48 protein-coding genes and 2 pseudogenes (1 of these 50 only partly in view) are annotated in these 56790 nt (G+C 72.6%); 28 read left to right on the forward strand and 22 right to left on the reverse strand.

Annotated features, from left to right (window positions below; translation table 11 throughout):
- Positions 1 to 55, forward strand: the 3' end of a protein-coding gene (locus tag OHS81_RS18565; RefSeq protein WP_328385861.1) for a hypothetical protein. The gene continues 314 nt to the left of window position 1, outside the view; 55 of the gene's 369 nt are visible here — the last part of the coding sequence; its start codon lies off the left edge, out of view; its stop codon occupies positions 53 to 55.
- Positions 56 to 328: 273 nt separating this feature from the next.
- On the opposite strand, the gene OHS81_RS18570 is transcribed toward OHS81_RS18565, so the two are convergent.
- Together OHS81_RS18570 and OHS81_RS18575 are read right to left on the reverse strand one after the other, a co-directional pair.
- The gene (locus OHS81_RS18570) at positions 329 to 727 is read right to left on the reverse strand and encodes a hypothetical protein (protein WP_328391241.1); all 399 of its coding nucleotides are present in this window, start codon (positions 725 to 727) and stop codon (positions 329 to 331) included.
- Between the two features lie 208 nt (positions 728 to 935).
- Positions 936 to 1223, reverse strand: a complete 288-nt coding sequence (locus OHS81_RS18575) for a hypothetical protein (protein WP_328385862.1) — start codon at positions 1221 to 1223, stop codon at positions 936 to 938.
- 198 nt (positions 1224 to 1421) lie between these two features.
- Between OHS81_RS18575 and OHS81_RS18580 the strand changes: the two genes are divergently transcribed.
- From OHS81_RS18580 to mptB, 4 genes are all read left to right on the forward strand, one after another.
- Entirely contained in the window at positions 1422 to 2576 is a 1155-nt protein-coding gene (locus tag OHS81_RS18580) for a site-2 protease family protein (RefSeq protein WP_328385863.1), read from the forward strand.
- 211 nt (positions 2577 to 2787) lie between these two features.
- On the forward strand, positions 2788 to 3528 hold the full coding sequence (locus OHS81_RS18585) for a PP2C family protein-serine/threonine phosphatase (RefSeq protein WP_328385864.1): 741 nt from the start codon (positions 2788 to 2790) through the stop codon (positions 3526 to 3528).
- 180 nt (positions 3529 to 3708) lie between these two features.
- On the forward strand, positions 3709 to 5259 hold the full coding sequence (locus tag OHS81_RS18590) for an alpha/beta hydrolase (RefSeq protein WP_328385865.1): 1551 nt from the start codon (positions 3709 to 3711) through the stop codon (positions 5257 to 5259).
- 154 nt (positions 5260 to 5413) lie between these two features.
- Positions 5414 to 6871 carry a polyprenol phosphomannose-dependent alpha 1,6 mannosyltransferase MptB gene (gene mptB, locus OHS81_RS18595; RefSeq protein ID WP_328385866.1) on the forward strand — a complete coding sequence of 486 codons (1458 nt, stop codon included), beginning with the start codon at positions 5414 to 5416 and terminating at the stop codon, positions 6869 to 6871.
- On the opposite strand, the gene OHS81_RS18600 is transcribed toward mptB, so the two are convergent.
- On the reverse strand, positions 6804 to 7838 hold the full coding sequence (locus OHS81_RS18600) for a lysylphosphatidylglycerol synthase domain-containing protein (protein WP_328385867.1): 1035 nt from the start codon (positions 7836 to 7838) through the stop codon (positions 6804 to 6806). The two genes, mptB and OHS81_RS18600, sit on opposite strands and share 68 nt — an antisense overlap.
- Positions 7835 to 8659, reverse strand: a complete 825-nt coding sequence (locus OHS81_RS18605) for a PIG-L deacetylase family protein (RefSeq protein ID WP_328385868.1) — start codon at positions 8657 to 8659, stop codon at positions 7835 to 7837. The genes OHS81_RS18600 and OHS81_RS18605 overlap by 4 nt, the downstream gene beginning before the upstream one ends.
- Positions 8660 to 8733: 74 nt before the next feature.
- On the opposite strand from OHS81_RS18605, the gene OHS81_RS18610 reads away from it, so the two are divergent.
- The 3 genes from OHS81_RS18610 (at position 8734) to OHS81_RS18620 (ending at position 12003) form a co-directional block, all read left to right on the forward strand.
- On the forward strand, positions 8734 to 9852 hold the full coding sequence (locus tag OHS81_RS18610) for a glycosyltransferase family 4 protein (RefSeq protein ID WP_328385869.1): 1119 nt from the start codon (positions 8734 to 8736) through the stop codon (positions 9850 to 9852).
- A 70-nt stretch (positions 9853 to 9922) separates the two neighbouring features.
- The gene (locus OHS81_RS18615) at positions 9923 to 10645 is read left to right on the forward strand and encodes a class I SAM-dependent methyltransferase (RefSeq protein WP_328385870.1); all 723 of its coding nucleotides are present in this window, start codon (positions 9923 to 9925) and stop codon (positions 10643 to 10645) included.
- Entirely contained in the window at positions 10642 to 12003 is a 1362-nt protein-coding gene (locus OHS81_RS18620) for a glycosyltransferase 87 family protein (RefSeq protein WP_328385871.1), read from the forward strand. Before OHS81_RS18615 ends, OHS81_RS18620 begins: the two co-directional genes overlap by 4 nt.
- Before the next feature lie 18 nt (positions 12004 to 12021).
- Here OHS81_RS18620 and OHS81_RS18625 read toward each other — a convergent pair whose 3' ends face one another.
- The gene (locus OHS81_RS18625) at positions 12022 to 13617 is read right to left on the reverse strand and encodes a serine/threonine-protein kinase (RefSeq protein WP_328385872.1); all 1596 of its coding nucleotides are present in this window, start codon (positions 13615 to 13617) and stop codon (positions 12022 to 12024) included.
- A 398-nt stretch (positions 13618 to 14015) separates the two neighbouring features.
- On the opposite strand from OHS81_RS18625, the gene OHS81_RS18630 reads away from it, so the two are divergent.
- The 6 genes from OHS81_RS18630 (at position 14016) to OHS81_RS18655 (ending at position 20783) form a co-directional block, all read left to right on the forward strand.
- Entirely contained in the window at positions 14016 to 14558 is a 543-nt protein-coding gene (locus OHS81_RS18630) for a hypothetical protein (RefSeq protein ID WP_328385873.1), read from the forward strand.
- Positions 14559 to 14736: 178 nt separating this feature from the next.
- On the forward strand, positions 14737 to 15573 hold the full coding sequence (locus OHS81_RS18635; protein WP_328385874.1) for a DUF4097 family beta strand repeat-containing protein: 837 nt from the start codon (positions 14737 to 14739) through the stop codon (positions 15571 to 15573).
- A 123-nt stretch (positions 15574 to 15696) separates the two neighbouring features.
- On the forward strand, positions 15697 to 16710 hold the full coding sequence (locus OHS81_RS18640; RefSeq protein WP_443058723.1) for an ATP-binding cassette domain-containing protein: 1014 nt from the start codon (positions 15697 to 15699) through the stop codon (positions 16708 to 16710).
- Positions 16707 to 17504 (forward strand): ABC transporter permease, encoded by a 798-nt coding sequence (locus OHS81_RS18645; protein ID WP_328385876.1) that lies wholly within the window; start codon positions 16707 to 16709, stop codon positions 17502 to 17504. Before OHS81_RS18640 ends, OHS81_RS18645 begins: the two co-directional genes overlap by 4 nt.
- Positions 17505 to 17692: 188 nt before the next feature.
- Positions 17693 to 18979: a cytochrome P450 gene (locus OHS81_RS18650; RefSeq protein WP_328385877.1), complete on the forward strand. Its 1287-nt coding sequence runs from the start codon at positions 17693 to 17695 to the stop codon at positions 18977 to 18979.
- Between the two features lie 139 nt (positions 18980 to 19118).
- Positions 19119 to 20783, forward strand: coding sequence for a protein kinase domain-containing protein (locus OHS81_RS18655; RefSeq protein WP_328385878.1), 1665 nt, complete (start codon positions 19119 to 19121; stop codon positions 20781 to 20783).
- 82 nt (positions 20784 to 20865) lie between these two features.
- Here OHS81_RS18655 and OHS81_RS18660 read toward each other — a convergent pair whose 3' ends face one another.
- Together OHS81_RS18660 and OHS81_RS18665 are read right to left on the reverse strand one after the other, a co-directional pair.
- The gene (locus OHS81_RS18660) at positions 20866 to 21432 is read right to left on the reverse strand and encodes a TetR/AcrR family transcriptional regulator (RefSeq protein WP_328385879.1); all 567 of its coding nucleotides are present in this window, start codon (positions 21430 to 21432) and stop codon (positions 20866 to 20868) included.
- Between the two features lie 99 nt (positions 21433 to 21531).
- Positions 21532 to 22575, reverse strand: a complete 1044-nt coding sequence (locus tag OHS81_RS18665; RefSeq protein ID WP_328385880.1) for an SCO2400 family protein — start codon at positions 22573 to 22575, stop codon at positions 21532 to 21534.
- A 465-nt stretch (positions 22576 to 23040) separates the two neighbouring features.
- Here OHS81_RS18665 and OHS81_RS18670 point away from each other — a divergent pair, with 465 nt between their 5' ends.
- The 6 genes from OHS81_RS18670 (at position 23041) to OHS81_RS18695 (ending at position 30551) form a co-directional block, all read left to right on the forward strand.
- Positions 23041 to 23787, forward strand: coding sequence for an ABC transporter ATP-binding protein (locus tag OHS81_RS18670; RefSeq protein ID WP_328385881.1), 747 nt, complete (start codon positions 23041 to 23043; stop codon positions 23785 to 23787).
- Between the two features lie 3 nt (positions 23788 to 23790).
- A complete protein-coding gene (locus OHS81_RS18675) occupies positions 23791 to 26466 on the forward strand; it encodes an ABC transporter permease (protein ID WP_328385882.1) in 2676 nt (891 codons plus the stop codon).
- A gap of 196 nt (positions 26467 to 26662) precedes the next feature.
- Entirely contained in the window at positions 26663 to 27940 is a 1278-nt protein-coding gene (locus tag OHS81_RS18680; protein WP_328385883.1) for a sensor histidine kinase, read from the forward strand.
- Positions 27910 to 28590: a response regulator transcription factor gene (locus OHS81_RS18685; RefSeq protein ID WP_328385884.1), complete on the forward strand. Its 681-nt coding sequence runs from the start codon at positions 27910 to 27912 to the stop codon at positions 28588 to 28590. The genes OHS81_RS18680 and OHS81_RS18685 overlap by 31 nt, the downstream gene beginning before the upstream one ends.
- 132 nt (positions 28591 to 28722) lie before the next feature.
- A complete protein-coding gene (locus OHS81_RS18690; RefSeq protein WP_328385885.1) occupies positions 28723 to 29664 on the forward strand; it encodes an NAD-dependent epimerase/dehydratase family protein in 942 nt (313 codons plus the stop codon).
- A 5-nt stretch (positions 29665 to 29669) separates the two neighbouring features.
- The gene (locus tag OHS81_RS18695) at positions 29670 to 30551 is read left to right on the forward strand and encodes a hypothetical protein (RefSeq protein ID WP_328385886.1); all 882 of its coding nucleotides are present in this window, start codon (positions 29670 to 29672) and stop codon (positions 30549 to 30551) included.
- A 188-nt stretch (positions 30552 to 30739) separates the two neighbouring features.
- Here the strand turns inward: OHS81_RS18695 and OHS81_RS18700 are convergent, their stop codons facing one another.
- Both OHS81_RS18700 and OHS81_RS18705 read right to left on the reverse strand, forming a co-directional pair.
- Positions 30740 to 31942 (reverse strand): hypothetical protein, encoded by a 1203-nt coding sequence (locus OHS81_RS18700; protein WP_328385887.1) that lies wholly within the window; start codon positions 31940 to 31942, stop codon positions 30740 to 30742.
- Positions 31943 to 32499: 557 nt separating this feature from the next.
- On the reverse strand, positions 32500 to 33183 hold the full coding sequence (locus OHS81_RS18705; RefSeq protein ID WP_328385888.1) for a LysR substrate-binding domain-containing protein: 684 nt from the start codon (positions 33181 to 33183) through the stop codon (positions 32500 to 32502).
- A gap of 12 nt (positions 33184 to 33195) precedes the next feature.
- Here OHS81_RS18705 and OHS81_RS18710 point away from each other — a divergent pair.
- Positions 33196 to 33441 (forward strand): annotated as a pseudogene (locus OHS81_RS18710) (EamA family transporter); the annotation flags it as partial.
- A gap of 148 nt (positions 33442 to 33589) precedes the next feature.
- Positions 33590 to 34045 (forward strand): GNAT family N-acetyltransferase, encoded by a 456-nt coding sequence (locus tag OHS81_RS18715; protein WP_328385889.1) that lies wholly within the window; start codon positions 33590 to 33592, stop codon positions 34043 to 34045.
- Positions 34046 to 34172: 127 nt separating this feature from the next.
- Here OHS81_RS18715 and OHS81_RS18720 read toward each other — a convergent pair whose 3' ends face one another.
- Entirely contained in the window at positions 34173 to 34553 is a 381-nt protein-coding gene (locus tag OHS81_RS18720) for a winged helix-turn-helix transcriptional regulator (RefSeq protein ID WP_328385890.1), read from the reverse strand.
- Between the two features lie 215 nt (positions 34554 to 34768).
- Between OHS81_RS18720 and OHS81_RS18725 the strand changes: the two genes are divergently transcribed.
- The 5 genes from OHS81_RS18725 to OHS81_RS18745 all read left to right on the forward strand — a co-directional run bounded on the left by OHS81_RS18725 (position 34769) and on the right by OHS81_RS18745 (position 38552).
- Positions 34769 to 35266 carry a luciferase domain-containing protein gene (locus OHS81_RS18725; RefSeq protein ID WP_328385891.1) on the forward strand — a complete coding sequence of 166 codons (498 nt, stop codon included), beginning with the start codon at positions 34769 to 34771 and terminating at the stop codon, positions 35264 to 35266.
- 202 nt (positions 35267 to 35468) lie between these two features.
- Positions 35469 to 36017: a DUF6640 family protein gene (locus OHS81_RS18730; protein WP_328385892.1), complete on the forward strand. Its 549-nt coding sequence runs from the start codon at positions 35469 to 35471 to the stop codon at positions 36015 to 36017.
- A gap of 120 nt (positions 36018 to 36137) precedes the next feature.
- Entirely contained in the window at positions 36138 to 36719 is a 582-nt protein-coding gene (locus OHS81_RS18735; RefSeq protein WP_328385893.1) for a hypothetical protein, read from the forward strand.
- A 257-nt stretch (positions 36720 to 36976) separates the two neighbouring features.
- Positions 36977 to 37756 (forward strand): LamG domain-containing protein, encoded by a 780-nt coding sequence (locus OHS81_RS18740; protein ID WP_328385894.1) that lies wholly within the window; start codon positions 36977 to 36979, stop codon positions 37754 to 37756.
- Positions 37757 to 37904: 148 nt separating this feature from the next.
- Positions 37905 to 38552, forward strand: a complete 648-nt coding sequence (locus tag OHS81_RS18745) for a sigma-70 family RNA polymerase sigma factor (RefSeq protein WP_328385895.1) — start codon at positions 37905 to 37907, stop codon at positions 38550 to 38552.
- A 3-nt stretch (positions 38553 to 38555) separates the two neighbouring features.
- Here the strand turns inward: OHS81_RS18745 and OHS81_RS18750 are convergent, their stop codons facing one another.
- Positions 38556 to 39497, reverse strand: coding sequence for a hypothetical protein (locus OHS81_RS18750; RefSeq protein WP_328385896.1), 942 nt, complete (start codon positions 39495 to 39497; stop codon positions 38556 to 38558).
- Positions 39498 to 39756: 259 nt separating this feature from the next.
- Here OHS81_RS18750 and OHS81_RS18755 point away from each other — a divergent pair, with 259 nt between their 5' ends.
- A complete protein-coding gene (locus OHS81_RS18755) occupies positions 39757 to 44157 on the forward strand; it encodes an FtsK/SpoIIIE domain-containing protein (protein WP_328391243.1) in 4401 nt (1466 codons plus the stop codon).
- 108 nt (positions 44158 to 44265) lie between these two features.
- Here OHS81_RS18755 and OHS81_RS18760 read toward each other — a convergent pair whose 3' ends face one another.
- The 11 genes and pseudogenes from OHS81_RS18760 to OHS81_RS18810 form a co-directional block, all read right to left on the reverse strand.
- Positions 44266 to 48762, reverse strand: a complete 4497-nt coding sequence (locus OHS81_RS18760) for a DUF6531 domain-containing protein (RefSeq protein WP_328385897.1) — start codon at positions 48760 to 48762, stop codon at positions 44266 to 44268.
- A 10-nt stretch (positions 48763 to 48772) separates the two neighbouring features.
- Positions 48773 to 49501, reverse strand: coding sequence for a hypothetical protein (locus OHS81_RS18765; RefSeq protein WP_328385898.1), 729 nt, complete (start codon positions 49499 to 49501; stop codon positions 48773 to 48775).
- A gap of 32 nt (positions 49502 to 49533) precedes the next feature.
- Positions 49534 to 49848 (reverse strand): hypothetical protein, encoded by a 315-nt coding sequence (locus OHS81_RS18770; RefSeq protein WP_328385899.1) that lies wholly within the window; start codon positions 49846 to 49848, stop codon positions 49534 to 49536.
- A gap of 75 nt (positions 49849 to 49923) precedes the next feature.
- Positions 49924 to 50223, reverse strand: a complete 300-nt coding sequence (locus OHS81_RS18775) for a WXG100 family type VII secretion target (protein ID WP_328385900.1) — start codon at positions 50221 to 50223, stop codon at positions 49924 to 49926.
- Between the two features lie 318 nt (positions 50224 to 50541).
- Positions 50542 to 51168, reverse strand: a complete 627-nt coding sequence (locus tag OHS81_RS18780) for a hypothetical protein (RefSeq protein WP_328385901.1) — start codon at positions 51166 to 51168, stop codon at positions 50542 to 50544.
- A gap of 585 nt (positions 51169 to 51753) precedes the next feature.
- Positions 51754 to 52329 carry a hypothetical protein gene (locus OHS81_RS18785; protein ID WP_328385902.1) on the reverse strand — a complete coding sequence of 192 codons (576 nt, stop codon included), beginning with the start codon at positions 52327 to 52329 and terminating at the stop codon, positions 51754 to 51756.
- A gap of 514 nt (positions 52330 to 52843) precedes the next feature.
- Positions 52844 to 53497, reverse strand: a complete 654-nt coding sequence (locus OHS81_RS18790) for a hypothetical protein (RefSeq protein ID WP_328385903.1) — start codon at positions 53495 to 53497, stop codon at positions 52844 to 52846.
- The gene (locus OHS81_RS18795) at positions 53497 to 54948 is read right to left on the reverse strand and encodes a putative T7SS-secreted protein (protein ID WP_328385904.1); all 1452 of its coding nucleotides are present in this window, start codon (positions 54946 to 54948) and stop codon (positions 53497 to 53499) included. The genes OHS81_RS18790 and OHS81_RS18795 overlap by 1 nt, the downstream gene beginning before the upstream one ends.
- Before the next feature lie 61 nt (positions 54949 to 55009).
- Positions 55010 to 55306 carry a hypothetical protein gene (locus OHS81_RS18800; RefSeq protein WP_328385905.1) on the reverse strand — a complete coding sequence of 99 codons (297 nt, stop codon included), beginning with the start codon at positions 55304 to 55306 and terminating at the stop codon, positions 55010 to 55012.
- 111 nt (positions 55307 to 55417) lie between these two features.
- Positions 55418 to 55699 (reverse strand): annotated as a pseudogene (locus tag OHS81_RS18805) (transposase); the annotation flags it as partial.
- A gap of 477 nt (positions 55700 to 56176) precedes the next feature.
- A complete protein-coding gene (locus tag OHS81_RS18810) occupies positions 56177 to 56755 on the reverse strand; it encodes a MarR family winged helix-turn-helix transcriptional regulator (RefSeq protein WP_443058724.1) in 579 nt (192 codons plus the stop codon).
- Between the last annotated feature and the right edge of the window lie 35 nt (positions 56756 to 56790).

The following is a 56790-nucleotide window of genomic DNA, read 5'->3' on the forward strand; positions in this document are numbered from 1 at the left end:
CAAGACCAGCAACGACATCCAGCACGTCGGCCGCGGCGGCAGGCAGCACCTGTGACCCGACCCTGATCCGGCCGTGATCCGGCCCTGGACCGCCCTCCGGCCCCGGCCCGTCCGGGGCCGGAGGTGTGTGCGGGACCGGAGGTGTGCGCGGGGGGTTCTGCGGTGGTGGGTACGGAGGCGGGTGCGGCGGTGTTCCCTTCCCGGGCCGCCGCGCCCGGACATGACGATCGCCCGGACATGACGATCGCCCGGCGGACCATCCGCCGGGCGATCGGTGGACGGCGCGCGGGCCGTGGCCGCAGTCGTCCTCAGGAGGTCATGGGCCCGCTCAGTGCAGGAAGCCTCCGAGGATGCGCTGGATGTTGTTGTTGCTGCCCGCCGACGCACCGGTGGCGGAGTTCGCGCTGTTGGTGGACCCGTTGGTGTTGTGGACATTGCCGCTGTTGTTCGGGTTGCCGTGGTTGAGGAAGTTGCCGCTGTTGAGGCTGTTGCCGCTGTGCACCGGCCCGTTGATGCAGGGGTGCGGGGACTTGGCCACCGGGGACTTGTAGTTGAAGTCCGCGAGGCGGTTGTTGCAGACCACCCCGGAGACCATGCCGGTCACGGTGCCGACATCGGCGCCTGCCACGGCCGAGAGCAGGGACTCGCCCGGAACGGTCTGCGCACGGGCCATCCCGCTGCCGAACAGCACCAGCCCGCACGCCCCGACGATACTTCCCGCCTGCACAATTCTTCTCACGTCGCTCCTCGCCGATTCGTCCTTCTGATGCCAGACGTATCGTGCTGCCGTTGCCGTCCCGCCGCCTCGTTCAACCCGCGGGGAGCAAAACGCTCGTCGGCCACAATCAGCCGGGTGGCCCAACAATTCGCGAGCGTTTCCGGGCAGGCGAAGACGTGTGCGCGGGCACGCCGGCGGCGGGTGTGCCCACGGCCGCCTACAGCACCAGCCGCTCCGGCATGGGCTGCTCCACACCGTCCAGCTCCAGCGTGCAGCGGGGCATGGAGGGGACCAGGTGCGGCTGGCGCAGCAGGACCCGGAAGGGGTGGGCGGGCTCTTCGGGGAGTTCGCCGGTCAGCACGTTCATACCGGCGCGGTGTTCCTTCCGGTAGGCGACCACCTTGCCGTCGACCAGCAGCTCGACCTCCCCGGTCCGGCCGGGCCCGACATTCACGGTGATCGAGTGATCACCCTGGTCCAGGTGGAAGTGGTGGCGGTGTCCCATGACGCACCTCCGGCGAATCGGTCCGTACCACCAGCGTGCCACCCCCGCGACCGGCAGTCCTTTCGTACCTCGCGCGCACCTCCCCGTGCCGGGGGTGCGAGCGACAATGGGGGTGGGCGCCGGACCGGCCGGTTCACGGAGTGCGGGCCGTCATGGCCTGTTCCCGGGGACCGGGCGCGGGCCCGGCAGGAGACGACGATGAACGGTTCGGTCCGTGTCGGACAGGTGGTCGGGGTGCCGCTGCGCATGCACTGGAGCGTGCCGCTGCTGGTGGGCCTGTTCGCGTACGGACTCGGCCATCAGGGGCTTCCCGTCTGGACGCCGGGCCGCTCGGATGCCGTCTACGCCCTGGCCGGTGTCATCGGGGCCGTGCTGCTCATGGGCAGCCTGCTGCTGCACGAGACGGCCCATGCGGCGACCGCGCTGCGGAAGAAGATCTCCGTCCAGGACGTGACGCTGTGGGCGTTGGGCGGTACGACCCGGATGGGGCGGCCGCAGTCCGCCCGCGCGGCCTTCGCGGTGGCCGTCAGCGGGCCGCTCACCAGCCTGGTCATCGGCGGCATCGCGCTCGGGGCCGGGTTTGGGCTGCACGGGCTGTCCGGCTGGGCGGTGCCCTCCGTCGTCCTGGCGTGGCTGGGCTGGGCGAACCTCTTCCTGGGCGTGTTCAATCTGCTGCCCGCGGTACCGCTGGACGGCGGGCGGGTGGTGCAGGCGGTGCTGTGGTGGCGCACCGGGGACCGGGACCGGGCGGATCTGGCGGCGTCCCGGGGCGGCCAGATCATGGGGCTGCTGCTGGTGGCCGCCGGCTGGATCTCCGTGCTGCGCGGCGCACCGGGCGGGCTGTGGATCGTCTTCATCGGCCTCTTCGTCATGGTCGTCGCCGGGGCGGAGCGGCGCCGCGCCGCCCTGCACACCGCGCTGCGGGGGGTACGGGTCGCCGAGGCCATGACCAGCCCGGTGGCGACGGGCGCCGACTGGCTGACCGTCCAGCGCTTCATCGACGAGGTCGTCGTGCACTCCCGCCACTCCGCGCTGCCGCTGCTCGACTTCGACGGCCGCCCCAGCGGCATCGTGCAGATCCGCCGGCTCGCGGCGGTGCCAGGGCCGAGCCGGGAGACGGTGCGGGTACGCGAGGCGGCGACCCCGCTGTCCCAGTGCGCGGTCGCCGCTCCGGACGATCTGCTCAGTGACGCGCTCGACAAGATCAGCCTGCGTACCGGGGCGCGCCTGCTCGTCGTGGACGCCGGGCACCTGGTGGGGATCGTCACCGGGAAGGACATCGTCCGGATGATGCAGCGCACCACGCTGAGCGGCAGGCGGACGGATGGACAGACCGGCGGGCAGACCGACTGACAGGGGGCGGGCAACGGGGCGGGCAGACGGGCTGACAGACCCGGCGGCCGTCGGCGGGGTACGGCTGACGGACCGGCGGCCGGACGGCCCCGCCCGCCGTCGGTGTCCTCGACGGGCGCCCGAGGGGACCGGGTGGCCACAATGGACGTACGGCAGGCCACGGGGGAGGACGGCCCGCCGTGGCGGAGTACCGCAGCACCGGAGCCGGCCCATGCCCTACCTCACCGTGACCGCCCTGAGCCACACCGGGCTGATCCGCGAGCACAACGAGGACAGCCTGGTGGCCGGCCCCTGGACGCTCTGCGGCACGGTGACCGAGAACCCGCAGACGCTGGTGTTCCCGCTCGGCAGCCCGCTGGTCGTCGCGGTCGCCGACGGGATCGGCGGACAGCCGGGCGGGGAGGTGGCCAGCGCACTGGTCGTCCGGCAGCTGGCCGCGCTGGGCCCTTCGCTGGAGGGCGAGGAGGCGGTGCGGGAGGCCCTGGACCTGTGCAACCGTGCGGTGTACGCGGCAGCCGGGCGGGACCCGGAGCTGACGACCATGGGCACCACGGTCGCCGGCGCGGTCGTCGGGGAGAAGTCCGTACGGGTCTTCAACGTCGGTGACAGCCGGGTCTTCGAGGCGGCCGGTGACGGCCTGCGCCAGGTGAGCGTGGACGACAGCCCACCGCTGTGGCCGGGGCGGCGCACCACCTCGCTCCTCACCCAGGCGCTCGGCGGCGCCCGGGAGTTCAGCGCCGTCGTCCCGCACCTCACGACCGCGCCGCTGTCCGTGGGCGACCGCTATCTGGTGTGCAGCGACGGGCTGACCGACCCCGTCCCGGAGGAGGACGTCGGCGGTCTGCTGCGGCTCCACTCCGGCGGCCGGGCCGTCTTCGAGCTGTGGAAGGCGGCCATCGAGGCGGGCGGGCCCGACAACATCACGCTGGCGCTGATCACCGTCGGGGAGTGAGGCGGGCCGGTGCGGGGCGGCGCCGGCCCGGGGCGGCACCGGCCCGGGGCAGGCCGGTCCGAGCCGGCACCGGCGGGACCCGGCCGAGGGGCGTACGGCGGCCCGCCCTCGGGATAACCCCAGCACGGCGCTCCCGGCAGCCGGATGGGCGGCGGACCGCCGCTCAACAACAGTTCCTCCATGACGACTTACCGGAAGTCTCACCTGACGGCCCACGCCCGCCGCACCCTTGTGCTCACGCTCTCCGCCGCAGCCGTCGCCGGCACCCTGGCCGCTCTCTCCCCGGCGGCCCGCGCCCAGGCCCCCGGTGCCGCGGCCCGCGCCCCCGGCACCTCGGGGCCCGCCCTCGCCTGGGGGCCGTGCGCCGGGCCCGGCCTTCCCGGGCAGGAGTGCGCCGAGCTGCCCGTACCGGTCGACTACCGCGACCCGGACGGGCCGCAGCTCCCCCTCGCCGTGTCCCGGGTGCGCAGCGACCGGCCCGCGGCCCGCCGGGGCACGCTGCTGGTGATCCCCGGCGGGCCGGGCGGATCCGGGGTGGCACGGATGGTGGCGAAGGGGAAGGCGCTGGGGAAGGAGATGGCCGGGGCCTACGACCTCGTCAGCTTCGATCCGCGGGGAACGGGCGGCAGTGCGAAGGCGGGCTGCGGACTCGGCGCCGACGACCGGCATCTGGTCGCCCTGCTGTCCTGGCCGGAGCCGGGCGGCGGCATCACGGAGAACATCGCCCGGTCCCGGCGGATCGCCGAGGCGTGCGGCCGGCACGGCGGCGCCGTGCTGCGCAGCATGTCCACCGCGAACGAGGTGCGCGATATCGACCGCCTCCGCCGGGCCCTGGGCGAGGAGAAACTGTCGGCCTGGGCCGCCTCGTACGGGGCCTACGTCGGGGCGGTGTACGCGCAGAAGTACCCGCAGCACACCGACCGCTGGGTGCTGGACAGCAGCGGTGACCCCGACCCGTCCCGGGTGGGGCGGGGATGGCGGGCGAACATGGCGGTGGGCGCGGACGACCGGTTCCCCGACTTCGCGGCCTGGGCGGCGGACCCGGCCCGGGAGGACGAGGGACTGCGGCTGGCCGAACGCCCCCAGGACGTACGGCCGTTGTTCCTCGCGCTGGCGGCGAAGCTGGACCGGGTGCCGAAGGAGTCCGCCACGAAGGGCGTCCCGCTGACCGGCAACCGGCTGCGCCAGGCCCTGCTGAGCGCCCTGGGCGGCGACCGCCTCTTCCCCCAGCTGGCCCGGCTCGTCCGGCAGGCCCAGGACCCGGCCGTGCGGCCGGTGCTGCCCGATGCCCTCGCCGGGCCGCTGCCGGACGAGCAGGCCGCGGCGGTGACGGCCACCGTCTGCAACGACGTGCGCTGGCCGGCGTCGGACGCCGTATACCGGCGCGCGGTGGCCCTCGACCGCGCCCGGCACCCGCTCACGGCCGGGCTGCCGGTGAACGTCACGTCCTGCGCCTTCTGGAAGAACGCACCGGCGCAGCAGCCCACGCGGATCACCGCCGACGGTCCGTCCAACATCCTGATGCTCCAGAACCGCCGGGATCCCGCCACGCCGTACTCCGGCGCCCTGAAGATGCGTCAGGCCCTGGGCGGCCGGGCCCGCCTGGTCACCCTGGAGCACGGCGGCCACGAGGCCTACCTGGGCAACGGCACCGCCTGCGGGGACCGGGCGGTCACCGCCTTCCTGACGACGGGGCGGCGCCCGGAGCGGGACGCGTACTGCGCCGACTGAGCCGGGCGAGGGCCGGGGCGGTGCCGGGGCCGGGGGCCGGCGGGTCCTCGGGCCGACCTCCCCAGGGGTCCCTGGGGAGACACCCCTGGCGCGGACGGGCGACATGGCTGCCGGCGTGCGCCGTGCGGGGCGGTGCCGCGTCTAGGTTGGCCGGATGAGCGCGGCAGGGAGCACCGTCCGGGCAGAAGTGCTCCTGGGCACGCTGGGGTCCGTGCTGCTGGGTGCCGGCGGATGGGGGTCCGGTGCGCTGCCGCGGGGCGTTCCTGACGGGGTGTGGGGGCGGCCCGGCGAGCCGCTGCAGTGCGTGGGCGTCGCCGTGTCGTACGCCGGGCTGGTGCTGCTGATCGCCGCGTGGTGGCGGCTGGGGAGGCGGGTCGCGGACGGGACGGCCGGCGGGTGGCGGCCGCTGCGCAGGGCGCTGTGGTGCTGGGTGCTGCCGCTGGTGCCGGGCCCGTTGCTGGGCAGCAGCGACGCCTACAGCTACCTCGCCCAGGGCGCGCTGGCGGGCCGCGGACGCGATGTGTACGCGCTGGGCCCGGCGGCGCTGGGCGGGCCGCTCGCGGCGAACGTCCCCGGGATGTGGCACGACACCCCGGCCCCGTACGGGCCGCTGTCCGTCGCCGCGGCGCGGGCCGTGGTGGCGGTCATCGGGGAACATCATGTGGTGGCCGCTGCCCTGGGGCTGCGGCTGGTGGCGGTGGCCGGGCTGGCCCTCCTGGTGTGGGCCCTGCGGCGGCTGGCGGAGGCATCGGGCTCCGGTGCGGCCGGGGCGCTGTGGGCCGGCGCGCTCAACCCGCTGGTGCTGCTGCACCTGGTCGGCGGGGCGCACAACGAAGCGCTGATGCTGGGGCTGATGGCGGCCGGGCTGCTGGCGTTTCGCCGGGGGCGCTGGGGCGTGGGGACCGTCGTCCTGACCGCGGCGGTGCTCGTGAAGGCTCCCGCCGTGGTGGCCCTGCTGTGCGCGGCGGCGGTGACCGTGGCGGGGCAAGGCGGCGGGTGGCCAAGGGTGCGGCAGGCGGCGGGGATCGCCGGGGTGGCCGCGGTCGCCCTGATGGCGGGGGTGGCGGGGTGCGGCCAGGGATGGGGGTGGCTGTGGACCCTCCGTACGCCCGCCGAGGTCCACACCCTGCTGTCCCTGAGCACGGATGCGGGCCATCTGCTGGGCTGGGCGGCGCAGGGGCTGGGGTGGGGCACCGCGGCCGGTGCGATGACGGCCGCGCGGCTGGCCGGGCTGCTGGTGGGCCTGGGGGCGGTGGGGTACTGGGTGCGGTGCGCCCCGCGGGCCGGCGCCGAGCGGGCGACGGGGGCGGCGCTGCTGGTGCTGGTGGCTGCCGCTCCGGTGGCGCAGCCGTGGTACGCGCTGTGGGCGGTGGTGCCGCTGGCGGCGGTGTCCTGGCGACGGCTGGCGGGGCGCGGCGCCCGGGCGGCGGTGGTGGGGCTGACGCTGGTGGTGATGCCCTCGGGGCAGGGGCCCACCTGGGCGAGCGGCCCGGCTGCCGTCATCGGGGGAGCGGTGGCACTGGCGGCGGTGCTGCGGTGGGCGTCTAAGGCGCGGCCGGTGCCGGCGCCGGACGCCGTCGTCCCCCGCGCAGCAGCCACCACGCGCCGGTGAGCGCGCCGAGCGGAATCTCCAGCAGATGAGTGAAGGTGGCGAACAGCAGCATGGCCGAGGCCACGGCCGCGGGGGCGCCGCCGAGGGCGACCAGCGCGACGGCGGCGGCGCACTCGGTGACGCCGATGCCGCCGGGGGTGAGGGCGATCTGGGTCAGCAGCCGGCTGGCCGCGAACACCGCCAGCGCCTCGCCCGCTCCCGTACGGGAGCCCGCCGCCTGCAGACAGGCCAGGAACAGTGCGCCCTGGGCCGCGAGGGTGGCGGCCATGCCGCACACCAGCCGCGCCCAGGAACGGCGGACGATGTCCCGGCTCTCGTCGCGCAGCCGCACCGTGAGCTGCCGGGCGCGCCGGGCGCGGTGCCGCAGCGCTCCGGCCGGCGTGGCCTGCAGACGGGCGGCGGGTGCCCGGCGGCAGCGGCGCAGCACCGGCCACCCGGCCGCGAGCGCCACCGGCAGGGCGAGGACCACCCCGCCCGCGGCCGCCGCCCAGCCGATGCCGGGTACGGGGGTCCCCACCAGCAGCAGTGCGCCCACCGCCGACAGGACCAGCCGCGCGGCCACGTTGCACACCCCGGTGAGCGCGACACACACGGCCACGGCGTGCGGCGGATGCCCCCAGCGGCGCGTCATGGCGTAGGTGACCGCGACGCCCGCACCGCCGCCGAGCGGCAGCAGATTGCTGACGGCGCTGCCGGTGCAGTGCACCAGCAGTGCCTGGCGCGGCGTCAGCCCGGGGAGTGCGGCGCCGAGTACGTAGGTGTAGCTCCACAGCGTGGCACCCGCCAGGGCGCACAACAGCGCCACCTGCGGGCCGCTGATGTGCCCGAGGTGGGCCCGGACGGCGGCCCAGTCCGTGCCCGCCGCCCTCGGCACGGCCAGGGCCAGCAGGACGAGGCCGGCGGCGGAGGAGAGCAGGCCCAGCAGCCGCAGGGCGGACTTCGGCAGGCGTGCGGTGAGCGGTGTCATCGGCCGCGTGCCGCCGCCGCGGCGCCCGGCAGGGTGGCCAGCGGATCGCGCAGGACGGGGCCCGCGGGCAGCCCGCGCTGGATGAACCACTCGGTCCCCAGCACCTGGCGGAAGGCCGGTCCGGGCAGGCGGCCCAGGGCGGCCAGGGTGCGTTCGGAGTCGCCGCCCCGGGCCTGGCTGAGGTGCGCGGACATGCTGGCGCGCTTGGCCCGCCAGTGCCGTTTGACCGGTACCCGGTGGGTGATCTCGGAGCGTGCGCCGTAGGCCTGCCGGAAGGAGTCCCGGTCGAACTCCGGCGGGAAGCGGTGGACCCAGGAGGCGGCGCGCAGTCCGCGCAGCAGGAGGGTGCGGTCGACGGTGGCCTCCAGCACCACCGGGGTGCCCGCCAGGCGGGCGGCGCGGTAGCCGACCCGGTGGACCTGGACGTGATCCGGATGCCCGTAGCCGCCGGCCGGGTCGTAGACCGTCAGCAGGTCGGCACGCTCCTCGGTGAGCAGCGCGGCCAGCCGGCCGGCCGCCTCCTCGACCTCCGCCGAGGCGAACGGCTGGGCGCCGTCGCGGACCGGGGCCGGGCCGGGGGCGTGCCCGGAGTCGGCGTAGCCGAGGAAGGCGACCCGGGAGCAGCCCAGGATCCGGGCGGAGGCGTGCGCCTCCTCGCGGCGGACCCCGCCCAGGCCGCGGTCCTGCAAGGACTTCGGTGCCAGGCCGCGCTCGCCCGCCGTGGCCAGCACCAGCACCACGCGGTGTCCTTCACCGGCCAGGCGCGCCATGGTGCCGGCGGTCAGCAGCGCCTCGTCGTCCGGATGCGCATGAAAGAACAAGCACGTATGTCTCACGAACCATGCTTTACCACCCCATACTGGGGGACTTCACGCCCCATTTCGGAAGTGCAGCCATGATCCTTCACATTTCAGACTGCTTTGCGCCGCGGACCGGAGGTATCGAAATCCAGGTCGCCGCGCTGGCCGCTGCGCAGCACCGGGCGGGCCAGGCCGCCGAGGTCGTCACCGCGACGCCCGCCGGGCCGGGGGCGGAGACGGCCCCGTGGCCGTACCCCGTGCACAGGATCAGCGCGCGGCTGCCCGGCCAGCTGCCCGTTCACCCCAGAGCGGGACACGCCATCGACCGGCTGTTGACGGCACGTCACCCACGAGTGGTGCATGTGCACCTGGGCGCGGCCTCCCCGTTCGCCTGGGCCGCGCTGGCCTGCGCCCGCCGCCGGGGCATCCCCGCCGTGGCCACCGTTCACAGCATGTGGGACCCGGTGGTGCGCGCGCTGTACCGGCTGCTGAGCCGGACCGGGCACGGCCCCACCGCTCCGGTGGCCGTGACGACCGTGAGCAGGTCGGCCGCCCGGCTGATCCGGCAGGCCCTTCCTGACGTCACCCCCCGGGTCATCCCCAACGGCATCGATGCCGCGTGGTGGCGCAGCCCGGGAGCCGCGGTCGAGCGCCAGGACGGCCGGGTGCACGTCGTCGCCGTCGGCCGGCTCGTGCCGCGCAAGGAGCCGATGGAGCTGCTGGCGGCGCTGCACTCCGCCCATGCGCGGCTGTCCCGGCGGGGCACCGCCCTGCGCGCCACGTTCGCCGGCGCCGGGCCCAGCGCGGGGCCGATACAGCGCTATCTGCGCCGCAACGGGATGGACAGCTGGATCCGCCTCGCGGGCCGGCTGCAGCCCGGGGAGGTACGGGAGCTGCTGACCGGGGCCGATCTGTTCGTCAACCCCTCCCGCCGGGAGTCCTTCGGGATCGCGGCCCTGGAGGCACGCACCAGCGGACTGCCGGTCCTGGCCCGGGCGCACACCGGCGTCGCCGACTTCGTACGGCACAACCGTGAGGGCGCCCTGTGCGGCCACTCGGCCTTCGCCCTGGCCGACGAGGTGCTGTGGCTGGCCCGTACCCCGGGGGCGCGGCGCACCCTGGCCGCCCACAACTGGGAGACCGAGCCGGTGCACTGCACCTGGCCCGTGGTCACCGAAGCGTTCGCCCACGCCTACGACGACGTCAGCCGCTGACGCACCGTCATACCGCATACGCCCGGCGGCCTCCCGGAAGCGTGGCCACCGCAACGGCCGGAAGGTTCTCATGCACCGCCTCCTCGACCGCGCCCACCGCGCCCTCTTCGCCGGGCTCTCCCTCCTCGGCCTCCGCGGCCAGGGACGGGTCCTGCACTGGTACTTCGACTGGTGGCACCGGCGGCCGGACCCGTGGGGCCTGGCCGTGGACGACTACGAGCAGTTCAAGTACGCGACGACCCTGCGGCAGCTCCCCCCTCGCCCCTACCGGCGGATCCTGGACGTCGGGTGCAGCGAGGGAGCCTTCACCCACCGCCTGGCGGCGGCGTTTCCGCAGGCGGAGATCACCGGTGTGGACATCTCGGAGCGGGCGCTCGCCCGGGCCCGCGCCTGCGCGGCAGGCCGCGCCACCCCCGCGTCCGGGGTCGGGCGGTCTCCCCGGTTCGTGCGGCTGAACATCCTCACCGCGCCACCGGAGGACCGCTTCGACCTCGTCTTCTGCGCCGAGCTGCTGTACTACCTGGGCCGGCACCGGCATCTGCGGCGGGCCTGCGCCCATCTGACACGGGCCGTGGCACCCGGTGGACTGCTGGTCCTGGTGCACCCCTGGCCGGAGTCACGCAGGTTCTGTGCGTACTTCGAGGCCGTCGCCGGGTTCCGCTGCGTGGTCGAGCAGGTGGAGCCGGATTCCTTCCGCCCGTTCGCCGTCAGCGTCTACGAGGCTCCGGCCGCGGCCCGGCGCGGGGAACCGAGGGCCCCGGGTCCCGGTGCGGAGCAGGGCCGGGGCGAGTGAGCCCCGCGGTGCATGTCCCGGCGGCCGGCCCTCCGGACGGCGGCCCTCCGGGCGGGCCCGACGGCGGCCCGCCGGGAACGCGGCCGGGCCCACGGCGTACCGAGGCGGCGCGCCGCGTCCTGGCCCGCCGTCCCGGCACCGTGCTGCTCCTCGCCGCCGCGGCGATGCTGCTGCTGGTGTGGATCCCGGCCTGCCTGCGCGTCGGCATGGTGGATCTGCGGGTCTACCGGACCGCGGCCCCGCATCTGCTCAGCGATGATCTGTACGCCTTCCGTCTGGAGCTGCCCGGCCCCGACCTGTTCCCGCTGCCGTTCACCTATCCGCCCTTCGCCGCGCTGCTCTTCCTCCCGCTCTCCTGGCCGCCGTGGCCGCTGGTGAGCGCCGCCTGGACCGCGGCCTCGATCCTGGCGCTCGGCGTCCTGGTCCACTGCTGCCTGCGGATGGCCGACCCGGCCGCGGAGCCCGGGCGGCACCGGCGGCGGGTACTGCTGTGGAGCGCCGCCCTGCTGTGGACCGAGCCGGTCGCCGTCACCCTCGCGCTCGGGCAGGTCAACCTGCTGCTGGCGGCGGGCGTCGCGTACGCGGTCGAGCGGCGCTCGGCAGCGGCGGCCGGGCTCGGCGTGGGCCTCGCCGCCGGGGTGAAGCTGGTCCCGGCCGTCACCGGCCTCTACTTCGTGGTGCACCGGCGCTGGTCGGCGGCGTGCTGGTCGGCCGCGGTGGCCGCCGTCACCGTCGCGGCCGGGTGGTGGGCGGCGCCCCGGTCCGCGGCCGGCTTCTGGCTGCACGCGGTCGGCGACGCCGCACGGGTCGGCCCGGTCGGCTCGGTGCTCAACCAGTCGGTGCGCGGGGCGCTGTCCCGCAGCCTCGGCCACGATGCCGGCTGGTCCGCCCCGTGGTGGGCCTGCGCCGTCCCGGCGGCCCTGCTGGCGCTGACGGCCGTGGTGCGCGCCGCCCGCCGCACCGATCACCTCGGCGCGCTGCTCGCCGTCCAGCTCCTCGGCCTGCTGATCAGCCCCATCTCGTGGTGCCATCACTGGGTCTGGGCCGTCGCGGCGGTCCTGTGGCTGACCCACGCGCCGCACCGGACCCGGGCCCACACCGCGGCCCTGACCGCCTGGTGCCTCGCCCTCGCCGGATTCCTCATCCACTGGCTGGCACTGGTCCAGCCGGACATCTGGCAGTTCGGCCGCCCCTGGTACCTCGCCGCGCTCGGCTGGGGCTACCCCGCCTGCGCCGTCCTCACCCTCGTCGCACTGCTGCGGCCCGTCACCGGGAAGGCAACGGGCCGGGCCCGGCCCCGGGGATCCCTCTTTTCGGCCGGGGCGTCCGGGGCCGGGGCGTCCGGGGCCCGTTCCTAGGGGGTGTCCCTGTACGTCCTATCCGTCCTGTCCGTCCTGTCCGTCGAGACGGATTCCCTTGACGGCGGTGTCGAAGACCGGCCGGTAGGTGTTCCACTGCGCGTCCGGCGCGGAAAGGTAGATCACGTACTGGGTGCCGTCGGCGCCGCTGAACGCCAGCTCCACCGCCCGGTACTTCCGTTTCTTGCCGTCGAAGGTGAACTCCCAGTACCCCGCGGGCCGTCCGCGGAAGGCCGTGGGGTCCATCCGCACCCGCTCGTAGCCCGGGTTGTCCCGGCGGGTCTGGGCCTCTTCGGTCTGCCGCCAGTGCCGCAGCGGATCGGACCCCGCGAACTGGACGATGTTGATCCGCAGCCCCACCAGCCCGGACGGGGCCACATAGGCGACTTCGCCGCCGGGCGGATCCTCGCGCTTCCAGCCGTCCCGTACGGGCAGCGAGAAGCCCTGGCCCTCCTTCTTGAGGTGGTATCCGGCGGGGAGCGGGGGAAGCGGGGAAGGACCGGGGCTTGACGGGTGGCCGGCGGAGGCGGCGCCGGACGGGTGGCTGCCCGACGCATCGGCACCGCCCCACGGCCACAGCAGGACCCCGCCGGTCACGGCGGCGGCGACCGCCACGCCCACGGTGAACCGCAGCACCGTACGGCGCTTGCGGTTGACTCCTTGCGCAGGGGCTGCGGCGGCCTGCGCCGTGTTTGCGGTGGCCACGGCGGACTGCGGCCGGGCGGGCGGGACCTCGAGGGCGGTATGTGTTCCGGAGGTGTCGCCCAGGGGGCGCTGCCCGGCGACGGTGGTGGCTCCGGCGAACTCGCCCAGGAGGCGTTCGGCCTCGTGGGCGTCCATGCGCTGTCCGGGGTCCTTCCGGAGCAGGCTCTCGATCACGGGCGCCAGGTCCCCGGCGTTGCGCGGGGCGTCGTACTCCTCGGTGGAGATGGCGTACGCCGTCTCGATCGCGGTGTCCCGGAGGAACGGCGGCCGGCCCTCGACCGCCTGGTAGAGCGTTGCGCCGAGGGACCACAGATCGGTGGCGGGACCCGGCTCGGCGATCGTGCTCCGGAGGCGTTCCGGCGCCAGGTACTGGACCGACCCGACCAACTCGCCGGTCCTGGTCAGTGAGGGCGTTCCGGACTGCACCGCGATCCCGAAGTCGGTGAGGACGATGCGGCCGTCCTTCCCGAGCAGCACATTGGCGGGCTTGACGTCCCGGTGCAGCACCCCGGCGTCGTGCGCGGCGCGCAGCGCGCCGGCCATACCGCAGCCGATCCGGGCAGCCTGCTCCGGCGACAGCGCACCGTGCCGCTTGACGAGGTCGCCCAGGGTGTCCGAGGGGACGTACTCCATGACGATGCACGGCAGACCCTCGTCGTCGACGACGTCATGCACCACGATCACATGGGGGTGGGTGATCCGGGCGGCGCTGCGGGCCTCGCGGCGGGTGCGCTCGTGGAGCGTCCGGATCTCGTCGTCGTCCAGGTGCGGCGGGACGAGCAGTTTCTTCAGGGCGACATGACGGCCGAGCAATTCGTCCTCGGCCCGCCATACCGTGCCCATACCGCCGCGGCCCACCCGTTCCAGGAGCCGGTACCGGTCGGCTACGAGCCGTCCCAGATCGGACACCGCGAGATCGTCTCCTTCGCCCGGCCGAACAGATTGCGGGAGCACCATAGCCCGGGCGATCGAGCAGCAGTGAGGGCGGCATTCCCCGGTTCCGGGCACGGCGCTCCCGTGGCAGCGGGGCAGGTCCGGGGCAGGCCTGGGCCGTGTCCGGGCAGCTGCGGCAACTGCCGCCGCGGCGCCCCGCGTTCGCGGGGGCCGGCTGCGGGCCGGCTGCGCGCCGGGTCCGGGCCGGGCCGTGGTCCGGCTGCGGGCGCGCACCGGATGGCGCCATGCCGGCGACGCGATGGTGGCGCAATGGTGGTGCAGTGGCGCCATCCGTCGCCACGGTGGCAGCACTTAATGCCATCGTGGCGCCACAAAGGCTTGCGTTGGCGTCACCGTGGTGCCACTATGGCGTTATGGACCTCACGCCGTATGTCGACAACCTCCGGCACGAGCTCGCGGTCGCCGCGGACGCAGGCGGAGACGAAGCCCGTGCCCTGGCCGAACGACTCACCACGCCCCTGGAGTCGGCCACCCGGCTCATCCTGCTCAACGCGCTGTCCTCCGCCATGGCCGAGGTCACCCGCGAGCTGGCACCGGGCTCGGTCGACGTACGGCTGCGCGGACTCGACCCCGAATTCGTGGTGACACCCTCGCCGGAGCCGGCCCAGGAGCCGTACGGGGAGGCCGAGGCGCCCGAGGGTGTGTCGGGCGGCGGGCGGGCGCCCGTGTCCGCCGTCCCCGCGGACGGCGACGAGGGCGGCACCGCGCGGATCAACTTCCGCCTGCCCGCCCACCTCAAGAACCGGGTCGAGGACGCCGCGGGCCACGAGGGCCTGTCGGTCAACGCCTGGCTGGTACGGGCCGTCGCCACGGCCCTGGAACCGGGCGAGAGCCCCCGCTCCGCCGGCCGCAGCCGCCACCGGGGCCAACAGGGTTACACCGGCTGGGTCCGTTAGAGACCCGCGCCGGCCGGCCTTCCCCGGCGTATCGCGCCACCGCGCCACCGCGCACCCATCACCTCACCACCTCTCACCACCACCACCTCTCGCCACCACCACTTCGCACCGCGCCACTTCTCATCTCACCCGCCCTACCAGCGGGAATGCACACCACAGCCATGAGGACGGGACAGCCATGCCTGCTTTTGACACCCCCGAACCGATCTCCGTCACCCTCGAATTCGACATGGGATCCGCCCGGATCACCGCGAGCAAGCGCACCGACACCGTCGTCGAGGTGCGCCCGAGCGACGCCACCGCGGACGCCGACGTACGGGCCGCACAGCAGACCAAAGTCACCTGCTCCGGCGGCAAGCTGGTGGTCAAGGGACCCAGGAAGCGCTCCCTCTTCGGCAAGTGCGGCTCGCTCGACGTGACCATCGAGCTGCCGGCCGGCTCGGACGTCCTGGGCACCTCGCCGATGGCGGACTTCACCTGCGCGGGCCGCCTCGGCGAGTGCCGGCTCAAGACCTCGCTAGGCGATCTCCAGCTGGACGAGGCGGAGGCCGTGAACCTGCGGACCGACTACGGCGACATCCGGCTGGCGCGGGTGACGGGAGACGCCGAGCTCGTCGCCGCGGGTCTGATCGAGGCCGGGGAGATCGCGGGCGCCGCGCTGGTCAAGAACGGCAACGGCGCGACCACGATCGGCGAGGTCACCGGCGCCCTGCGGGCGACCGCGTCCAACGGCCTGATCTCCGTCGGCGTCGCGCACGCCGGGGTCGAGGCCAAGTCCGCCAACGGCGCCATCCGGATCGGTGAGGTGGCACGCGGCCGGGTCGTCCTCCGGGCCGCGGCGGGCGACCTGGAGGTCGGGATCCGTAAGTCCACCGCCGCCTGGCTCGATGTGGCCACCGGTGTCGGCACGGTGCGCAACTCCCTCGGACCGTCCGACGGTCCTGGCGACGCCGCCGAGACCGTCGAAGTACGCGCCCACACCAGCCTCGGCGACATTGTGATCCGCCGCTCCTGACCACCGGCCGCCGACGGCCCGTGACCAGCGACCGCCGGGCGCTCGTGACCACCGGCCACCCACCGCTCGTAGCCGCCGACGGCCCGCCACATCGCAGAACTCGGAACTCGAAGAGGAACTGTCATGATCATGAAAAGCACGGAAAGCCCGCCCCGCCCACCGGCGTCCCGCCCACCGGCGATCACCGCACGCGGATTAGCCAAGTCCTACGGCGACAAGGTCGTCCTGGACGGCATCGACCTGCACATCCCCGAGGGCACGGTGTTCGCCCTGCTCGGGCCCAACGGCGCGGGCAAGACCACCACCGTCCAGATCCTCTCCACCCTCATCCCGGCAAGCGCCGGCCAGGCACAGGTCGCGGGCCGCGACCTGGTCAGCGAGGCCGACGCCGTACGCGCCGCCATCGGCGTCACCGGCCAGTTCTCGGCGGTGGACAACCTGCTCAACGCCCGGGAGAACCTGCTCCTCATGGCGGACCTGCACCATCAAAGCCGCCGCGAAGGCCGCCGCCGCGCCGACGAACTCCTGCAGCGCTTCGAGCTGACCGAGTCGGCCGCCAGGCCCGTCGCCACCTTCTCGGGCGGTATGCGGCGCAAGCTCGATCTCGCGATGACCCTGGTCGGCGACCCGCGCCTGATCTTCCTCGACGAGCCGACCACCGGCCTCGATCCGCGCAGCCGGCGCACCATGTGGGAGATCATCCGCAGTCTGGTCGCCGAGGACGGCGTCACCGTCTTCCTGACGACGCAGTATCTGGAGGAGGCGGACCAACTCGCCGACCGGATCGCCGTCCTGGACCACGGCAAGCTGGTCGCCGAAGGCACCGCGGACGAGCTGAAGCAGCAGATCCCCGGCAGCCATATCCGCCTCAAGCTCGCCGACGCGGACCGCCTGGCATCGGCCGCCGCCCTCTTCACCTCGGCCGCCCGCGACGACGAAGCGCTCACCCTGCACATCCCCGGCGACGGCAGCATCCCCGCCCTGCGCACCGTCCTCGACACTCTCGACCGCGCGTCCGTGGAAGCCGAGGCGCTCACCGTGCACACCCCTGACCTCGACGAGGTCTTCCTCACCCTCACGGGCCGGCCCCCGCAGCCCGGCGCCGCCGCCAACTCTCTGGAGGGGCACGCCCGATGAGCACGCTCCCGTACGCGATGCGCGACTCGATGACGATGCTGCGCCGCAACCTCAAGCGCGCTCGGCGCTATCCCTCCCTGACGCTCTCGGTCGTCGCCATGCCGATCGTGATGCTGCTGCTCTTCGTCTACGTCTTCGGCGGGGCGCTCGGCACCGGCATCGGACTGCCGGGTGCGGCGAACGGCCGCGGCGCGTACGTCAACTACGTCGTTCCCGGCATCATCCTGATGGCCGTGACCTCCGGTGCCATCTCGACGGCCGTCTCGGTCTCCACCGATATGACCGAAGGCATCATCAACCGCTTCCGCACCATGGCGATCTCCCGCGCCTCCGTCCTGACGGGCCATGTGGTCGGCAGCGTCATCCAGACCATGCTCAGCCTCGTCCTGGTCATCGCCGTCGCACTGGCGGTGGGTTTCCGGCCGGACGCCACTCCCGTCAGGTGGCTCGCCGCCCTCGGCCTGCTGGCCCTGCTCGCCTTCGCGCTCACCTGGGTGGCGGCCGCGATGGGCATGGTGGCCAAAACCGTTGAGTCCGCGAGCAACGCCCCCATGCCGCTCACCTTCCTGCCCTTCCTCGGCAGCGCCTTCGTCACCCCCGACTCCATGCCGGCCGGGCTGCGCTGGTTCGCCGAATACCAGCCCTTCACCCCGCTCAACGAGACGCTGCGCGGCCTCCTGCTGGGCACGGAGATCGGCACCAACGGCGTCATAGCCCTGGCGTGGGGCGTCGCGCTCAGCCTGGCCGGCTACCTGTGGGCGCGGGCTGCCTTCCGGCGCGGCGCCACCCGCTGAGCGCGACCCCGCGCCTGAGGCGCCTCCCGTTCACGGCCGGCACCTCACCTTTCCTCGCACCTCACCTTTCCTCGCGCCTCGCCTTTCCTCGCGCCTCAACGCACGGTTCCGCGCGCCGCACCCTTCCTCTCGCCTCACCCTTCACCGCACACCACGGTGTGCTCCGCACCCCGCATCGGAGGACAGCCATGCCCCTGCACCCCGAACACTGCGAGCCCGAACTCTCCGCCCCTGGACACTCCGCCCCTGGACACTCCGCCCCTGAACTCTCCGCCCCCGAACACAGCGGCCCCGTGACGCTGCCGACCGCCCGCCCCGCGGGCTGCCCCTTCGATCCGCCCGGCGATCTGGCGGCACTGCGCACGGAGCGTCCGCTCACCCGGATGCGCTTTCCCGACGGACACGTGGGCTGGCTGGCCACCGGCTACTCCGCGGTCCGCGCGATCCACGCCGACCCCCGCTTCAGCTCACGCTACGAGCTGCTGCACTACCCGTTCGAGGGCGGCTACACCGGCGAACTGCCCCCGGCACCGGTCGGTGACCTCACCGGGCTCGACGCTCCCGAGCACACCCGCTACCGGCGTCTGCTCATGGGCAAGTTCACCGTCCGCCGGATGCGCCTGCTCACCTCCCGCGTCGAGGAGATCACCACCGAGCACCTGGACGCCATGGAGCGCCAAGGGCCGACGGTGGACCTGGTCGAGGCGTTCGCCAAGCCCATCCCCGCGCTGATGATCTGTGAACTCCTCGGTGTCCCCTACGCCGGCCGAGAGGTCTTCCAGCGTCATGTGGCGACGGTGATGACCCAGAGCGCCACGACGGACGAGGTGGTCGCCGCCATGGCCGCGCTGCAGAACATCCTGGCCGAGCTGGTGTCGGCCAAGCGCGCCGAACCCACCGACGACCTGCTCAGCGACCTCACGACCACCGACCTGACCGATGAAGAACTCGCCGGCATCGGGAGCTTCCTGCTCGCCGCCGGCCTTGACACCACCGCCAACATGCTCGCGCACGGCACCTTCGCGCTGCTCTCCCACCCGCACCAACTCGCCGCCCTGCGTGCCGATCCGGGCCTCGCCGACCAGGCGGTCGAGGAGCTGTTGCGCTACCTGAGCATCGCCCACACCAGCGCGCGGTCGGCGCTGGAGGACGTCGAGCTGGAGGGCCAATTGATCAAGGCGGGCGAGACGGTCGTCCTCTCGATCGAGGCCGCCAACCGCGACCCGGAGCGGTTCCCCGACCCCGGCACCCTCGATCTGCGCCGCAAGGCCACCGGGCATCTGTCCTTCGGCCACGGCATCCACCAGTGCCTGGGCCAGCAGCTGGCCCGCGTCGAGATGCGGGTCGCGTTCCCCGCGCTCGTCACCCGCTTCCCGACGCTGCGGCTGGCCGTCCCACCGGAGGACGTCCCCCTGCGCCACCGGATGAACATCTACGGGGTGCACCGGCTCCCCGTCACCTGGGACGAGCGGTAGCCCCGCCGGTCCGCCCGGCGGGGGGCGCGTCTGCCGCACGTCGCACACGGCACACGGAGGAACCCGCTCGCACTCCCGTACGTCTTCCCGCGTACGTGTTGGCGTAGACGGTCCCTGGAGGAACCCGGTGGAGCACAGGATGTTGGGGCAGCGGTACGAGCTGGTGGAGCAGCTCGGGCACGGCGGGATGGGAACGGTCTACCGCGCCGTCGACCACCGGTTGCGCCGTACCGTCGCCGTGAAGACCCTCTCCGCCGAGCTGGCGCTGCAGCCCGAATTCCTCACCCGGTTCCAGCGCGAGGCGCATGCCGCCGCCGCGCTCAACCACCCGGGGGTGGCCACCGTTCATGACGTGGGGGAGGACGCGAGCGGCGGTGCCGCCGAGCCCTACCTGGTCATGGAGTACGTGGAGGGCAGAACCCTCAGCCAGGTCCTCAAGGACGGCGCGCTGCCGGTGGCCCAGGCCCTCGACCTCACCGGCCAGGTACTGGACGCCCTGGAGCACAGCCACCGGCACGCCATCGTGCACCGGGACATCAAGCCCGCGAATGTCATGCTCACCGGCGCGGGCAAGGCCAAGGTCGTCGACTTCGGCATCGCCAAGGCGCTCAGCGAGGCGGCCACCCGCCTGACCGGCACGGGCGTGGCGGTCGGCACCCCCGCCTATCTGGCCCCGGAGCAGATCAACGGCGGCGAGACCGATCACCGTACGGACCTCTACGCCGTGGGCTGTCTGCTCTACGAACTGCTGACGGGCCGTCCCCCGTACACCGGGGATTCCCCGTTCTCCGTGATGCACCAGCATCTGTCCGCGGAGCCGGTCCCGCCCTCCCGGCTCCGCCCCGAACTGCCGCCCGCCGTCGACGCGGTGATCGTCCGCGCGCTGCACAAGGGCCGGGAGGACCGCTTCGCGAGCGCATCCGCGATGCACGAATCACTCGCCGAAGCCGCCCGTGCCACCACACCGTCTCCCCCCGTCCACACCCCCGTCCGCACTCCCACCGCATTCGACCCGGCCGCCGCCGGCCACGCTCCACGGGGACAGGCCGCACCCGGCCACGCCGCACCCGGCCATGTCGCTCCGAACCACTTCGCACCCGGCCACGCCACCGGGGGCCCCGCCCCGGCGGCTGCCGCCTCCGCCACCCCCTCCGGCAGCGGGCCGGAAGCGTCCCCACCCCCTCCCACCCGCCGCAGACCGGCCCGCGTGGTCTTCCGGCCGACGGCCGAAGGCGCGGTCGCCCTGCTCGGCTGCTTCCTCTCCCTGGTGATATCCCGGACCGACATGATCGAGGTCGGCCAGTTCAACCGGGTCGCGCTGCTCGCCGCCGTCGCCGGGGCGGTGCTCCTGCTGTGGTCGGCACGGCTCGCCTGCGCGGTGTCCTGGGGCCCGGTGGCGGAAGCCGTGGCCGCATGGTCCGAACTCTCCCGCGGCACCATCGGCTGGGAAACCCGCTACGTCATCATCGCCCTGGTCCTGGCCCTCGTCGCCGCACTGTGCCTGGCGGCCGGCTACAAGGACGACCACGCGGGCGGATTCGCACTCGTGGCCTTCTGGTTCACCGCCCTGACCGCCGTCTGGTTCTTCCTCGACGACCTCCACAAGATCGGCGTGTTCTACGTCCTGCTCCTCGGCGTCACCCTCACCATCGGCACCCAGGCCCTCAAGTCCCGCACCCGCGCACCGTCGGCCGGCCGCCTCACCGCCCCACCCGGCACGGCCGCCGCACCGAAACCGCCGGAACACCTCCGCACCGCCCACCGCCGGCCACGAAAGCCGGCCGACCAGCACGCCCGCGGGTAGCGGGAGTTGCGGCGGTGGCAGTCCCGGCCCTCGCCCGGGCGGCGTGGCACCGTTCCGACCCCGCAGGGCTCTCCTCACCACCTCACTCCGCGCGCAGGAAGCGGCGCAGAATGAGCCGGAGCGTGGGTAGGTGGCCGGCCGGATCGAAGGCCGGGGCGGTGGCTGCGCTCGTGCAGAGCGAGGAGATCAGGGCCAGGACCCACGACGCGGCGCTGTCCGGGTCGAGTTCGGGATCGATCTGACCGGCCGCGGCGGCCCTGGTGAGCAGTCCCGCGATGGTCGCGTGCTCATCGGCGCTGTCGCGGCTGAGCAGCGTCTCGAGTTCGGGGTCCCGGTATGCCTGGACCATGGCTTCCATGACCAGTGGGGGCGTCAGGGGGTTGGTGGCCGGGGCGGCGAGGAGGTCCACGATCTCCAGCAGGGCGCCCCACGGGTCATCGGCGGCCAGCGCCTGCGCAAAGCGTTCGGCCTTGTCGTCCCCCTCGCTCTCGAAGACGGCGAGGAAGATCGCGCGCTTGTTGGGGAAGTAGGGGAACAGGTTGCCCGCGCTCATGCCGGCGGCCCGGCAGATCTCCGCGGTCGTCGTGCGCTCGAAACCCTTGGTGGCGAGCAGGTTCCTCAGCGCGTACGGGTGCCTGTGTACGGACACCTGCGTGCGGGCGCCTGTGTGCGGGCGCCTGTGTGCGGGCATCCGCGTGCGGGCACCCGCGTGGGATGCCCGCGGCGGAGCCATCGGGTCGGGTGACGGTCAGTTGACGCAGACGAGTCCCAGCACGCACAGATGCGTCGGGGAGGTCGGCTCGGCGGACGGGGCGGTCGGGTCGCTCGGCGTGGTCGACGTGGGGGGCGCCGTGTGCGTCGGTGAGGTGCCGGTGCCGGCCGAGTGTCCGGTGGGAGCGGGGGCGGCGGTCGTCGTCGGTGCCGCGGCACCGGAGCGGTGGGCGGGTGACGTCCCGGCCGCGGTGGGCGTCGAGGCGTGCGGCGCCGCGTTGTGAGAGGCGGGGGAGTGTGCCGGGGTGGCGGAGTGCTGCTGCCGGACCGTCGTGGCCGCGGTCGGGGCGGCGGCGGGGGCGCTCTGCTGCCGGTCGGCCGCATGGCGCGGGTGCGTAGCGGGGTGCCGGGATGCCTCGGTGTCCGGCTGCTCCGACGACGAGGCGGCCGCTTCCGTACGGGGCGAGCCCACGTTCCCGGGCTCCGGCGCCGAGGACGCCTGTGCATGGCCGGCGGACGGTTTGTTCTGCAGCAGTGAGACGGTCAGGCCTCCGCCGACAAGGGCAAAGGCCGTGGCGGCCGCGGCCCGGCGCCGGTGCTTCTTCCAGCGCGCCAGCTGCCGACGCCGGGCCGCCCGGCCCTGGCCGGTGGCAGCGGCCGCTCCGGTACCGCCGGACGCACCGCCCTCGGCAGCGTCCGCCCGCACCTCATCGTCGTCGAAGGCGCTGCTGCCCAAGGCGCTGCTGCCCAGGGCACTGGCACTGCTGCCCAAGGCGCCGCTGTCGGGGGCACCGCTGTCGAACGGCGCGCTGTCGAACGGCGTGGCGGCGGACGGTACGGCATCCGACGGCGCGGCAGCGGAAGGGCCGGCTGCGGACGGCTGAGTGCCGTGCTGCCGAGGGCGCTGAGGGGCGCCGAGGCCGGCGGCTTCCTCCGCACGCCATGCCTCCCACGCCGCGGCAGCGGCCTTCGCGCGCTGCAGGCGCTGGCTGGGCGGGGCGATGTCCGGAGCGTAATCGCCGCATCCCGGGCAGACGAGTGCCCCGTTGAGACTCCGGCGGCACGACGAGCAGTAGTCCATCTGCGATCTTTCTGTGCTGACTGCGCCGCCAAGGACGCCGGCGACCTGATCAAGTTCGCACGCGGGATCGAGCGGGCTGTAACGCTAACGGCACCCCCCGAGGGCGAAGCGAAGGGCCTGTGACGCTTCGGTGCAGATTCCTCACCAGTGGCCCTTGGTGTGCCTTGGCACTCCGGACATGTGGCGACGAATCCTGTGATGGGCCTGTGGACGCGGACCGCAGCAGGTGCCAGGGGGTGGCCAGGGGCGGGGTCGGTGGCGTCGGTGGCCACCGACCCCGTCCCTCACCCACCGGGTGGAGTTTTCTCCACCCGGAAGACGGGATGTGGCGCCCGTGCGCGGTACGGCCCCGCTCCGCTTGGCTGGAGGGGACGCCGTGGCCGCGACCGTGCACGGAGTCACGGGGCACGGAGTCACGGGGGTCCGGGGCCACGGCGTCATGGGGTCAAGCGTCCAGGGGGAAAAGTGTCCGTCACCGGAGTCGGCGTCGAGCAGGCCGTGACGCTCAGTGCGGTGGCCAGGCTGTACGGCCGCGGCGAGCGCCGGGTGTCCGCCCTGCGTGGTGTGCACTGCGCCTTCGCCCGTGGATCGTTCACCGCGGTGATGGGGCCCTCGGGCTCGGGCAAGAGCACCCTGCTCCAGTGCGCGGCGGGCCTGGACCGCCCCACCTCGGGGCGGGTGTTCATCGGCCGCACCGACATCAGTGCGCTGTCCGAGACGGAGCTGACCAAGCTGCGCCGGGAGCGGATCGGCTTCGTCTTCCAGTCCTTCAACCTCATGCCGTCGCTGAACGCGCGCAAGAATGTGGCGCTGCCGCTGCGGCTGGCCGGGCAGCACCCGGGGCGCGCACAGGTGGACGCCGCGCTCCGGCAGGTGGGGCTGGGCGACCGGGGCGGCCACCGGCCGGCTGAGCTGTCCGGCGGCCAGCAGCAGCGGGTGGCCATCGCCCGCGCGCTGATCAGCCGGCCCGAGGTGCTGTTCGCCGACGAGCCGACCGGCGCCCTGGACACCCACACCAGCCGTGAGGTGCTGGGCCTGCTGCGGTCCGTGGTGGACCAGGCCGGGCAGACGGTGGTCATGGTCACCCACGACCCGGTCGCCGCCTCCTGGGCGGACCGGGTGCTCTTCCTGTCCGACGGGGCGGTGCACGGCGAACTGGCGGGCCCGACGGTGGCCGCGGTGAGCGAGCACCTGGCACAGCTGGGCGGCTGACCCATGGTGTCCCTCGCTCTGTCGACCCTGCGCGCCCGGTGGGCGCTGTTCGCCGGCACCTTCCTCGCGCTCTCGCTCGGCGTCGCGCTGATCGCCGCTACCGGGCAGGTCCTCGACGCCACCCGGGGCACGTCGAAGCCCGGCGGTCCCGGGCGCTACGACGCCGCAGCCGTGGTGGTGCGGGCCGGTCAGTCGTTCACCGTCGGCTTCGGCAGCGGGGACGGCGCGTACGACGAGCGCCGGACGGCCACCTCCCCGCACCGCCTGGGCGACGTGCGGCGGATCGCCGACGCCATCCGTGCGGTGCCCGGTGTGCGGCGGGCCGTCATCGACCGTTCGCTGCCCGCACGGGTGGTGACCGGCCACGCCGTTGGCCCGTCCGCCTCGTCCGACTCTTCTGACCCGTCCGCCCCGTCCACGCCGTCGGACCGCCCGGTCGGCCACGGCTGGTCGAGCGCCCCGCTCACGCCCTTCCGCCTCACCCGGGGCCACCCGCCCGCCGGCGACGGGGAGGTGGTGCTCGCCGCCGCGCTGGCCGAGCGCGCCGGGGCCGCCGTGGGCGACAAGGTCGCCGTGGTGACCCCGCGAGGCCGGCAGCGGATGACCGTCGCCGGTATCGCGGCGCCGCCCGGCACGGACGGGGTGCCCGGCGAGGCCACCGTCTTCTTCGCCGACGACACCGCACAGCGGCTGTCGGCCGACCCGGACCGGGCGGACGCGGTGGCCGCTCTCGCCGCGCCCGGCACCTCCGCCACGGCCCTCGCCGGCCAGGTCCACGCCGCGCTGCCGGACCCGTCCCTCACGGCCGCGGCCGGCCCGGCCAAGGGCGGCCACCCGGCCGCCGCCTCGCGCGCCGCGGCGCTCGGGGACGTCGCCACCCTGCTCGCCGTGATGGCGGTGATCGCCGGCTTTGTCGCGGTCTTCGTGGTGTCGGGCACCTTCGCCTTCGCGGTCGCCCGGCGCCGCAGGGAACTGGCCCTGCTGCGCACCGTGGGGGCCACCCCGCGCCAGGTACGCCGCATGATCATGGCGGAGTCGGGGCTGCTGGGCGTCGTCGCCTCGGCCGCGGGCTGCGGCCTCGGGATCTTCGGCGGGCGGCTGCTCGCCGCGGTGCTCTCCTCCTTCGGTATGGCGCCCGAGGACTTCGACGTCCCGGTGTCCCCCGCGGTCCTGCTGATCAGCTTCTTCGCCGGGCTCGGCGTCGCGCTGCTCGGTGTCTTCGCCGCCTCGCGCCGGGCCGCCAAGGTCCGCCCGGCCGAGACCCTGCGGGACGCCGCGGTGGAGACCCGGGTGATGACGACGGGCCGGTGGATCACCGGGTCGCTGTTCCTGGCCGTGGCCGTGCTGCTGCTGATCATGCTGCCGCAGGCGGGCAGCGACGGCGCCGTGGTGATCTCGCTGGTGCTGACCGAGATCCTGGTCGTGGCGATGGTGGCCTTTGCCCCGCTGCTCGTTCCGCCGCTGGCGCGGGCGGCGGCCCTCCCGTCGGCCGCGCTCACCCGCGTCACCGGCGCGCTGGCCGGTGACCACGTCCGTGCCGCGGTGCGCACCACCGCCTTGGCCGCCGCTCCCATCCTGGTCACGGTGGCCGTCGCCGGCTCCCTCATCGGCGTCACCCGCGCGAGTGCGGCGACCACCGTCGCCGACGACCGCGCGCACCTGAAGGCCGATGTGGTGGTGGCCGCCGCCGACGGCGGCACGGGCACCGGCCTGCCCGCCGCCGCGCTGCGCGACCTGTCCTCGGTCCCCGGCGTACGGACCGTCTCGCCGGTCGACGGGACCAGCGGCTTCCTCGTCGGCTCCCGCTATGTGATGGTGAGCGGCATCGGCGCGGTGGACCCGGCGCGGCTGTCCGGCGCCCTCCGGCTGGACGTGGCCAGGGGTTCGCTGGGCGCCCTGCGGGGCGACGCCGTGGCGGTGACGAAACCGGTCGCCGGACAGCTGGGCTGGAAGGCGGGCGACGACGTCGAGGTCTACCTGGCCGACGCCACGAAGGTACGGGTCAAGGTCGCCGTGGTGATCAGCTCGTCGGCGGGCCTGCCCGCGGTGCTGTTCCCGCGGGACGCGCTGGCCCGGCACGCGCCCGACACGATGGCGGGCGCCGCCTACCTGTCGCTGGCGCCGGGCACGGACCGGGCCGCCGTGACGGCCGCCGCCGGAAAGATCGCGGACGCATACGGCGCATCCGCGCACGACCGGGACGACTGGCTGGCGCAGCGCGCCTTCGCCACGCACGAGGAGGGCCGCATCCTGGTCCTGGTACTGCTCGGCATGTCGCTGCTCTACACCGGCATCGCCATCGCCAACACCCTGGTCATGGCGGCCGGGGAGCGGGCCGAGGGCATCACGCTGCTGCGCAGGCTCGGTGCGACCCGCGGGCAGGTGCTGCGCACCGTCGTGTGGGAGACGCTGACCGTGGTGGCCGTGGGCGGGGCACTGGGCGTGCTCGCGGGCGGGGTGACGATGCTCGGCACGAGCCGGGCGCTGTCCGAGTCCGGCGAACCGGCCGAATTCCCCGTGCCCTGGCAGGAGATGGGGGCGGTGCTGGCCGGCTGCCTGCTGGTCGCCCTGTCGGCCGCCCTCGTGCCCACCCTTCTCCACCTGCGCTCCTCCGCGGACCCGGCCGGGAACGCCAAGGCGCCCGGCACGCGGGACCCGGCGCCGACGGGCGTGGGGTGAGGCGGCGGCGCCCGTTTCCTTCCCGAGGCCGTACGGGCCTGCCGGGCGTGCCTGCGCCGCACGGGCCTGCCGGGCACGCCCGCTGCGGGCCTTGCACCCGAGGCCTTACCTCCCGAGTCCTTACCGCCCGAGTCCTTACCCCCGAGGCCGTACGGGCCCGCCGGGCAGCCCCGCGGCGGGCCTTACCGTGGGCGGGGTGAGTTCCTCTCCCACCTGGCGGGCCATGACCCGGAGCCCCGTCAACTTCCTTACCTCCGCGGCGCCTTGGCGTGCACTCGGCTACCTCGCCTCCTCCGCCCTCGTCGGGCTTGCCTCGCTGGTCGTGCTGGGCGGCGTTCTGGTGTGCGGGCTGCTGCTGTCGGTGCTGGGGATCGGGCTGGTGCTGCTGGCGGGCTCGGTACTCCTCGGCATCCCGCTGGCCGCGCTGGAGCGCCGCCGGCTGCGGCTGCTGGAAGGGCCGCACACGGACCGGCCGGCCGGCCCGCACGAGGCCGTCGCCCGGCCGGGGCTGTGGCCGTGGCTGACCACCCGGCTGCGGGAGCCCGCAACCTGGCGGGAGTTCAGCTACGCCCTGGTCTTCGCGGTGCTGCTCTCCTTCGTGAACCTGGCCCTGCTGACCCTGACCGGTCTGCTGGTCGCGCTGGTCGTCGCCCCGGTCCAGGTGGCCGTCGCGTCGGCGCAGCCCGAGGCGCTGGTGCTCACCGGCATCGGGATCGCCGGGCTGCCGGTGGCCGCGTACGTCCTGGGCGCTGCGGCCGCCGCGCAGTCATGGTTCGTCCGGCTGATGCTGGCCCCCAAGGAGGGCGAACAGGCCGACCGCGTCCTGGAGCTGACCCGCTCGCGGGCCCGGATGGCCGACGCCTTCGAGGCGGAGCGGCGCCGTATCGAGCGCGATCTGCACGACGGGGCACAGCAGCACCTCGTGGCACTGGTCATGACGCTGGGCCTGGCCGAGCTGGAACTCGGCGCCGCGGATCCGGCGGCCGGCAAGGGCGGCGAACTGGTCTCCCGGTCCCGGCGCGAGGCGAAGCAGGCGCTGGACGAACTGCGCGACCTGATCCGCGGCATCCACCCGCAGGTCCTCACCGACCACGGCATCGCCGCGGCGGTGTCCGAGGTCGCGGTCCGCTGCCGGGTGCCGGTCGCCGTCGATGTGGAGCTGGCCGGGCGGCTGCCCGCACAGATCGAGGCCACCGCCTACTTCTTCATCAGCGAGGCACTGACCAATGTCGTCAAGCACAGCGCGGCCGCCACCGTCACGGTGCACGGCCGGCTGGCCGCGGGCCGGCTGTCCGTCACGGTCACCGACGACGGCACCGGCGGCGCCGAACTCCGTGACGGCGGCGGGCTCCAGGGCTTGGCCGACCGGGTCGCGGTGGTCGATGGAAGACTGACGCTGTCCAGCCCCCGCGGTGGTCCCACCGCCCTCAGCCTGGAGATTCCGTGCCGGCACCGTCACTCCGTATCGTCTTAGCCGAGGACTCGGCCCTCGTCCGCGAAGGGATCGTCGAGCTGCTGCACCGGTTCGGCCACCGGGTGGTCGGCGCGGTCGGCGACGCCGACTCCCTGGTCACGGCGGTGCGGGAGTGTTCCCCGGACATCGTCATCACCGACGTACGGATGCCCCCGGGGCACGGCGACGACGGGCTGCGCGCCACGGTGCAGCTGCGCCGGCACGACCCGGACCTGCCGGTGCTGGTGCTCTCCCAGTACGTCGCGAACGCTTATGCCACGGAGCTGTTCACCCCCGGCAGGGTGCCCCACCGCCAGAGCCGCGCCGGTCTCGGTTACCTGCTCAAGGACCGGATCGGCGAACTCGGCGACTTCGCCCAGGCCGTCGAACGGGTCGCCGCGGGGGCCATGGTGATCGACCCCCAAGTGGTCCAGCACCTGCTGATGGAGCGCGACCGGCGCCACCGGTCCCAGCTCCTGTCCGCCCGCGAACAGGAAGTGCTCGGCCTGATGGCCCAGGGTTACTCCAACGCCATGGTGCGGGAAGCCCTGCACATCAGCGACGGCGCGGTGGCCAAACACGTCGGCAACATCTTCGCCAAGCTGGGACTGTCCCCCGAGGACGGCAACCGCCGGGTGCTTGCGGTGCTGGCCTATCTGCGCGACGAGTGACCTGCGCCCGTCGGCCGCCGGCCGGCCTTCTCCGGCCGGCCCCTGGTGCTCCGGTCGCGCCCCCACCTCCTACTTCTCAACCGCCAACTCATCTGCCGCAAAGGCAACGAACACTCGCGCTAATGTGCGCCCGTGAGTCTCTACGTCGTTATTGGATTCGGGCCCGCCGGTGCGGCCACCGCTCGGCTGCTGGCCGAAGAGGGGCATGCAGTAAGGGTCGTCACCAGGTCGGGCCGAAGCCTTGAGCCGGGCATCGAGCACCTCGCCTTGGACGCGGCGGACAGCGAGCGGCTGAGCGAGTCCGCACAGGGCGCGGCCGCGATCATCAACTGCGCCGGGCCGCCCTACCCGCGCTGGGCGAGTGACTGGCCACCGCTGGCCGCGTCGGTCTGCGCGGCGGCCGAGGCGACCGGCGCCGTACTGGTCATGCTGGGCAACCTCTACGGCTACGGCCCGGTGGACCACCCCCTGACCGAGGAGCTGCCGCTCGCGGCGACCGGCCCCAAGGGGCGGGTGCGCACCGCCGTGTGGGAACAGGCGCAGAAGCTGCACGAGCAGGGTCGTATCAAGGCGGTCGAGGTGCGGGCCTCGGACTTCTTCGGGCCCGGAGTGACCGACGGGGGGCACCTGGCCGCGCGGGTCATGCCACGGCTGCTGGACGGCAAACCGGTCTCCACGCTCGGGGATCCGGACGCCCCGCACAGCTGGAGCTATCTGCCCGATGTGGCCAGGGCCCTGGTCGAGATTGCGGGCGAGGAACGGGCCTGGGGACGGGCCTGGCACGTCCCGACACAGCCCGCGCTCTCCGTCCGGGAGATGGCCGACCGCCTTGCCGCCCGGTCGGGGACGGGACCGGTCGCCGTGCGCAGGCTGCCGCCCGCCGTGCTGGGCATCGTCTCGCTTGTCTCCCCGCTGCTCCGCGAACTGAAGGAGATCCGCTATCAGTTCGACCACCCGTTCCTAGTCGATTCCAGCGCCTACGAAGCCGCATTCGCGGTACGGGCCACGCCCCTCGACGAGCAGATCAAGGCGACGGTGGACTGGTGGCGCGAGCGACGGGCCGCCACCGGGTGACGCCCGTGTGCAGCGCAGCGCTCACCCACGAGCGCGAGGCGAAGGAGGCCGAGGCGGGTGCTGCCGCCCAGGGCCGGGTGAGTGCGGCACCCCGCCGGGCCGGGGCCTGGTTTGCCGTGCCGGGGCTGGCGGCCATCGTGCCCGTACTTCCGCTCTGGCTCTTCAGCTCACTGCCGGACCTGCGGCAGAAGGCGATCCTGGTCGCCCTGGGGTGCGCTCTTGGCTGCCTGGTGGCAATTGCTCTGTACCAGCGGACGGCGGGCGGACGGCGACCGTTCCACACAGTGGCCGTCGCCGAGTTCTCGGGAGCCGCCGAAGCGGACGTTGCGTCCGCGTCGGGGCCGGCGGCGATACCCCGTGAGCTCCCCTCGCGACGGGGAATGCAGTGGCGTGCGCTCGGGGGGTATGCCGGCGGCTTCACGGTGCTGGTGACCCTGATTGCCCTGGCGGGAGGCGCGCCCCAGCGGACGGAGCTGATGCACGGCATGCTCAAGTCCCGGGACGCGAAGCTGCTGTCCGACGAGGGTGTCCCCGTGGAAAAAGCTCAGGCGGGAACGGCTCACGTGGAAAAAACGGCCGACGTCGAAACAGCGGACGTGGAAACGGCCGGTTCGGAAAAGGCCGTTCCGGAAAAGGCCGCGGCCGAGGCGCAGGCGACGAGGACTCTCCGCCTCTGGGACCCACGCTCCGCCTGGCCACTCTTCATGCGCCCCTCGGCGCTGACCCTGGCCGCGCTGCTCGTCGCCTGCGGAGCGCTGCTGACGTGCGACATCACCGTCGTCTGGCGCTGGACGACCGCGATAGCCGGCGTGGTCGTCGGCATCGCCCTCGCCATCCTCTCCACGATCCACGAACCCCTGCGGCCACCGGAAGAGAACGCGCGCTGAGGTCTGGGGCAGCGGCGGTGGCACCGGTCATGCCGTGGCCGGTGCCGGCCCCATGGGGACCGCTGCCGTCCGGGCCGTCAGGGCCGTCAGGGCGGTCAGGGCGGTCAGGGCGGTCACCACCACCGCTTCCCGCGGTACCACGGCCGTCGAGCCCTCGACGGCTGTCCCGGGCGCCTGTCCCCGTGCCGTCAGCCGCGGCCGCGCCCGGTGAACTTCTGCCCGACGCCGAGCCCGCGCAGGCTCGCGAGGACCTGGGGGTCCTGGGCGTCGAGCCAGTCGCAGAGCTGGCGGAAGGAGACCAGCCGGACGTCCTTGTGCTTGCCGCCGGCGATGTGCTTGATGGCTTCCTCGACGGCGTCCATGTAGATGCCGCCGTTCCACTGCTCGAAGTGGTTGCCGACGAACAACGGGGCCCGGTTCGTGTCGTACGCCCGCTGGAAGCCGGCTATGTAGGCGTCGGCGGCCTCCTTGCGCCAGCGCGGGTAGTTGGCCGGCGGACCCTTGGTGGAGTTCCTGGACTGGTTGAACATCAGGTTGAAGTCCATCGAGAGGCACTCGGAGTGCCCGGGGAACGGTATCGACTGGAGCGGGAAGTCCCAGATGCCCTGCTTCTTGGTGGGCCAGACCTGGAGGCCGCCCGGGGAGCTGGCGTCGTAGCGCCAGCCGCGCTTGCGCGCCGTGGGCAGCAGGTTGGCCTGGCCGAGCAGGCAGGGCGTACGGGCGCCGACGAGTTCCTTGCTGTAGTCGAACGGCAGCGGTTCGACATCGGTGAAGCCGGTATTCGTCCGCCACTTGGTGACGAAGTCCATGGCCTGCTCGATCTCGGAGTCCCACTGGGCGGGGGTCCAGTGGGCGACCGAGCCGTTGCCCCCGCAGAAGTGGCCGTTGAAGTGGGTGCCTATTTCGTGGCCCTCCAGCCACGCCGCGCGCACGTTCTTCAGCGTCGCCTTGATGTGCTCATCGGTGAGGTAACCGATATCGGAGGCGCCGACGGGGTTGTTCGGCGGGCGGTACAGGCGCTTCTTCGATTCGGGCAGCAGATACAGCCCGGAGAGGAAGAAGGTCATCGAGGCGTTGTGATCCTTGGCGAGCTTACGGAACCGCGGGAAGAGGCCGTTGCCCACCTCGCCCGCCCCGTCCCAGGAGAAAACCACGAACTGCGGTGGCTTCTGGCCCGGTGCCAGCTTCTCCGGCGCGGGCGGCTGGTTCGGCTGCTTTCCGGTGTACGCCGTGGAGCCGTCGCCTATCGGCTTGCTCTTCGCCGTCTGTCCGGGCTTGGATCCGACCGTGCCGGAAGCCGACGAACCGGAAGGTGAGCAGCCGGCGACGGAGAGTGCGGCCGCCGCTCCGACCCCGAGTCCAAATATGCCCCGGCGGCTGATGTCGCGCATAACGGTACCCATCGCATTCGTTCGAAGTTCTGATATGGGGACGCCCGGAGAAGTGGGGCGCCCGGAAAGACGGGGAGGCGGATACCGAGGTTCCGCCTCGACCCGAGAAAGAGGATCCTCAACGGAGGAGGGGTCCCGAGGGCGAGGATTCTCGAGGAAGGAAGATTTCGAGGGTGAGAGTTCTGGAGGGGCGAGGGTTCTCAGCCGAGGAGAATTCTCGACGGAGGGTTGCGGGTTGCGGGCAGCTCATTCTCCGAAGCCGTGGGAGGGGCCCGGAAGCGGAAGCCCGGCCTTCCGCAGTGAACTACGCGAGGGGTAACTCCGAAGCGGAGCAGGAAACCGCAACCGCTGGCACCGCGCCGCGTCGCGGCCCCCGTCCTTGTCCCCGTCCCCGTCCCCGCCCCTGTTCCGTCTTCGCGGCCTTCCCGGCGCGGCCGTCGTTGCCCGGCGTCGTCTTCTGCATGGTGTTCCCCCGTTCGATGGGCGGGGCGTAGAGCCGAAGGCCTCAGCGGCCCTCAACCAACACCCTTGGACACCCATGACTCTCACGGAGATCGCTAGCGCACCGTTAACGCCTCACTAACAACCACTTTGGTAGGGGCCTGGGTTGGGGGCGCGGACGAACGGCGTGGAGGGGCGGTGGGAGAGGGCACAGGATCCACCGTGCCGCCGGCCTCGGCCAGGGCTTCGATGACGGCAAGGACCGACGGGCGGACCGACCCGTCCGTACGCCATGCCGCGTACACCCGGCGGGTCAGCGCCGGCTCGACGTCCACGACCCGGATGCCGGCGGGAAGCGGCCCCAGCCCCAGTGTGGGCACCACGGCCAGACCGACTCCCACCGCGACCAGGGCGAGCTGAGTGGGGTGCTCGGAGACGGTGTGCACGATGCGGGGCTCCGCACCGTGGCTCCGCATGGTGAGCACCAGCCACTCGTGGCATGTCGAGCGCCGGACCCGGCTGATCCACGGCTCGTCGACGAGTTCGCCGATGCCCACCGCGGTGCGCCCGGCAAGAGGGTGTTCCTCGGGCAGGGCCACCTTGGCGGTGTCCGTCACCACGAGCCGCTTCGCCACCCCGGCGGGCCAGGACAGCGGCGAGTGGGCCCAGTCCTGGACCACCCCGACATCCAGGTCGCCCCGTTCCACCTGCACCAGAGGCGAGGCGAAGTCGATCTCGCTGACCCGCAGTTCGAGGCCGGGCGCACGCTCGCCCAGCAGACGCAGCGCTTTCGCGGCCATTCCGCGCTCTCCTTGGCGGCCGCCCAACTGACCGCGGGTGCCGCAGAGCTCGCCTTGGTCACACCTCTCCTCACCTCCGTGCCCACGGCCTTCCCGGCCGCACAGACCCTCTCCCTCCTGATCCTGGGTGCGCTCGGCACGGGGGTGGCGTTCCTGATGCAGTACGGCCTGGTACGGGACGCCGGCGTCACCCTGGCGTCGATGGTGACCTATCTGGTCCCCGTCATCTCTACGCTGGCGGGCGTCGTCGTCCTGCACGAGGCGCTGAACTGGCACCAGCCGGTGGGCGCCGTCGTCATCCTGGCCGGCGCGGCCCTTTCGCAGCGCGCGGGGCGTACGGCCCCGCGCGGTCGGAGGGCCAACTCGGCACCCGTAGCAACGGCAGCCCCGAAGAAAGGTGAACACGATGAAGATCGCGGTGGACGACCTCTCCGGACCGGAAATCGCCCGGTTCCTCCAGGAGCACGTCCAACAGATGCGGTCCCGCACGCCGTTGGAGAGCAAGCACGCCCTCGATCTCGACAGCCTCCGCAAGCCCGGCATCACGTTCTGGTCGGTCTCCGACGGCGACAGCCTGGTGGGCTGCGGCGCGCTCAAAAGGCTGGACGCGGGGCACGCCGAGCTGAAGTCGATGCGTACCCGGCCGACGCGGCAGCGGAGCGGGGTCGCCTCCCTGCTGCTGGAGCACATCATCGCCGAGGCCCGGCGGATGCGCTTCACGCGGCTGAGTCTGGAGACCGGCGCGGCCGAGTTCTTCCTGCCTGCCCGGCGGCTGTACGAGAAGTTCGGGTTCCGGGAGTGCGCACCGTTCGCGGACTACCGGCCCGACCGGAACAGTACGTTCATGACGAGGGCGCTGTAAGCACCTCGTACTGCAGGCCCCCTGCGTACAGGGCGGCAATCGCCTCTCTGATGCCGACTCCCAGCGGCACCCGGCTCAGCGGTGCACAACTCCGCGGCACCCGGCTCCCCTTGTGCCCGTCGCCCGCTCAGCCCTGGGCCCAGGCTTCTTCTTCCTCGCGTGCGGTGTCGTAGGCGCGGCGGGCGGCGGATACGGCCGGGAGGTGTGCGGCGGACCAGTCGGTGATGGCGCCGAAGAGCGGGGTCAGGGTGCGGCCCAGGTCGCTGATCTCGTACTCGACCCGCGGGGGGATTTCGGCGTGGTAGGTGCGGATGACCAGGCCGTCGCGTTCGAGCTGGCGCAGCCGCTGGGTGAGGACCTTGGGAGTGATCGTCGGCAGGTGCCGCTGCAGCTCGTTGAAGCGCAGCCGGCCGTGGTGGTCGAGGACCCAGAGGATCGGTGTGGTCCAGCGGCTGAAGACCAGGTCGATCACCGGGTTGATCGGGCACGCCTGCTCCACGGCATCCATCGCGGCTCCTCCGCTCCTTCCTGGCCCGAGGTCGTGACCAGGGCACTTTCCCATGGGAAACCACTATACCCAGGAAACTAGCCTGGGTGGTGTGCACAGCGGACCGCTCCCGCCGGATCCGCAGGCGTCGACCGCTGCCCTCGTGGCCGAGCCTGGCCGAACGTGTCCGAGCGGTCTCGTGACAACCAACCCGTGACACCCAAGGAGGCACCACCATGATGTTTCCGGCACTCCCCACCCGTGAAGGCGACCGGCCGCACACGGGCCCCGAGGTCCCGCACCTGCAGTTGAGCCAGACCAGCCCCGCCGAGGTCAGGGGCGGGCTGCTGCAGTGGATGGCCGCCGCGCTGCCCGGTACGGCCTGGGGCCGGAGCAAGGTGTCCGCTCCCAGGTCCCGTGCGGTGTTCCTCGACGGCGCAGCACCCGCCCGGGGTGCGGTGCTGATGCCGCCGCGGGGCGATGAGGAGTTCGCGCATGTGCACGCCGACGGCAGCCTCCATCTGGCGCTGGACCCGGCCGACCATGCGGCCTTCCTGTCCTCCGGCTGGGGCGAGAAGCACCCGCTCTACGACCGAGGCATCAACGTCGTGATGCTCTACGCCCCGCGCGACCGGGCCGAACTGGATGTGGCCAAGAAGGTCATAGGCGCCTCCTACGCCTACGCAACGGGCCGCGCGCCGGTGTCGGACGTGCCGGGCGTGCCCGCGGCCTGACCCCGGGCCCCTCCCTGCCTCACGTCTGCGGCCTGATGCTCCGCCCCGCTCCCTGCCTCCCCTGCCTCGTGCCTGCGGCCTGACCCCGGGCCCTCCCTGCCTCGTGCCTGCGGCCTGTGGTCCCCGGCCCCTCCCTGCCCCGCGCCGGCCGCTCTCCCTCCCGCCCCCCCCGTAAGCCCACAGCGCTGAAAGGCCATTTCTGATGCGTAACTCCTTCCCGTCCGCGTCCGCGTCCGTGTCCGCACCCGCACCCGCGCCCGCCTCCGGCGGAGGCTCTGCCCGGTCCGCTGCCCCGCCCGCTGTCGGGCCGCGCGCGGTGGCCGGCAAGGTGATGTTCTCGCTGGTCGCCCTCTTCACCGCGGTCTCGCCCTACGTCGCCGACTGGAACCACACCCACGTCCTCAATCCGCTCTGGCCCGCGCACGCCAGGTTCCACAACGGCCAGACCATGGCCATGGGCACCTTGCTCGGCCTGGCCACCCTCTACTTCGCCTGGCGCCGCCGGGGCGACGCCGGCTCCAACCTGCGTGCCGCGATCACCTTCGCCGGTCTGTACTGGGTCAGCCAGGCGGCGGCCATCCTCTACCCGGGAGCCGCCTACTTCGACCCGCAGTTCGACACCCCGGACATGTACATCGCCGGTCTGCCGGTGCAGGCGGTCATCGAGATCGTCGCCCTGGCACTGATCGCGGGAGCGGCCTTCCTCTCGCGTCCGGCGCCGGCTTCCGGTTCGCCGGCCGGCAGCAACTGACCAGCCACCCTGACCAGCCGGCCAGGACGCTCAGCCCTGGCCGCCGCCGACCCCCAGGGCAAGAGCGGCGGAAAACTGTGGGAAGGCCCCCGGGAGGCGGAACAGTCCCTCCCACCCGCAGTGCTCCGGCCCCGGCTGCTCGGCCTGCGCGACTGGTCGGCCGACGGCTGGGACTACCGGGCCGAGCACTACGAGATCGTCACGACCCCGCCGGTGGCCAAGAGCCCGGTACTCCACCAACTTCCCCACCACGCAGACCTCCCGGACACCTGGTGGCAGGACCTCCACCAGTCCCTGGCGCATCTCGCGCTCGTCCGCACGGGTCGTCAGGCGGTGCGCGAGCAGTACATCCGCCGCCGCGTCCCGGAGTTCACCGGTTTCACGCCCGGCGAGATCACCTGGACCACGGCCCACGGCGACCTGCACTGGGCCAACCTCACCGGCCCTGCCCTGACCCTTCTGGACTGGGAAGGCTGGGGAACGGCGCCCCTCGGCTACGACGCCGCACACCTCTACCTGCACTCCCTGCCCGTGCCGGACGTCTCCGAGCGGGTCCGCAAGGAGTTCGCCCACGTACTGGACACGCCGGACGGCCGGATCGGGGAGCTGACCGCCTGCACGGAAATCCTCCAGGCCGCTCCCCGAGTGCCGTTCTACGCCGAACTGGCCGACGGTGTGCGGCAGCACCTCAGCCGGTTGTAGGAAGCAGGATCCCGAACGTAAGCGGAACGGTCGTCGGACGACGATTCCGCGCCGCCGAAGCACTCCAGCGAACCCCTCGGAACCACTCATTCCGCCGTGTCGCCGCATGTTCCGGTGCAGTTCAGCACATTAAGGGGCCCCACCTGCGTGGTCGTGCCCGCCTGTCAGACTTTGGGTGCACGTTGAACCACTTCCGGAACGGACCCGTGGTCACCAGTGACACCTGTACCTGTATGCCGTACGTCCCGGGGAGATTCATGACGCGCAGATGGTCGCTCATCGCCACGATTGCCGTACTGACCGTCGCGCTGGCCTTTGTCGTCGCCCAACTGGTGCGCGGCCAGGGGGCCGGGGGGGCCGGGAAGGAGCAGGCCGGGGGGAAGTCGGCGGGGCCGGGCCCGAGTTCCGGGGCCGGGTCGCTGCGTGGCATCGGGTGGTGGCCCCTGCACCGGTCCGGTACCGCGAAGGCGGGGGAGCACGATGCCGTCGTCAGTGGCGGCGGGCAGTGGACCGACGGCCCCGAGGGCGGCGCCCTGCGGCTGGACGGCACCAGCGGATACGCGGACACCGCGTCCCGGCTCGACACCGCCGGCAAGGACTATTCGGTCGCCGCGCGGGTGCGGCTCACCCCCGAGGACCTGAACGGCTTCCACACCGTGCTGTCCCAGGACGGCGACCAGGCCAGCACGTTCTACCTCCAGTACTCCGGACAGGACCAGAACTTCGCCTTCAGTTTCACCGGCGCCCGTACCGTCGCGGAGAAGGCCGAGCAGCCGCAGGCCGGCCGCTGGTACCACCTCACCGGCACGTACCGCCAGCAGGACCACCGGATGCGGATCTACGTGGACGGCCGGCTGGCGGGAAGCCGGGAGGCCGCCGGCACGGTGAAGCCCACCGGCACCGTGGTGGTCGGACGCGGCAAGTTCGGCGGCAAGGCGGCCGACCACTGGAAGGGCGATGTCTCCGATGTGCACCTCTACGACCGGGAGCTGACGCCCGGTGAGGTGAGCTCGCTTTCCTCGCACGAACCGGACTGACGGCGGTACCGGGGCGGGTTCACCGCCGCCGCAGGCCGGCGGACACGCCGCACGGAGCGAACGACCGCTCGCGGCGGCGCCCGTCGGCCTGCCCGCGGCCGGCGGCATCCGTCTTCCCCCCACAGACGAACCGGAGAGGAAAAGGCCCTTGTCGGCCAGTGCTTCGACCGAAGACTGCACATCCCGTCCCCACGCCGCGGAACTCCGCTCCCACACTTCGGAACTCCGCCCCCACGCCACGGAACTCCACCCCCACACCGCGGAACTCCGCCCCGACGACTTCCTCAGAGCCCTCTACCAGTTCCACGGCAGCGCGCTGCTGCAGTTCGCCGCGCGGCGGCTGGGAGGCGACTGGCACCGCGCCGAGGACGTCCTCCAGGAAGTCGCGATACGCGCCTGGCGCCACGCCGGGGACCTCGACCCGACCGCGGATTCGGTGCGGCCGTGGCTGTTCACCGTGCTGCGCAACCTCGTCATCGACGGTCACCGGGCCCGCCAGGCCAGACCACCCGAGGCCGGCGACCCGGAACTCGCCCACCTCCCGGTGTCCGACGACGTGGACCACATCCTCACCTCCCAGGTGCTCATCGAGGCGATGCGGGACCTGCGGCCGCCGCAGCGCGAGGTCCTGCTGCACGTCCACTACCTGGGGCGCACCGTGAACCAGACGGCCCGGGTCCTCGGTGTGCCGCCGGGCACGGTCAAGTCGCGGACGTACTACGCCGCCCGGGCCCTGCGGGAGGCGCTGCACAGCCGCGGGCTGCAGGCGGGCGGCCGGGACCGGGCCGCCGGATGAGACTCACGCGAAACGCCCCGCGTGCCGGGTGATCTCCAGGCCGAGCGGGCCGGTGTCGAGCGAGCCGTCCGCACCGGCCCGCCAGGGCCACCCCGCGGGTGCGTCGCCGAGCACCAGCAGCGCGTCCCCGCGCCGCAGGCCCTCCAACGCCCGTGCCCGCCGCGGGAGTTGTGAGGCGTCCACGACGAACAGGTGCGGCGCCTCGCCCTGGACGGCGATCCGGCTGCTGCCCTCGATCAGCCGGAAGATCTGGGTGACCTCGGACGCTCCGGGCTCCGGCGCTCCCGGGGCCGCCGAAGTCACCCTGGCGAACGCCTCCTCCAGGCTGGCCGCGGTGTGCAGACGCGAGGTCCGCGGTGCGTCGCCGGGCATGAACCCGTCGCCGGCCAGGGATCCCACCAGGGTGACCTCGGCGAGCGCGCCCACCGGGCCGGCCAGCGCTTCGGCGACGACGGCCCGCGCCAGACTGCGCACCTCGTCATCCGGGCCCGTCACGGAGACGGGACCCGCCGCCCGGGAGAGGTCGACCAGCACCCGGTCGGCACCGTCCAGCCCCACCGTCACCGTCAGCGCGTACGGCAGGGCCGGTTCGCCCTCCGGACCGGGGCGGTGCAGGTCGTCGGGCGAGATCGTCCAGCGCTCGCCGTCCGCCTCGGCGGTCCAGGGCGCGGGGGCGGTCTCCTCCCGGCCGGCCAGCAGCAGTCCGAGGCGTTCCTCGGAGTAGACGACGGCGTACAGGTCGGGCAGCGACCGGCCGGAGCGCAGGCATTCGCCGGTCAGCCGGCGCAGGCCGGCGTTGACCACGTCCAGCGCCTCCCGCCCCACGACGGCGGCCGAGGCGGTGGCGGGCTTCGGCGGGCGGGGCCGCCGCTCGGTGACGATCAGCGCGGCCACCGCCCCGATCAGCGCCAGCCCCAGCACCACGGCCAGGACGTACCAGATCATCTTCTGACTCCTTGTCGGGATGCCCCGGCGGCGGAGCCGGGACGGGCAAAAGCGGGGGCGGCACCACGGCGACGTCGCGGTGCCCTGTACCTGAAGGCCACTACGGGGCCCGTCCGCGGATGGTTCACGGGCCCGGCCTCCCACGTCCGTGAACCATCCGGGGACAGGGCCCGTAGGTCCCCTCAGTGGCACGGGAGCCCTCGATCGGGGCTCCCGCGGCTCCCCATTCACGCCGGCTGGAGGACGTTTCGTGTCGTTGATGTTGACCGTGGTCGAGGGGGACGGTGACGCGTTCGACGTCCACCTCGACGCCGACCCCGACACGCCCGTGGGTGCCGTCGCGGAGGCGCTGGCCGGGGCGGGCGGCGTCCACCGGCCGCCGGAGGGCCTTGGCCTGTACGCCGGCGACCGGCTGCTGCCCGCCGATATGCGGCTGCGGGACGCGCCGCTCCGCCACGCGGCCGTCGTGGGCCTGGGCCGCCCGGCGGGTTCCGCGTCGGCCGAACCGGACGGGCTGGTGGAGGTCCGTGCGGTCGGCGGGACCGGGGCGGGTACGGTGCACCGGCTCGACATCGGCGAGTACCGGATCGGTCTGGCGCACGACGGGACCGCCCAGGTGCTGCGCGCCGTCCCGGACCGGCCGTGCGCCGTCCTGACGGTGGGTCCCGGAGGACGCTGCCGGGTGGCGCCCGACGCGTCGGCCGCGCCGGACGCCGGCGCCCCGCAACTGGAGCGCGAGGATCTTGCCGGGGCCACCGCCTGGCCGGCCGGCGCACAGCTCGCTCTTCCGGGGTCTGGCGGCATCCTGCTCGAACTGGCCCTCCCGCAGCGGCCGGACGCGGCCGTGCAGCTGTCGGAGGACGGCACCGGCTGGGACTACAACCGGCCGCCGCGGCTGCGGCCGGCCGAGACCGCCACCCGCTTCACCCTGCCCTCCCCGCCCGCGGCGCCCGCCGCCCGGCCGCTCCCGTGGATCACCGCGGCCGCCCCGCTGGTGATGGCGGGGGTCGGGGCGCTGGCCTTCGGCCGTATGCAGATGCTGTTCTTCGGGCTGCTCTCCCCGGTCGTGATCGTCGGCAACTTCCTGATGAGCCGGCGCAACGGACGCCAGTCGCACTCCGACGAGGTCGCCGCCTACGAGGAGAAGAAGGGGCGCATCGAGGGCGACGCCGAGCAGGCCCTGACGGCCGAACGCACCGCCCGGCGCCGCGGCTTCCCGGACCCGGCCGAGGTCGTCCTGACCGCTGTCGGCCCCCGGCGCCGCCTGTGGGAGCGTCGTACCTCGGACGCCGACTTCCTGGAACTGCGCATCGGGACCGCCGACCTGCCCTCCGACGTGGTGCTCCACGACCCGACCAAGGACGAACACCGCCGCCAGGACCCGTGGACCGCGTACGACGTCCCGGTGACCGTTCCGCTGCGGGAGCACGACGTCCTGGGCATCGCCGGCGAGGGCCCGGCCGCGCGCGCCGTGGCACGGTGGGCCATCGCCCAGGCCGCCGTCCTGCACAGCCCCCGTGACCTGCAGATCCACCTGCTGACGACCGGCGGCCCCGGCCGGGACGGCTGGTCCTGGCTGCGCTGGCTGCCGCATGTGCGCAAGAAGTCCGGCGACACCCCGGCGAGCATCGGCTACGGCACCGAGACCTGCGCCCGGCGGGTCGCCGAACTGACCGCGCTGATCGCCGAGCGCGCCGGACGGGAGGACCGGCGGAGCCGGACCGCCGGGCCCGATGTGCTGGTCGTCCTCGACGGGGCCCGCAGGCTGCGTTCGCTGCCCGGCGTGGCGCAGATCCTGCGCGACGGACCGTCCGTCGGCGTCCGCGCGGTCTGCCTGGACGCCGAGGAGCGGCTGCTGCCCGAGGAGTGCCACGCCGTCGTCGCCGAGGAGCCCGGCGGAACCGTGCGGGTGGGACGCTCCGGGCGGGGCACCGTCGGGGGCATCCGGCCCGACGTGGTGTCCCTGGACTGGTGCCGTTCGCTGGCCCGGGCGATGGGGCCGATGCGGGACCCGGGCGGGGACGACGAGGGGGCCGCGGTGCTCCCCAACTCCGCGCGGCTGCTCGACGTGCTCGCCCTCGACCCGCCGCAGGCCGCCGGCATCCGGGCGCGCTGGACGGCCGGGGGCCGCTCGACCCGGGCGGCCGTCGGCGTCTCCCTGGACGGCCCGTTCTACCTGGACCTGAAGCGCGACGGCCCGCACGGGCTGGTCGCCGGCACCACCGGCTCCGGCAAGTCCGAACTCCTCCAGACGCTGGTCGCCTCGCTCGCGGTGGCGAACCGTCCGGACGCGATGACGTTTGTCCTCGTCGACTACAAGGGCGGCTCCGCGTTCAAGGACTGCGTGGACCTGCCGCACACCGTCGGCATGGTCACCGACCTCGACGCCCACCTCGTCGAGCGGGCCCTGGTGTCGCTGACGGCGGAGCTCACCCGGCGCGAGCACATCCTCGCCGCGGCCGGCGCCAAGGACATCGAGGACTACATCGACCTGCTGGAGCGCGAGCCGGCGGCCGGCCGCACCCCGATGCCCCGGCTGCTGATCGTCATCGACGAGTTCGCCTCGATGGTGCGCGACCTGCCGGACTTCGTGAAGGGCCTGGTCAACATCGCGCAGCGGGGCCGCAGCCTCGGTATCCACCTGATCCTGGCGACCCAGCGCCCCAGCGGCGTCGTCTCCTCGGAGATCCGCGCCAACACCAACCTGCGCATCGCGCTGCGGGTGACGGACTCCGGCGAGAGCCAGGACGTCCTCAACTCCGGTGAGGCCGCCAGTATTTCGCAGAGCAACCCCGGCCGCGCCTATGTGCGCCTCGGCCAGAACTCCCTCGTGCCGTTCCAGTCCGGGCGGGTCGGCGGCCGGCGGCCCGGGGCCGCCGCGGCCTCGCTGCCGACGCCCTGGGCGGTGGCGGTCGGCTGGGAACGGCTCGGCGAGCCGCTGCCGGCGCGGCCGCGCCCCGCGGCCGCGCCCGCCGAGGTGGAGACCGACCTCACCGGGCTCGTCGCGGCGATCCGCGAAGCGGACCGGGAGATGGGCATCCCCGCACAGCACAGCCCCTGGCTGCCGCCGCTGCCCGAACACCTGGCCCTCGGCGATCTGCCCCCGGTCCCGCCCTCGGACTACGACCTCGCGCCCGTCGCGTACGGCGTGGTGGACCTGCCCGCACAGCAGGCCCGGCTGCCCCTGGTGATCGACCCGGCGACGCTCGGGCACCTGCACATCATCGGCTCGCCCCGGCAGGGCAGGTCGCAGACGCTGCGCACCATCGCCGGGACCCTGGCCCGCGTCCACTCCCCGGACCAGCTGCACCTGTACGGCATCGACTGCGGCAACGGCGCGCTGCTGGCCATGGAGGGGCTGCCGCACTGCGGCGCCGTCACCCAGCGCACCCAGCCCGACCGGGTGGCCCGGCTGCTCGCCCGGCTGACGGCGGAGCTCACCCGGCGGCAGGAGATGCTGGCCGCCCGCGGCAGCGCCGACCTGACGGAGCTCCGCCGCGCCCTGCCCGAGGACGAACGGCCGCCGCACCTGGTGCTGTTCATCGACCGGTGGGAGGTGTTCGACAAGCAGCTCGGCGAATACGACGCCGGGAACCTGCTGAACTCCGTACTGACCCTGCTGCGGGACGGCGCGAGCGCCGGCATCCACCTGGTGATGACCGGCGACCGGGCGCTGTTCTCCAGCCGGGTCAACGGCTCCACCGAGGACAAGCTCGTGCTGAAGCTCAACGAGAAGTCCGAGTACGGCATGATCGGCATCACCCAGCGGAACGTGCCCGACGAGATCCCGCCGGGCCGCGCGTTCCGCGCCGCGGACAAGGCCGAGGTGCAGATCGCGCTCCTCACCGAGAACCCGGAGGGCCAGGCGCAGGCCGGGGCGCTCCAGCAGATCGCCGAGCAGTGCCGGCAGCGGGCGGCTCACCTGCCGGCCGCCACCCGGCCGTTCCGCGTCGACACCCTGCCGGACCGGCTCAGCTTCGAGGAGGCCGCCCGGTTCGTCCCGGCCAGGCGCTCCGCGCGATGGGCACTGGCCGGCGTCGGCGGCGATGAACTCACCGCGGTCGGACCGGACTTCACCGTCACCCCGACGTTCCTCGTCGCCGGTCCCGCCCGCTCGGGACGCAGCACCGTCCTGTCGACGCTGGCGGTGGCGCTGCTCGCGGCCGGCACCCCGGTCGTGGTCGGGGCCCCTGCCCGCTCGCCGCTGCGCCACCTCGCCGGACGGCCGGGCGTGCTCGCGGTGTTCGACGAGTCCGACATCGACCCCACGGCCCTGGAGGCGGCGCTGGCTTCCGCGCCCGACGGGGCCGTGGTGCTCCTCGACGACGCCGACCTGCTGCTGAAGACCAGGGCCGAGCCGGTCCTCACGCAGATCGCCAAGTCCGGCGCCGAGACCGGCCGGGGACTGGTGATCGCCGGCCAGACCGACCGGCTCTCCTCCGGCTTCTCCGGCTGGCACACCGAGGCCCGCCGCAACCGGTGCGGTCTGCTGCTGAAGCCGCAGAACATGAGCGACGGTGAACTGATCGGCGTCAAGGTGCCCCGCAGCCGGCTGGGCGCGACCCGCCCGGGCCGGGCGATCCTGCACCTGGGCGACGGCGTGCTGCGCACCGTGCAGGTCCCGGAGACGGTGCTCGCCGAGCCGGGCGCACCTGCCTGACCCCCGTGCCGGACACGGCGTCCGCACACCACAGAGGGCTCCCGCCGACCAGGTCGGCGGGAGCCCTCTTGTCTGCGGTGCGGGCTCAGCAGAGGCGGTGCCTGCCGTTCACCCCGAGAGCACCTTTCCTCCGAAGCCGGGAACCCAGGTCTTGCAGTTCGCGCACATCTTGAACTTCTGGCCCTTGAGGTTCTGCGTCACCAGGTCCACGTTTTTGGGGTCGGCGCCGTCGTTGATGGCGTTGGTGAACATGCGTGGCTCGGCGCAGACTCCCGGATGGCGGCCGTCCTTCAGTGATTCGCCGGGCAAGGCATCGGACACGGCCTTGGCGAGGTTCTTCTCGGTCTCGCTGTGACCGTAGTAGATCTTGCCGGTGGTCTTGTCCTTGCCCGTCGCGTAGGCCTTCGGGAGGTGGGCGCCCTCGGGGAGGTTGGCCTGCACATGCGCCAGCCGCGCCTTGCCGAGGGCCATCAGCTCCTCCTTGAGGAGGTCGTCCTCACTCTTGGCGGCGGGCGCGAGGCCGAGCGGGTCGCACCAGGTGAGCGGGTTGTGGACGTAGGTGGTGGGGTTGGGTGCGGGGACCAGCCCGAGGGGGTCGGGGGTGGTGAAGCGGGCGGTGTCGGGGTCGTAGTGGCGGTGCAGGTTGTAGTGCAGGCCCGTTTCGGGGTCGGCGTACTGCCCGGGGAACCGCAGGGGCGTGTAGGCCGTGGCGTCCCGGTTCCACGCGGTGGTGCCCCACAGCATGGCGCGGGAGTGCCAGGCGATGTCGCCGGCCTCGTCGACGAGTTCGGTGGGGGTGCCGACGAGGTCGGTGGCTATGGCGAAGAAACGGCGGTCGATTTCTTCCTGGTCGTCCGGGTCGAGCCGGCGCTCGGTCTGGGCCAGCGGCCGGTGCCCGTCGTGGTCCCAGGTGAGCGTCACCCGGGTGAGGCTGTCGCTCTGCTCCGCGAGGCGGGTGCCGTCCCAGGTGAAGCGGACCTCCTCCGCCACGTCCCCGGTGTCGGTGAGCCGCTGCTTTGTGGTGCGGCGGCCGAGCGGGTCGTAGGCGTACTGCCACACCGTGCCGTCCGGGGTGACGCACGAGGTCAGATGGTCCTCGGCGTCGTACGTGTAGCGCCAGGTGGCGGGCTTCTTCGACAGGCGCGTCTGCTGCCGTAGCACGGTGCGGCCCGCGGCGTCGTACTCGTAGCGGATGCGTCCGGCGGTGAGCACCCGGGTGCCCTCGTAGGTGCGCGGGCCGCGGGCCTCGGCGTGCGGTGCCTTGTCGGGCCAGTGCGCGTCGGTCTGGTTGCCGGCCGCGTCGTACGCGTAGGACTCGGACCAGTTCTCGGCCGTCACGGTGAGCGGCCGGCCGCCGGGGTCGAGCTCGTAGTGCCGGGTGGCGCCGGTGAGCTGGTCGGTGACGGCGGTCAGGTGGTGGTCGGCGCGGTAGGTGTAGGCACGGGCGCGCAGGGCGCGGTTCCGCTTGCCCAGGGACTGCTGGACCGGGCGGCCGACCACGTCGTACGCCGTCGCGAAGGTCACCGGGTCCCCGTGCGGGCCGAAGCTGCGTTCCAGCTCCTTGCCGAGCGCGTCGTACGCGAAGCCTATGGTGTGCCCGGAAGCGGTCAGACCGGTGCGGTTCCCCGCTGCGTCATAGGCCAGTTCGGTGCACGCGCCGGTGGGCGTGGTGCGCTGGGTGCGGCGGCCGAGCGCGTCATAGCGGTACGTGGTGGTGGCGCCGTCGACCGTCTCGGCGACCAGGTTCCCGCGGACGTCCCACTCCAGGTGGACGGTTGAGGTGGGCGACGCGGCTTCGCGCAGGCGCCCGGCGGCGTCGTACGCGTAGTCGGTGCGCACACCGTCGACGTCCTTGGACAGGGTGCGTCCCATGGCGTCGTGCGCGTAGCCGATGCGCTGCCCGAGCGGCGTGGTGTGCGTGCTGAGGCGGCCGGCGGCGTCGTGGGTGTAGGTGAGCGTGCGGTCGTCGAAGTCCGACTCGGAGATCAGGCGGCCGCACGCGTCGAAGGTGTAGTCCCACGAAAGACCCTGCGGGTCGAGGACCCGGACCGGGCGCAGTTCGGTGTCGTAGGCGAACCGGTAGTGCGTGCCGTCCGGTCCGGTACGGGCCGTGAGCCGGTCGAAGTGGGTGTACTCGGAGGTGGTGACCTGGCCGGCGGGGTCCGTGTGGGTGAGGCAGTTCCCCTCGCCGTCCCACTCCCACGTCTCGGCACTGCCGTCCGGCAGGGTGCGACGCTTGAGCCGCCCCTCGACGGTCCACTCCATCTCGGTGCGGGCACCGAGCGCGTCGGTCAGGGTCGTCGAACGGCCGAACGCGTCACGGGTGACCGCCGTGGTGCTCTGTGCCGGGTCCGTGACGGCCAGCGGCAGGCCGGCGGCGTCGTTGGTGATGCGCTGCACGCCGCCCAGGGCGTCGGTGACCGAGGTGACCGCGCCGTGCTCGTCGTGGGTGAAGCGGGTGGTGGCGCCGTCCGGTGCGGTGACGCTGATGCGGTGGCCGCGGGCGTCGTACTCCTGGCGCCAGGACTCGCCCCCGGGCAGGACCGTCTCCACGGGGAGGTGGAGCCCGTTGTAGCGGGTCCGGGCGCTGGTGCCGTCCGGGAAGTGGACCGCGGTGAGGTCGCCGGTGCGCGCGTCCCAGTCGTACCGGGTCGTGTTGCCGAGCGGGTCGGTGCGGGCCAGGAGGCTGTCGTAGCGGTCCCACTCGGAGGCCGTGGTGTGTCCCAGCGGGTCGGTCTCGGCGATGACCTGGTGCAGGTCGTTGAGCTGGTAGACGGTCGTCGCGCCGCAGGAGTCGGTGAAGTGCGTCCGGTGCTGGTCGGGGTCGTAGCTCCAGCGGGAGGAGAGGTAGCCATCGGGGCCGATGGTCTCGGTGACGCGGTTGTCGTCGTCGTAGACGTAGCGGTAGGTGGAGTCGTTGCGGTCGGTCCAGGCGGTGATGCGGGACCGGTCGTCGTAGGCGAACACCATCGCCTTGCCCGACGAGTTCGTGACGTGGGTGAGGTTCCCCTCCGCGTCGTGGCTGTAGGACGCGACCTCGACGGGGCCTTCGGGCGTGGTGACCGTCAGACGGGTGAGGAGACCGGCGGTGCAGTGGACGTTGACGCGGTAGCCGCCGGAGTGGACCAGCGTCGTCGGGGTGCCGTCCGCCAGCCGGGAGACGCTGACCTCGTTGCCGTTGTGGTCCTGCCACCGGGCCAGCCAGTACAGGTCACTCTCGTCGTCCCCGGGATGATCCGCGAAGGTGCAGACGAGGCCCGTGTGCGGGTCGGAGATGCGGTACGTGACCCCGCCCGTGGTGGCGTCTTCTGCAGCGGTCAGCGGGAGGCGGGGGCCCTCCTCGGGCCACACCGGCTCGTCCGACCCGGCGGCGGGAAGGCCCGGGTAGGTCAGGATCGAACCGTCCTCGCGGGCCCACAACACCCGCCCCCGGTCGTCGACTTCGAGGCGTTCGTCCAGGGTGGAGGCCCAGGACGGACCGAAGAACTGCCCGTACCGGTACGTCGACAGATGCGTCCGCGTGATCACCAACGGCAGGACGCCCGGCAGCTCCAGATCGTCCTGCTGCAGCAGCATTTCGCCGCTGGCCACATCGACCGGGTCCGTCTTGCAGGTACGGCTGTTCGCGGGCCGGCTGTTGATGCGGGCGCCGCCCTGGGGACTCTTCATCGAGAGGGGCTTGACCCCCTTCAGGGCCGAGCCGAGCCCCCCGATGCCCTTGAGCAGCGCGCCGCCGCCCGCGACGAGGCCGACGACGCCGAGGACGATCTCGCCGATGTCCCAGTCGCCTGTCTCGGCCATGATCGACATATTGATGCCCAGTGACGCCGCACCGGCCACGACGGCACCGATCGTCAGGGCGATGCCGAGCCCCTGCAGTCCGGGGATCAGCAGTGCCAGTACGCCCAGGACGGCGCTGATGATGGCGAGGGCCTTGCTGAACGCCTTCTTGATCTTGTCCCAGAGGCTGTAGCCGGCGACGGACTCGTCCCTCGCGTCGTCCAGTTTCTGGGCGGCGGTGGCGGCGTCCTCCTCGCGGACCTGGCGGGCGTCCTCGGCGAGCATGCGGGCGGCGTCGAGGTCGGCCTGGGCGTCGTCGGCCCGCGCCTGGGCCCCCGACTGTTTGCTGTGGGCCTCGTCGAGGGCGCGGCGGGTGCTGGCCCGGGCTTCCTTGTCGTCCGGCGGGTGCTTGGCGCCGTCGAGGTGGCTGATGTCGGCGCCGGCCGCCTTGACGACGTCGGTGGCCGATTCGAGCCGGTCCTTGGCCTCGCGCCCCTTCTCCAGGGCGTTGTCGGCGTTGCGCTGCTGGTCGCGCAGCGAATTGACGTACGTGTCCAGGGCGCCGGCGGCCTGGTCGTAGGAACTGTGCAGCTTGCGGACCTGGTTGGCCAGATCGCCCAGCTTGTCCCGGAGCTTGTCCATCGTCTTGCCCTCGCCGACCTGGTTGTCCTCCAGGCCGGAGACGAGGGGCAGGGCATCGCCCGCGTTGTCCGCCACGGAACGGTACTGGCGGGCCAGGTCTCCGAGCATGTCCGCATCACCCGGAGTCGGGTCGTCCGAGAACCCGAAGACGTCTTCCCAATCGGACACCGCTGGACGCGCCATGGCCGCTACCTCACTTTTCCTGTTCTGTTTCGCCCATGGGGCTTCCCTCGGCGACTCCCGCCGCCGGACCTGCTGCGTTGGTCGTGTCGGCCTGGCCGTCGAAACGGAGCGACTCCGCGATCGCGTCGAAGACCTCGTAGAACTGCTCCGCCAGATCCACGTTGGGAGTGGAGCTGGCGATCACCAGGTAGTCATGGGTGTGGGGCACCGGGACGAGGGTGTGCCGCACCGCGGTGGGAACCCGCGTCCCGTGGTAATCGACGTCCTCGATGCGGGAGATCCGCCCGGCCGCTCCGACGTGGGGCAGCTCCACCAACTCCACCTCGCCGGGCGGCAGTCCGCTGCCCTCCGCGTCGGTGCCGAGCTGCACGCCTGCGGCCATGACGAGGTCCGCCAGATCCTCCGACTCCTCCTCCGGAACGGAGATCCGGAGCACCACCGTGGTGGCGCTGAGCACCAGAGGACCACTGCCCGCGCGCAGGATCCTGATCATCCCCGACGCCCGCAGCGCACCCTGCGCGTGCGCCTCGCGGGCGATGCGCCGGGTGTTGCGGATCAGCCCGTCCAGCTGCTCGCGGGTCAGCTGCGGGGCCTTCTCCACCTGCGCCTCGATACGGCGGCGGATCGACGCGTCCCGGGTGCTCGGGTCGAGGTCGAGATGCCACCACGAATCGGGGAACCTCAGGCTGTATTCCGCGGGCGCGGCCGCCTCTGGCTGCTCCGTGGTCGGTTCCGTCATGGCGCTTTTCCCTTCGGCGTGACGTTCCTCGGTCACGCGTCCTGCTGGTCTTCGTCCAGCGACTTGATGGTCTCGTCGTCCGTCTGCATGAAGTTCTCGGCGATCGTGTCCGTGTTGTCGGCGAACGTCTTCACGTTGTCGTGAACCCGCTCGTGACCTGCCACCCACGCCTTGTCGAACGCGTCGAGGGCGTCCGCGAGCGTGCTGTCGCCGGCCAGACTCTTGAAGTCCCCCGCGCCGCCGGTGGCGTTGTAGAGCGTCGCGGAGTTCCCGATCAGATCCCCGATGTTCTGGAGCTCCTTGACGGTGTCCTTCAGGTCCTGCACAGGCACGCTGATGTTGCCCATCGGTGTCTCCTCTCCTGTCCCGGCCGTCCGGCCCCGCCCTCACGGGGAGGGCGGGGCCGGACCGTGCGGGGCACGTCAGCCGATGGAGCCGGCCGTCTGGTCGTCGGTGTCGACGAACGCGTCGGCGACCTGCTTGATGAACTCGCTGACACCCTGCAGACCCTCGATGGCCTTCTCGGTGCCGTTCTTGTACTCCTCCCAGTACGGGCGGAACTTGCTCTCCGAGCCCGGCGTCGCGTAGGCCGCCTCGACCATCTCGTCCATCTTGGTGTTGGCCTCGTGGAGGCTCTGCTGCATCTGCTCCTTCTGGTTCTGAAGCCAGGTCGACGCCTCCCGCATCTCGTCCGGGCTGATCTTGATGTTGCCGCCGGCCATGCCGATTCCTTCCCTCGCTGCGTATCGCCGCGGCCCGCTGGGGCCGCACACACGTGGCTGTACGGGGCAACTTCCGGGGCGGTTCACGGCTGTTGCGGAACGGTGACGAAAGCCGGTCGGAGCGCTGCATCCGTCGCGCCCGCCCTCAGCAGGCGACGCCCTGACCAGCAGGGCGCTCTCGCCGTGCACGACTTTCCGGTCCGGCGCACGAATAAGGCCCAGGTCGGCTGACCTGGGCCTCAACTGGGCGGCGGGTGACGGGAATCGACCCACGTTCCGTTCTGCAGCAGGACCTGCTGCAGAACGGAGTACGGCGGCTTACGGGTGGTACTTCTCCTCGACCGTCTCGGCGGCGCCGGACTTGCGGTCCATGGTGACGCGGACGGTCACGCTGCCGGTCTTCGCGGCCTTCTCCAACTGCTCCACGGTGCACTTCGAGGTGCCGTAGCCGTCCCCGCCGATGGACACGCTGCCCGCGTCGTCGGAGCAGATCGCGGCCGCACCGAGGACCGTGGTGGCGTTGGCGACGAAGAACGCCTGGTCCATGCCACCGCCCTGGGGCTTGACGATCAGCTTGCCGGGCGCAAGGTACTCCAGCTTGCCGACGATCGTGCGGTGGTTACCCGCCTGGGCGACGCCGCCCCCGCCGGAGCCGGACCCGCTGCCGGTCTTGGCGGCGGACGACGCCTTGGCGGACTTGCCTCCGTCCTGGCCCTGCGAGCCGGAGTCGGCCGAGGAGGATCCGCCCGTGGACTGGGCCGAGGGCGAGGCCTGCTGCGAGCCGGCCGCGGCCGAAGAAGAGCCCGAGGACCCGGCGGCACCCGCCGCCTTGGTGCCCTCCCCGCACGCCGTGGCCCCCAGGCCCAGCGCCGCCGCGACGACGATGGCGGTGGCAATACGGCGGCCGGCGCGGCCGCGGAAGCGGTTGGTGGTGGCGGCGTTCATCGTGACTCCTGTAGCGCTGTTCTCGCGTCCTGCTCCTGAATGGTCATCAGTTTCCACGATGGGCTTGGCGTTCCGCTAACGGGCGGCTAATGCGCCGCGAGGGCACACCGCAGCGCACTTGCTGCCGAGGGCATCGCTGCCTCGTCCTGTTGTTCAGCTGTGATTGTCGCGATGGGCGCAGGCCCGACGGACCGCCTACAGAGGAGGGCGCGGGAGCCGGGGCCGCGGGCCTCTGCTGCCCGGGGGCGTTCGCAGGCACATCCCTGAAAGGCACTCAGGAGGGGCTTTGAGCGACCTATCTACCGCTGCACCTGGCAGGACACTGGCACGGCGGCGGTCGGGAGCGGGCTCACCGGAGCCAGGCCGTTTTGCGATGCTGTATGCATCCCTGTTGCTTCTCCCCTTGTTGCCTCATGAAGCCATGCCTAAGAGCGTCCCGTGATGGAGGATGGCGTTACGCCAGGCCGTGGCGGGTCATCTAACGGCACATATGGGTTGTTGAGTTGAGGTGTCAGCGGCTGGGGGAGATCAGGCAGTCAAGCGCGTCAGGCCGGGGGGCTGGGAGCCGGCCGTGAGGTAAGCAGTTCACCGCTCCCAGTACTTTGCCACTGCCTGCGCGTATGCCACCCGGTGGTCGAGCCTGTCACCGTGGACGCGGAACCGGCCGCGCGCGGACTCGGTCAGGGCCGTCCGGCCGAAGAATTCTCCCGGCCGCTTCCAGGCGGTTCGCAGTGGGGCGGTGGGGGTGTCGCCGGGGGAGTCGGAGAGTGTCAGGGCGACCAGGTACAGCAGGACGAACGGCAGCAGTACGAGGCACAGGAGCAGCGACGGTACCGTTCCCTCCCGCCCGTGCAGTGCTGTCCCGTCGGGCAAGTGGATCTCGTACGCGGGTCGCCACCGTTTCTTGCGCGGTGGCAGGCGCAGTTCGGCCAGGTGCTCGTGGTCCGGGGTGAGCACGGCGAGGCGACCGCCGTCCTGCCGGACGACCACGGCGAGCGGCGAGGCACCGGCAGGGTCGGCGGCGAGGGTGAAGCGCGGCTTGCACCTCTCGGGAAGGGGCCGGCCCTCGGGGGCGCCGCGGCGCACGTGGACGGGGGCGGCACCTCGGGGGCGCAGTTCGTAGCGCTTGGCATCGGGGTGGCGGGTGAAGGCGAGTGTCATGGGGTGTCCCCTCTCGTCGTGTCGGATCTGGGCGCCGTTGCCGGTGATGCGGTTCAACAGGCGAGATGGCTGTCGGGGCGGCCAGTCCTCCAGAAGAGCGTGACCCCGAGCGCCTGGATCAGGCGGAGAGCAACGGCGTCTCCGTACATTCGGCTGTGGCTCTCGCTCGTCTTCATCCGGGCGGGGCGCCAGCCCCATCGTCCGTCGGCACCCGCAACGTGCGCTGGGGAAACGCAAGGGCGCCGCCGGTCAGGTTGCCGAAGAACGCTACCGCCATCCACAGCACGCTCAAGGGGAACACACTGATGCGACGGACTGGAGCGAGGGCACCGACGAGCGGGCACGCAACGTGCGGCCGTCCGGGAGAAACACGTCGCACGACGGTAAGTGGTTCCCGGCGTTGCCTGCATCCTTGTCACTGGTGCCCCCTATACCGCAGTGCGCGGTCGCAGGCAGGCTTCTCCTCCTCGTCGGCGAGGACAGCTGTCACAGTCCGGTCCACCCATCCTCCGGCCTAACCGAACACCGCGCGCACGTCACCGGCCGCTGGCGTTCCCGGAGGTGCGTCCGCCTGCTCCGCCGGGCGGACGTCCAGAGATTCACCGATCTGCCGCAACATGCCTGTGTACCGCGGCAGGTCGGCGAAGCACGGTGTCGTGAGGGCGAGCACCACTAGCCAGCCCCGGACCGGAGAGGGTATGTACAACTCGAGGTGCGCGAATTCCAGTGTGGGAAGGATGGCCTCGCCGTCCGTCTCTGTGGCGTGCAGGGAGATCACGGCCGGGCCGCAGGGAAGGTCCACCTGGGAGACGCTGCGGTGCTCGTCGAAGGAGAGCGCCTCCTGGAACGAGGCGGCGACGATCGCCGGTGCCTCCGGGTCCACGGCCTCCGCCCGAACCAGGAGGTGAGCGGTGCTCGCCGTGCCGTCATCCGTCTCGTAGAAGGCGACGGACGCGTGAAGAACGTCGTCGGCGGTCAGGGCCGCCGTGAGGTCGGAGTAGACGGCGGCGGTGGTCTCGCGCTGGAACTCCGTACCGCCCGGCCAGATCGCCTCCGCCAGCTCCCACAGAGCGACGTCGAGGACGTCCGCGGGGAGGTGCAGCGGCAACTCGTGGAATCCCTCCGGGGTATCCAGGGTGATCGACACGCTCTGCGTGGGCGTGGACATCAGAGCCTCCCCGCAGCCGGCGTATTGGGATCGGTGAGCTGGGTGTGGGTGTCGATGGCGAGGCCCGGCACCTGCTGGGCCACTTGCGGGCCCTTGGACCACCAGGAAGCCGGGTCGATGGAGCCGTCGGCCCTCAAGGCCCCGCGCAGGGATGTCTTGACCGCCTCCGGGGTGAGGCTGCTGTCGAGGACCTTGTTGAGGCCCTTGCTGATCCCCGCCTCCTTGATGCTCGCCCCCGCGACATCCTGTACGTGGCTGTTCCACGCCAGCTTCATGCGGTTACCGAACCCAGTGGTCTCGAAGACCTTGCTGCCGCCGACGTACTCCGCGCCCCTCCCGAAGAGTGACTTGCCCTCCAGAGCCCGGCCGGTGAATCCGGCGTTCCGCAGGGCACGGATCTTGTTGACCTTGTCGATCGAGGCGACGGTGCGGCCCTCCACCTGCGCCAACTTCATGGGCACCTTGGCCCCCTTCATCGCGACGGAGCCGAACTTCCCGAACGGGATCACCCCAATCCCGTCGCCCACCAGGTCCATCACGCCCACATTCGCCCCACCGAGCTTTGCCGCTCCGTGCGTGGCGAGGGCGCCGAGGGAGGCGCCCGCACTGGCGAGGGCAAGGGCGCCGGAGAGCGGCGGGCACCAAAGGGTCAGCAGAGAGGCGACGCCCAGGATGCTGGAGGCGATCGAGAGCCAGTCGCCGATCTCCTTCAGCAGGTCGGCGTGTTTGGTGCACCACTCTTGGATGCCATGGCCCACGCTGGTGAAGAAGTCACCGAGGCCTTCCCAGAACCCCGGGTCGGGCGCATTCTCCGTGGCCCGCCGGATGCGGTCGGCGACGTCCCGGGCCTCGCCCTGGTGGTCGCCGAGGAGTTCTTCGGCCTTCTTGACGATAGCCTCGAGCTCCTGGGTGGCGGAGTCCAGACGGTTGCGGGCGGAGTCGAGGGTCTTGTCCGCCTTGTCCAGACGGTCGCTTGCTGCGTCGATCTTCTTCTGCGCGGCGTCCAGGGCGGCCTGATTGGTGTAGTAGGCGCCGGCCAGGCGCAGGTCCGGGTTGGCGGCCGCCTCGTTGTAAGCCTTGACCGCGTGTTCCTTCTCGGTTTCCCGGGTGGTCACCGTCCGCTTGGCCGCTGCGGCCTCTGATTCATATTGGCGCCCCTTGGTCTGGTACGAGGAGAGCGCGGTGTGCCATGAGTGGAGCTGGGTGACGGCGTCCCGCATGGCATCGCGGCTGTCGTTCACGTACTTCGGCAGGTCGCCGACCTTCTCAGCGAACGCCTTCGCCGCGTTGCCCTCCCACTCGCCACCGCCCTTGCCGATGCGGGACAGGACGGCATGGGCGGAGTCGAGAGAACGCTTGGCCGAGTCGAGCTTGCCGGTGACGGCGTCGACGGAACCCAGGTCGCCGGGCGCCGGGTTGAAGCCGAGGGCGGGGAAGTGTTGTGTGGTCATGGAGTTACCTGTCGAAGATCGGAGAGAAGCGCAAGACGGATGAACGCGTGCTGTACGGCGCCTACTTGGCGTTCTTCGCGAAGGCGTCGCGCAGTGAGTGCTCCAGCGACTCGTAGTTCTGCTTGACCTGCTTCAGCTTCTCCTCGATCGCCTGGGTGCCGTCGGCGATCTTCTTGATGGCGTTGTCCCAGCTGTCGTGGAACTCGTCACAGGCGTTGTCCAGGGCCTCCGCTCCCATCGACTTCGGACCGGTGTCCTTCATCGCGCCGAGCGCCTTGCGCATGTTGTCCTGACTGTCGTGCAGGTCCTTCAGCATGCGTCCGAGACTGTCCGCCTCGACCTTGAAATAGCCGCCCATACGCCCTCCCTGGCGTTCCCCACATCTGTGCACAGCGGTCAACACGCTACCGTCGATCAGGCGTTCGGCTGCACGAGGCGTCGGGGGGCCGCCTAGGGGCTTTCGTTTGGATCATCGGGCGGACCAGAGGAAGATGCCTGCGATGTGGAGTCCGGCCAGGTAGATGGTGGCGGTCTTCTCGTAGCGAGTGGCGATTCCTCGCCACTGCGTGAGGCGGTTGATGCACCGCTCGATGGTGTTGCGCTGCTTGTAGGTCTCGCGGTCGAAGGCCGGTGGTCTGCCGCCCTGGCTGCCCCGTCGCAGCCGGTGCCCGCGCTGGTCGGCCGGGACCGGGATCACGGTCCGGATGCCGCGTTTGCGTAGGTGGTCGCGGATGGCGCGTGAGGAGTACGCCTAATAGGCGCCGTGGGTTGGCCGTTAGGCCAGTCCTGGCAGGGGCCGGGTGAGACGTCTGGTCTGTACGCAGCGCCTGGGAGCGCTTCGACAAGAGGGACGCATACGCGGCCTCTGCCGTGTCGAATTCGGTCGGCATACCGTGCCGTGGTTCGAGCCGTTCCCAGGGCCACCTCCCGAACAGCCGGAGCTGTGGAGCTCTTCACGAGAGCGGGGACCCTGGGCTCAGCTGGGGCCACGGACGGCTGATGGGGTGGTGCGCCGGCGAGCGCTTCTATTAGGTCGCCGGGTGGTCCCGCCTCGGCTCGACGCCGAGGGACAGCGAAGGCCCGAAGGGAGCACGTGATGCACGTGACCTGCGGAATCGACGTGAGTGGTCCACCGGCGTCGTGCCAGAGACCGAGCCGGCGGAGCGGATGACGGGCTACGTGCGCATCACTCGGGTGAGTTCCACTCTCAGCCGCCCCCAGCCGGTCGTCATCCGGTCGTCGTGTCACCCTCCGCGGCCGTTGTCGGGGCGTCTTCCGGGGAACGTGCGGTCGTGCGGGCGAGGTTGTCCTCGAGGCGTTGCAGGGCGTGCAGTGTTTCGGCCTGCTGGTCAGGGGTGAGGTCGCCGGTGGAGGCGCTTTCGAGTTCGGCCCAGATGCGTTCGACCTCGCGGCGCAGCGCTTGGCTGGCGGCGGTCGGTTCGATGATGACGGCGCGCTTGTCGTCGGGGGAGGGGCGGCGGCGGACGAAGCCGGCGTTCTCCAGGCGCTTGATGCTGCGGGTCATGGTGGCGGCATCGGAGTCGACCAGGCGCACGAGGTCGGTCTGCCGCTGGGGGCCGAGTTCCCACAGATGCATCATGACCAGCTCCTGGCCGAGGTGGAGGCCGAGGGGGCGCAGGAGCTGTCCGGCGATCATGCGGTGCAGACGGGCCACCCGGAAGATCGCGTGGCTGACCGGCCCCGCTTGGGCGGCAGCGGGCACCGGCACCGAGGAGGCGGGCGGCGTCGCCTGCTGCGGCCGGCTTGGCGTGTCCTGCTGGGTTGTCCGATTGGTTGTCCGGCTCATCAAGTGCATCCTTTCCCGGCTGAACTTTGCCGGAC

The organism is Streptomyces sp. NBC_00400, assembly GCF_036048035.1.
Taxonomy (GTDB): Bacteria; Actinomycetota; Actinomycetes; order Streptomycetales; family Streptomycetaceae; genus Streptomyces.

What these genes read in the sequence shown, in the direction of transcription:
- OHS81_RS18575 (WP_328385862.1), bottom strand. Translation starts at nt 1,223, where the DNA reads ATGGGACACCGCCACCACTTCCACCTGGACCAGGGTGATCACTCGATC.
- OHS81_RS18580 (WP_328385863.1), top strand. Translation starts at nt 1,422, where the DNA reads ATGAACGGTTCGGTCCGTGTCGGACAGGTGGTCGGGGTGCCGCTGCGC.
- OHS81_RS18585 (WP_328385864.1), top strand. Translation starts at nt 2,788, where the DNA reads ATGCCCTACCTCACCGTGACCGCCCTGAGCCACACCGGGCTGATCCGC.
- OHS81_RS18590 (WP_328385865.1), top strand. Translation starts at nt 3,709, where the DNA reads ATGACGACTTACCGGAAGTCTCACCTGACGGCCCACGCCCGCCGCACC.
- mptB (WP_328385866.1), top strand. Translation starts at nt 5,414, where the DNA reads ATGAGCGCGGCAGGGAGCACCGTCCGGGCAGAAGTGCTCCTGGGCACG.
- OHS81_RS18600 (WP_328385867.1), bottom strand. Translation starts at nt 7,838, where the DNA reads ATGACACCGCTCACCGCACGCCTGCCGAAGTCCGCCCTGCGGCTGCTG.
- OHS81_RS18610 (WP_328385869.1), top strand. Translation starts at nt 8,734, where the DNA reads ATGATCCTTCACATTTCAGACTGCTTTGCGCCGCGGACCGGAGGTATC.
- OHS81_RS18615 (WP_328385870.1), top strand. Translation starts at nt 9,923, where the DNA reads ATGCACCGCCTCCTCGACCGCGCCCACCGCGCCCTCTTCGCCGGGCTC.
- OHS81_RS18630 (WP_328385873.1), top strand. Translation starts at nt 14,016, where the DNA reads ATGGACCTCACGCCGTATGTCGACAACCTCCGGCACGAGCTCGCGGTC.
- OHS81_RS18635 (WP_328385874.1), top strand. Translation starts at nt 14,737, where the DNA reads ATGCCTGCTTTTGACACCCCCGAACCGATCTCCGTCACCCTCGAATTC.
- OHS81_RS18640 (WP_443058723.1), top strand. Translation starts at nt 15,697, where the DNA reads ATGATCATGAAAAGCACGGAAAGCCCGCCCCGCCCACCGGCGTCCCGC.
- OHS81_RS18645 (WP_328385876.1), top strand. Translation starts at nt 16,707, where the DNA reads ATGAGCACGCTCCCGTACGCGATGCGCGACTCGATGACGATGCTGCGC.
- OHS81_RS18650 (WP_328385877.1), top strand. Translation starts at nt 17,693, where the DNA reads ATGCCCCTGCACCCCGAACACTGCGAGCCCGAACTCTCCGCCCCTGGA.
- OHS81_RS18655 (WP_328385878.1), top strand. Translation starts at nt 19,119, where the DNA reads ATGTTGGGGCAGCGGTACGAGCTGGTGGAGCAGCTCGGGCACGGCGGG.
- OHS81_RS18665 (WP_328385880.1), bottom strand. Translation starts at nt 22,575, where the DNA reads ATGGACTACTGCTCGTCGTGCCGCCGGAGTCTCAACGGGGCACTCGTC.
- OHS81_RS18675 (WP_328385882.1), top strand. Translation starts at nt 23,791, where the DNA reads ATGGTGTCCCTCGCTCTGTCGACCCTGCGCGCCCGGTGGGCGCTGTTC.
- OHS81_RS18700 (WP_328385887.1), bottom strand. Translation starts at nt 31,942, where the DNA reads ATGCGCGACATCAGCCGCCGGGGCATATTTGGACTCGGGGTCGGAGCG.
- OHS81_RS18705 (WP_328385888.1), bottom strand. Translation starts at nt 33,183, where the DNA reads ATGGCCGCGAAAGCGCTGCGTCTGCTGGGCGAGCGTGCGCCCGGCCTC.
- OHS81_RS18715 (WP_328385889.1), top strand. Translation starts at nt 33,590, where the DNA reads ATGAAGATCGCGGTGGACGACCTCTCCGGACCGGAAATCGCCCGGTTC.
- OHS81_RS18720 (WP_328385890.1), bottom strand. Translation starts at nt 34,553, where the DNA reads ATGGATGCCGTGGAGCAGGCGTGCCCGATCAACCCGGTGATCGACCTG.
- OHS81_RS18725 (WP_328385891.1), top strand. Translation starts at nt 34,769, where the DNA reads ATGATGTTTCCGGCACTCCCCACCCGTGAAGGCGACCGGCCGCACACG.
- OHS81_RS18730 (WP_328385892.1), top strand. Translation starts at nt 35,469, where the DNA reads ATGCGTAACTCCTTCCCGTCCGCGTCCGCGTCCGTGTCCGCACCCGCA.
- OHS81_RS18740 (WP_328385894.1), top strand. Translation starts at nt 36,977, where the DNA reads ATGACGCGCAGATGGTCGCTCATCGCCACGATTGCCGTACTGACCGTC.
- OHS81_RS18750 (WP_328385896.1), bottom strand. Translation starts at nt 39,497, where the DNA reads ATGATCTGGTACGTCCTGGCCGTGGTGCTGGGGCTGGCGCTGATCGGG.
- OHS81_RS18755 (WP_328391243.1), top strand. Translation starts at nt 39,757, where the DNA reads ATGTTGACCGTGGTCGAGGGGGACGGTGACGCGTTCGACGTCCACCTC.
- OHS81_RS18760 (WP_328385897.1), bottom strand. Translation starts at nt 48,762, where the DNA reads ATGGCGCGTCCAGCGGTGTCCGATTGGGAAGACGTCTTCGGGTTCTCG.
- OHS81_RS18765 (WP_328385898.1), bottom strand. Translation starts at nt 49,501, where the DNA reads ATGACGGAACCGACCACGGAGCAGCCAGAGGCGGCCGCGCCCGCGGAA.
- OHS81_RS18770 (WP_328385899.1), bottom strand. Translation starts at nt 49,848, where the DNA reads ATGGGCAACATCAGCGTGCCTGTGCAGGACCTGAAGGACACCGTCAAG.
- OHS81_RS18775 (WP_328385900.1), bottom strand. Translation starts at nt 50,223, where the DNA reads ATGGCCGGCGGCAACATCAAGATCAGCCCGGACGAGATGCGGGAGGCG.
- OHS81_RS18780 (WP_328385901.1), bottom strand. Translation starts at nt 51,168, where the DNA reads ATGAACGCCGCCACCACCAACCGCTTCCGCGGCCGCGCCGGCCGCCGT.
- OHS81_RS18785 (WP_328385902.1), bottom strand. Translation starts at nt 52,329, where the DNA reads ATGACACTCGCCTTCACCCGCCACCCCGATGCCAAGCGCTACGAACTG.
- OHS81_RS18790 (WP_328385903.1), bottom strand. Translation starts at nt 53,497, where the DNA reads ATGTCCACGCCCACGCAGAGCGTGTCGATCACCCTGGATACCCCGGAG.
- OHS81_RS18795 (WP_328385904.1), bottom strand. Translation starts at nt 54,948, where the DNA reads ATGACCACACAACACTTCCCCGCCCTCGGCTTCAACCCGGCGCCCGGC.
- OHS81_RS18800 (WP_328385905.1), bottom strand. Translation starts at nt 55,306, where the DNA reads ATGGGCGGCTATTTCAAGGTCGAGGCGGACAGTCTCGGACGCATGCTG.
- OHS81_RS18810 (WP_443058724.1), bottom strand. Translation starts at nt 56,755, where the DNA reads ATGAGCCGGACAACCAATCGGACAACCCAGCAGGACACGCCAAGCCGG.